At 37.6% G+C, this 57,671-nt stretch carries 57 protein-coding genes and 2 tRNA genes (1 of these 59 running past the window's edge); 22 read left to right on the plus strand and 37 right to left on the minus strand.

Annotated elements, in window-relative coordinates; genetic code table 11:
* The first annotated feature begins 359 nt into the window (after positions 1 to 359).
* From topA to WG906_RS00025, 5 genes are all read left to right on the plus strand, one after another.
* Complete coding sequence (gene topA / locus WG906_RS00005) at positions 360 to 2,912, plus strand: type I DNA topoisomerase (RefSeq protein WP_339990459.1); 2,553 nt, start codon at positions 360 to 362, stop codon at positions 2,910 to 2,912.
* A 40-nt stretch (positions 2,913 to 2,952) separates the two neighbouring features.
* Complete coding sequence (locus tag WG906_RS00010) at positions 2,953 to 3,357, plus strand: hypothetical protein (protein WP_339990460.1); 405 nt, start codon at positions 2,953 to 2,955, stop codon at positions 3,355 to 3,357.
* Between the two features lie 44 nt (positions 3,358 to 3,401).
* Positions 3,402 to 4,121, plus strand: a complete 720-nt coding sequence (locus WG906_RS00015; protein WP_339990461.1) for a 3'-5' exonuclease — start codon at positions 3,402 to 3,404, stop codon at positions 4,119 to 4,121.
* 50 nt (positions 4,122 to 4,171) lie between these two features.
* A complete protein-coding gene (gene rnr / locus WG906_RS00020) occupies positions 4,172 to 6,328 on the plus strand; it encodes a ribonuclease R (RefSeq protein WP_339990462.1) in 2,157 nt (718 codons plus the stop codon).
* Between the two features lie 225 nt (positions 6,329 to 6,553).
* Positions 6,554 to 7,528: a polyprenyl synthetase family protein gene (locus tag WG906_RS00025; RefSeq protein WP_339990463.1), complete on the plus strand. Its 975-nt coding sequence runs from the start codon at positions 6,554 to 6,556 to the stop codon at positions 7,526 to 7,528.
* Between the two features lie 273 nt (positions 7,529 to 7,801).
* Here WG906_RS00025 and rpmA read toward each other — a convergent pair whose 3' ends face one another.
* The 5 genes from rpmA to WG906_RS00050 all read right to left on the minus strand — a co-directional run bounded on the left by rpmA (position 7,802) and on the right by WG906_RS00050 (position 11,493).
* Positions 7,802 to 8,212, minus strand: a complete 411-nt coding sequence (rpmA, locus tag WG906_RS00030) for a 50S ribosomal protein L27 (protein ID WP_339990464.1) — start codon at positions 8,210 to 8,212, stop codon at positions 7,802 to 7,804.
* 91 nt (positions 8,213 to 8,303) lie between these two features.
* Positions 8,304 to 8,615, minus strand: a complete 312-nt coding sequence (rplU, locus tag WG906_RS00035; RefSeq protein WP_339990465.1) for a 50S ribosomal protein L21 — start codon at positions 8,613 to 8,615, stop codon at positions 8,304 to 8,306.
* Positions 8,616 to 8,621: 6 nt separating this feature from the next.
* Positions 8,622 to 8,870 carry a hypothetical protein gene (locus tag WG906_RS00040; RefSeq protein WP_339990466.1) on the minus strand — a complete coding sequence of 83 codons (249 nt, stop codon included), beginning with the start codon at positions 8,868 to 8,870 and terminating at the stop codon, positions 8,622 to 8,624.
* Positions 8,871 to 8,905: 35 nt separating this feature from the next.
* The gene (locus WG906_RS00045) at positions 8,906 to 9,403 is read right to left on the minus strand and encodes an FKBP-type peptidyl-prolyl cis-trans isomerase (RefSeq protein WP_339990467.1); all 498 of its coding nucleotides are present in this window, start codon (positions 9,401 to 9,403) and stop codon (positions 8,906 to 8,908) included.
* Positions 9,404 to 9,477: 74 nt separating this feature from the next.
* Positions 9,478 to 11,493, minus strand: a complete 2,016-nt coding sequence (locus tag WG906_RS00050; protein WP_339990468.1) for a thioredoxin domain-containing protein — start codon at positions 11,491 to 11,493, stop codon at positions 9,478 to 9,480.
* Between the two features lie 165 nt (positions 11,494 to 11,658).
* Here WG906_RS00050 and WG906_RS00055 point away from each other — a divergent pair, with 165 nt between their 5' ends.
* Positions 11,659 to 12,756 carry a mandelate racemase/muconate lactonizing enzyme family protein gene (locus WG906_RS00055; RefSeq protein ID WP_339990469.1) on the plus strand — a complete coding sequence of 366 codons (1,098 nt, stop codon included), beginning with the start codon at positions 11,659 to 11,661 and terminating at the stop codon, positions 12,754 to 12,756.
* Between the two features lie 47 nt (positions 12,757 to 12,803).
* Here the strand turns inward: WG906_RS00055 and WG906_RS00060 are convergent, their stop codons facing one another.
* From WG906_RS00060 to WG906_RS00100, 9 genes are all read right to left on the minus strand, one after another.
* Positions 12,804 to 13,730 (minus strand): glycoside hydrolase family 25 protein, encoded by a 927-nt coding sequence (locus WG906_RS00060; RefSeq protein WP_339990470.1) that lies wholly within the window; start codon positions 13,728 to 13,730, stop codon positions 12,804 to 12,806.
* A 175-nt stretch (positions 13,731 to 13,905) separates the two neighbouring features.
* Positions 13,906 to 15,276 carry a dipeptidase gene (locus tag WG906_RS00065; protein WP_339990471.1) on the minus strand — a complete coding sequence of 457 codons (1,371 nt, stop codon included), beginning with the start codon at positions 15,274 to 15,276 and terminating at the stop codon, positions 13,906 to 13,908.
* A gap of 62 nt (positions 15,277 to 15,338) precedes the next feature.
* Positions 15,339 to 15,500, minus strand: coding sequence for a hypothetical protein (locus tag WG906_RS00070; protein ID WP_339990472.1), 162 nt, complete (start codon positions 15,498 to 15,500; stop codon positions 15,339 to 15,341).
* 33 nt (positions 15,501 to 15,533) lie between these two features.
* Positions 15,534 to 15,674 (minus strand): hypothetical protein, encoded by a 141-nt coding sequence (locus WG906_RS00075; protein ID WP_339990473.1) that lies wholly within the window; start codon positions 15,672 to 15,674, stop codon positions 15,534 to 15,536.
* A 33-nt stretch (positions 15,675 to 15,707) separates the two neighbouring features.
* Positions 15,708 to 15,848 (minus strand): hypothetical protein, encoded by a 141-nt coding sequence (locus tag WG906_RS00080; RefSeq protein WP_339990473.1) that lies wholly within the window; start codon positions 15,846 to 15,848, stop codon positions 15,708 to 15,710.
* Positions 15,849 to 15,882: 34 nt separating this feature from the next.
* Positions 15,883 to 16,023, minus strand: coding sequence for a hypothetical protein (locus WG906_RS00085; RefSeq protein WP_339990474.1), 141 nt, complete (start codon positions 16,021 to 16,023; stop codon positions 15,883 to 15,885).
* Between the two features lie 33 nt (positions 16,024 to 16,056).
* Complete coding sequence (locus WG906_RS00090; RefSeq protein ID WP_339990475.1) at positions 16,057 to 16,197, minus strand: hypothetical protein; 141 nt, start codon at positions 16,195 to 16,197, stop codon at positions 16,057 to 16,059.
* Positions 16,198 to 16,229: 32 nt separating this feature from the next.
* Positions 16,230 to 16,370 (minus strand): hypothetical protein, encoded by a 141-nt coding sequence (locus WG906_RS00095; RefSeq protein ID WP_339990474.1) that lies wholly within the window; start codon positions 16,368 to 16,370, stop codon positions 16,230 to 16,232.
* A gap of 31 nt (positions 16,371 to 16,401) precedes the next feature.
* The gene (locus WG906_RS00100; protein ID WP_339990474.1) at positions 16,402 to 16,542 is read right to left on the minus strand and encodes a hypothetical protein; all 141 of its coding nucleotides are present in this window, start codon (positions 16,540 to 16,542) and stop codon (positions 16,402 to 16,404) included.
* 105 nt (positions 16,543 to 16,647) lie between these two features.
* Here WG906_RS00100 and WG906_RS00105 point away from each other — a divergent pair, with 105 nt between their 5' ends.
* The 4 genes from WG906_RS00105 to murA all read left to right on the plus strand — a co-directional run bounded on the left by WG906_RS00105 (position 16,648) and on the right by murA (position 22,666).
* Positions 16,648 to 18,114, plus strand: a complete 1,467-nt coding sequence (locus WG906_RS00105; RefSeq protein ID WP_339990476.1) for a tetratricopeptide repeat protein — start codon at positions 16,648 to 16,650, stop codon at positions 18,112 to 18,114.
* 163 nt (positions 18,115 to 18,277) lie between these two features.
* Positions 18,278 to 20,554, plus strand: coding sequence for an ATP-dependent helicase (locus WG906_RS00110; RefSeq protein WP_339990477.1), 2,277 nt, complete (start codon positions 18,278 to 18,280; stop codon positions 20,552 to 20,554).
* 66 nt (positions 20,555 to 20,620) lie between these two features.
* Positions 20,621 to 21,304, plus strand: coding sequence for a DUF4290 domain-containing protein (locus WG906_RS00115; RefSeq protein WP_339990478.1), 684 nt, complete (start codon positions 20,621 to 20,623; stop codon positions 21,302 to 21,304).
* Between the two features lie 36 nt (positions 21,305 to 21,340).
* Positions 21,341 to 22,666: a UDP-N-acetylglucosamine 1-carboxyvinyltransferase gene (gene murA, locus WG906_RS00120; protein ID WP_339990479.1), complete on the plus strand. Its 1,326-nt coding sequence runs from the start codon at positions 21,341 to 21,343 to the stop codon at positions 22,664 to 22,666.
* Between the two features lie 52 nt (positions 22,667 to 22,718).
* Here the strand turns inward: murA and WG906_RS00125 are convergent, their stop codons facing one another.
* The 10 genes from WG906_RS00125 to WG906_RS00170 form a co-directional block, all read right to left on the minus strand.
* The gene (locus WG906_RS00125; protein WP_339990480.1) at positions 22,719 to 24,080 is read right to left on the minus strand and encodes a pyridoxal-phosphate dependent enzyme; all 1,362 of its coding nucleotides are present in this window, start codon (positions 24,078 to 24,080) and stop codon (positions 22,719 to 22,721) included.
* Positions 24,081 to 24,148: 68 nt separating this feature from the next.
* Positions 24,149 to 25,012 (minus strand): AMP nucleosidase, encoded by an 864-nt coding sequence (locus WG906_RS00130; protein WP_339990481.1) that lies wholly within the window; start codon positions 25,010 to 25,012, stop codon positions 24,149 to 24,151.
* A gap of 46 nt (positions 25,013 to 25,058) precedes the next feature.
* Positions 25,059 to 26,297: an ATP-dependent Clp protease ATP-binding subunit ClpX gene (clpX, locus tag WG906_RS00135; RefSeq protein WP_339990482.1), complete on the minus strand. Its 1,239-nt coding sequence runs from the start codon at positions 26,295 to 26,297 to the stop codon at positions 25,059 to 25,061.
* On the minus strand, positions 26,297 to 26,995 hold the full coding sequence (locus WG906_RS00140) for an ATP-dependent Clp protease proteolytic subunit (RefSeq protein ID WP_339990483.1): 699 nt from the start codon (positions 26,993 to 26,995) through the stop codon (positions 26,297 to 26,299). Before WG906_RS00140 ends, clpX begins: the two co-directional genes overlap by 1 nt.
* A 90-nt stretch (positions 26,996 to 27,085) precedes the next feature.
* A complete protein-coding gene (gene tig / locus WG906_RS00145; protein WP_339990484.1) occupies positions 27,086 to 28,432 on the minus strand; it encodes a trigger factor in 1,347 nt (448 codons plus the stop codon).
* A 64-nt stretch (positions 28,433 to 28,496) separates the two neighbouring features.
* Positions 28,497 to 28,578, minus strand: a tRNA-Leu gene (locus WG906_RS00150).
* Between the two features lie 113 nt (positions 28,579 to 28,691).
* Complete coding sequence (locus WG906_RS00155) at positions 28,692 to 30,305, minus strand: response regulator (protein WP_339990485.1); 1,614 nt, start codon at positions 30,303 to 30,305, stop codon at positions 28,692 to 28,694.
* Positions 30,302 to 30,910 (minus strand): chemotaxis protein CheB, encoded by a 609-nt coding sequence (locus WG906_RS00160; protein WP_339990486.1) that lies wholly within the window; start codon positions 30,908 to 30,910, stop codon positions 30,302 to 30,304. Before WG906_RS00160 ends, WG906_RS00155 begins: the two co-directional genes overlap by 4 nt.
* On the minus strand, positions 30,903 to 31,724 hold the full coding sequence (locus tag WG906_RS00165; RefSeq protein ID WP_339990487.1) for a CheR family methyltransferase: 822 nt from the start codon (positions 31,722 to 31,724) through the stop codon (positions 30,903 to 30,905). Before WG906_RS00165 ends, WG906_RS00160 begins: the two co-directional genes overlap by 8 nt.
* A 10-nt stretch (positions 31,725 to 31,734) precedes the next feature.
* Positions 31,735 to 35,241: a response regulator gene (locus WG906_RS00170; RefSeq protein ID WP_339990488.1), complete on the minus strand. Its 3,507-nt coding sequence runs from the start codon at positions 35,239 to 35,241 to the stop codon at positions 31,735 to 31,737.
* 189 nt (positions 35,242 to 35,430) lie between these two features.
* Between WG906_RS00170 and WG906_RS00175 the strand changes: the two genes are divergently transcribed.
* From WG906_RS00175 to WG906_RS00195, 5 genes are all read left to right on the plus strand, one after another.
* The gene (locus WG906_RS00175) at positions 35,431 to 35,970 is read left to right on the plus strand and encodes a YciE/YciF ferroxidase family protein (RefSeq protein ID WP_339990489.1); all 540 of its coding nucleotides are present in this window, start codon (positions 35,431 to 35,433) and stop codon (positions 35,968 to 35,970) included.
* Between the two features lie 10 nt (positions 35,971 to 35,980).
* Complete coding sequence (locus tag WG906_RS00180) at positions 35,981 to 36,439, plus strand: ferritin-like domain-containing protein (RefSeq protein WP_339990490.1); 459 nt, start codon at positions 35,981 to 35,983, stop codon at positions 36,437 to 36,439.
* Between the two features lie 136 nt (positions 36,440 to 36,575).
* Positions 36,576 to 39,020, plus strand: a complete 2,445-nt coding sequence (locus WG906_RS00185) for a PIG-L family deacetylase (protein WP_339990491.1) — start codon at positions 36,576 to 36,578, stop codon at positions 39,018 to 39,020.
* Between the two features lie 135 nt (positions 39,021 to 39,155).
* Entirely contained in the window at positions 39,156 to 40,865 is a 1,710-nt protein-coding gene (locus WG906_RS00190) for a sodium:solute symporter family protein (RefSeq protein ID WP_339990492.1), read from the plus strand.
* Between the two features lie 99 nt (positions 40,866 to 40,964).
* A complete protein-coding gene (locus WG906_RS00195) occupies positions 40,965 to 41,168 on the plus strand; it encodes a hypothetical protein (RefSeq protein WP_339990493.1) in 204 nt (67 codons plus the stop codon).
* A 245-nt stretch (positions 41,169 to 41,413) separates the two neighbouring features.
* On the opposite strand, the gene WG906_RS00200 is transcribed toward WG906_RS00195, so the two are convergent.
* Positions 41,414 to 41,487, minus strand: a tRNA-Arg gene (locus WG906_RS00200).
* 220 nt (positions 41,488 to 41,707) lie between these two features.
* Between WG906_RS00200 and WG906_RS00205 the strand changes: the two genes are divergently transcribed.
* The gene (locus WG906_RS00205) at positions 41,708 to 42,928 is read left to right on the plus strand and encodes a DEAD/DEAH box helicase (RefSeq protein WP_339990494.1); all 1,221 of its coding nucleotides are present in this window, start codon (positions 41,708 to 41,710) and stop codon (positions 42,926 to 42,928) included.
* Positions 42,929 to 43,019: 91 nt separating this feature from the next.
* On the plus strand, positions 43,020 to 44,228 hold the full coding sequence (locus WG906_RS00210; protein ID WP_339990495.1) for a hypothetical protein: 1,209 nt from the start codon (positions 43,020 to 43,022) through the stop codon (positions 44,226 to 44,228).
* A 59-nt stretch (positions 44,229 to 44,287) separates the two neighbouring features.
* Here WG906_RS00210 and WG906_RS00215 read toward each other — a convergent pair whose 3' ends face one another.
* The 3 genes from WG906_RS00215 to WG906_RS00225 all read right to left on the minus strand — a co-directional run bounded on the left by WG906_RS00215 (position 44,288) and on the right by WG906_RS00225 (position 46,855).
* Complete coding sequence (locus WG906_RS00215; protein WP_339990496.1) at positions 44,288 to 44,485, minus strand: cold-shock protein; 198 nt, start codon at positions 44,483 to 44,485, stop codon at positions 44,288 to 44,290.
* A gap of 121 nt (positions 44,486 to 44,606) precedes the next feature.
* Positions 44,607 to 45,659 carry a nucleoid-associated protein gene (locus WG906_RS00220; protein WP_339990497.1) on the minus strand — a complete coding sequence of 351 codons (1,053 nt, stop codon included), beginning with the start codon at positions 45,657 to 45,659 and terminating at the stop codon, positions 44,607 to 44,609.
* A gap of 20 nt (positions 45,660 to 45,679) precedes the next feature.
* The gene (locus WG906_RS00225; RefSeq protein ID WP_339990498.1) at positions 45,680 to 46,855 is read right to left on the minus strand and encodes an MFS transporter; all 1,176 of its coding nucleotides are present in this window, start codon (positions 46,853 to 46,855) and stop codon (positions 45,680 to 45,682) included.
* Between the two features lie 310 nt (positions 46,856 to 47,165).
* Here WG906_RS00225 and WG906_RS00230 point away from each other — a divergent pair, with 310 nt between their 5' ends.
* On the plus strand, positions 47,166 to 48,227 hold the full coding sequence (locus WG906_RS00230; RefSeq protein WP_339990499.1) for a 3-oxoacyl-ACP synthase III family protein: 1,062 nt from the start codon (positions 47,166 to 47,168) through the stop codon (positions 48,225 to 48,227).
* 98 nt (positions 48,228 to 48,325) lie between these two features.
* A complete protein-coding gene (htpG, locus tag WG906_RS00235; RefSeq protein ID WP_339990500.1) occupies positions 48,326 to 50,209 on the plus strand; it encodes a molecular chaperone HtpG in 1,884 nt (627 codons plus the stop codon).
* Between the two features lie 71 nt (positions 50,210 to 50,280).
* Here htpG and WG906_RS00240 read toward each other — a convergent pair whose 3' ends face one another.
* From WG906_RS00240 to WG906_RS00260, 5 genes are all read right to left on the minus strand, one after another.
* Positions 50,281 to 50,820, minus strand: a complete 540-nt coding sequence (locus WG906_RS00240) for a superoxide dismutase family protein (protein ID WP_339990501.1) — start codon at positions 50,818 to 50,820, stop codon at positions 50,281 to 50,283.
* Between the two features lie 65 nt (positions 50,821 to 50,885).
* Positions 50,886 to 51,293: a hypothetical protein gene (locus WG906_RS00245; RefSeq protein WP_339990502.1), complete on the minus strand. Its 408-nt coding sequence runs from the start codon at positions 51,291 to 51,293 to the stop codon at positions 50,886 to 50,888.
* 81 nt (positions 51,294 to 51,374) lie between these two features.
* The gene (locus WG906_RS00250; RefSeq protein WP_339990503.1) at positions 51,375 to 53,279 is read right to left on the minus strand and encodes a DUF294 nucleotidyltransferase-like domain-containing protein; all 1,905 of its coding nucleotides are present in this window, start codon (positions 53,277 to 53,279) and stop codon (positions 51,375 to 51,377) included.
* Positions 53,276 to 53,971, minus strand: a complete 696-nt coding sequence (locus WG906_RS00255; RefSeq protein ID WP_339990504.1) for a 3'-5' exonuclease — start codon at positions 53,969 to 53,971, stop codon at positions 53,276 to 53,278. Before WG906_RS00255 ends, WG906_RS00250 begins: the two co-directional genes overlap by 4 nt.
* A gap of 95 nt (positions 53,972 to 54,066) precedes the next feature.
* Positions 54,067 to 54,255: a hypothetical protein gene (locus tag WG906_RS00260; protein WP_339990505.1), complete on the minus strand. Its 189-nt coding sequence runs from the start codon at positions 54,253 to 54,255 to the stop codon at positions 54,067 to 54,069.
* Between the two features lie 246 nt (positions 54,256 to 54,501).
* Between WG906_RS00260 and WG906_RS00265 the strand changes: the two genes are divergently transcribed.
* The 3 genes from WG906_RS00265 (at position 54,502) to WG906_RS00275 (ending at position 55,898) form a co-directional block, all read left to right on the plus strand.
* Positions 54,502 to 54,939: a hypothetical protein gene (locus WG906_RS00265; protein WP_339990506.1), complete on the plus strand. Its 438-nt coding sequence runs from the start codon at positions 54,502 to 54,504 to the stop codon at positions 54,937 to 54,939.
* 244 nt (positions 54,940 to 55,183) lie between these two features.
* Positions 55,184 to 55,426: a hypothetical protein gene (locus WG906_RS00270; RefSeq protein ID WP_339990507.1), complete on the plus strand. Its 243-nt coding sequence runs from the start codon at positions 55,184 to 55,186 to the stop codon at positions 55,424 to 55,426.
* Positions 55,427 to 55,769: 343 nt separating this feature from the next.
* Positions 55,770 to 55,898: a hypothetical protein gene (locus tag WG906_RS00275; RefSeq protein WP_339990508.1), complete on the plus strand. Its 129-nt coding sequence runs from the start codon at positions 55,770 to 55,772 to the stop codon at positions 55,896 to 55,898.
* Positions 55,899 to 56,026: 128 nt separating this feature from the next.
* On the opposite strand, the gene WG906_RS00280 is transcribed toward WG906_RS00275, so the two are convergent.
* The 4 genes in view from WG906_RS00280 to WG906_RS00295 are tightly spaced (at most 5 nt apart) and all read right to left on the minus strand, a layout consistent with a single transcriptional unit that may run on beyond the window.
* Positions 56,027 to 56,407, minus strand: a complete 381-nt coding sequence (locus WG906_RS00280) for an SRPBCC domain-containing protein (RefSeq protein WP_339990509.1) — start codon at positions 56,405 to 56,407, stop codon at positions 56,027 to 56,029.
* Positions 56,404 to 56,721: a YdeI/OmpD-associated family protein gene (locus WG906_RS00285; RefSeq protein ID WP_339990510.1), complete on the minus strand. Its 318-nt coding sequence runs from the start codon at positions 56,719 to 56,721 to the stop codon at positions 56,404 to 56,406. Before WG906_RS00285 ends, WG906_RS00280 begins: the two co-directional genes overlap by 4 nt.
* On the minus strand, positions 56,712 to 56,918 hold the full coding sequence (locus WG906_RS00290; protein ID WP_339990511.1) for a DUF1905 domain-containing protein: 207 nt from the start codon (positions 56,916 to 56,918) through the stop codon (positions 56,712 to 56,714). The genes WG906_RS00285 and WG906_RS00290 overlap by 10 nt, the downstream gene beginning before the upstream one ends.
* A gap of 5 nt (positions 56,919 to 56,923) precedes the next feature.
* Positions 56,924 to 57,671, minus strand: partial view of a beta-galactosidase gene (locus tag WG906_RS00295; RefSeq protein WP_339990512.1) — the 3' portion only. 1,352 nt of this gene lie beyond the right edge of the window; 748 of the gene's 2,100 nt are visible here — the last part of the coding sequence; its start codon lies beyond the right edge, outside the window — the gene reads right to left on this strand; it ends in the stop codon at positions 56,924 to 56,926.

A 57,671-nucleotide genomic window follows, 5' to 3' on the forward strand; every position in this document is an offset into this window, starting at 1 on the left:
GCTGCAGATTTGAAGGGTTGCTGGCGCTTCAATGGCGTTGTATTTGGCACCTTGTCAGAAAACAACCTTCCCCAAAGAGATACAACCTTAAAAATTAAAAGAAAGTAACCGAAGCCCGGGCGATGGCCCGAACAGAACGGCGGCTGAGCATATGGCCCCTCCAAACACAACACCAGGAATTTCTCATTTTCAAAACCCTTCGAATAAGTTCCTCGACTCCTGATTACCACATTAAGCCTATAAATCAATCCCTTAACAACAAAATTCCCTCACATAATTTGTCCTTTTCCTTTCATCTTAAGTGAAATCATTTTGCATTCCTTCTTTTAATGTCTTTATTTGCAAAAAAAGGTTCTTGAATGGCAAAAAATCTACTCATAGTTGAATCACCGGCAAAAGCAAAGACAATAGAAGGATATTTAGGCAAGGATTTCCTGGTAAAATCAAGCTATGGTCACATTCGTGATTTGGTAAAAACCGATGATGCAATTGATGTAAACAACAATTTCGACCAGAAGTATGAAGTTCCTGCCGATAAAAGAGCGGTAGTAAATGAACTGAAAAAACTTGCCAAAGAAGCCGAAATGGTCTGGTTAGCATCGGATGAGGACCGCGAGGGAGAAGCTATTTCATGGCACCTTTTTGAAACTTTGGGATTAAAAGAAGACAAAACAAAACGTATTGTATTTCATGAAATCACAAAACCTGCAATTTTAAAAGCAATAGATACTCCCCGAAAAATCGACTACAACCTGGTACACGCTCAACAAGCACGACGTGTTCTGGACCGCCTGGTAGGTTTTGAACTCTCTCCAGTTTTATGGAAAAAGGTTAAACCATCCCTGTCTGCAGGTCGTGTACAGTCTGTCGCGGTAAGATTAATAGTTGAACGTGAACGCGAGATCACGAATTTTAAAGGTGCTGCTGCCTATAAAATTATCGCCATTTTCTCTACAGGGAAAGCGAAAGAACTGTTCAGAGCAGAATTGCCTGAGCGCTATGACACTGAAGCCGAAGCAACAAAATTCTTAGAAGACTGTATTCCTGCCACTTATACCATATCAAGTTTAGAAACACGTCCTACTAAACGAAACCCCGCCCCTCCGTTCACAACGTCAACCTTACAACAGGAGGCAAGCAGAAAGTTAGGATTCTCGGTTTCAAGAACGATGACCGTAGCTCAGAAGCTTTACGAATCGGGAAAGATTACATATATGCGTACTGATTCGGTAAACTTATCAGAAACTGCTTTAAATGCCGCTGCAGCTGAAATAAATTCAGCTTATGGCACCAAATATCATCAGCAGAGAACATTTAAAACTAAATCTGCCGGAGCGCAGGAAGCTCACGAAGCCATACGTCCAACGTATTTCGAACAGCACACTATTAATGGAGATGCTTCAGAAACGCGACTGTATGAGTTAATCTGGAAACGTGCTATCGCTTCGCAAATGAGTGAAGCGCAGTTTGAGAAAACAACCGCGAAAATTGCCATTTCAACAAGAAAAGAAAATTTTGTGGCAAATGGTGAGGTGATGAAGTTTGATGGCTTCCTGAAGGTTTATATGGAGTCTACAGATGAAGAAACCGAGATCCACCTGGATGGCGAGGAAACTGACAATGCTATTCTGCCTCCTTTAAACAAGGGACAGCAATTACAGGCACAGGAAATTAAAGCTACAGAACGTTTCAGCAGGCCTCCTGCCAGGTATACTGAAGCCAGTCTGGTTAAAAAACTTGAAGAACTGGGAATTGGCCGTCCGTCTACTTATGCTCCAACAATTTCAACGATTCAAAATCGCGGGTATGTAGTTAAAGAAGACCGTGATGGAAAAACCAGGAATTTTTGCGTTTTCACACTCGCGGATGGCACCATAAAAAAAGAAACAAAATCTGAAATCACAGGAGCGGAAAAATCAAAGCTCTTCCCTACCGATATTGGTGCTGTTGTAAACGATTTCCTGGTACAACATTTTAAAGGCATCGTCGATTTCCACTTTACTGCTTCTGTAGAAAAGCAATTTGATGAAATTGCACAGGGCTTAAAAGAGTGGACCGAAATGATTAAATCGTTTTATAGTCCATTTCATCTGGAAGTGGAAAACACTCTTCAGCATGCTGACAGAGCCAGCGGAGAACGTTTATTGGGTATTGATCCTGCCAGCGGCAAAAACGTTTATACAAAAGTTGGGAAGTTTGGCCCGCTGGTGCAGATTGGTGAAATTGACAACGAAGAAAAACCAAGATACGCCAGCTTGCTTAAGTCTCAGTCTGTATCTTCTATTACCCTGGAAGAAGCCCTCGAATTATTTAAACTACCCTTAAAGCTGGCGGATTTTGAAGAAAAAGAGGTAATTATCGGCGTTGGCCGTTTCGGTCCCTATGTGAAATGGGGAGAAGCCTTTATTTCATTACCGAAGAATGAAGATCCTCTTTCTGTTACCCAGGAACGTGCAATTGAAATCATCAATGAAAAAATTGCAGTGGATGCTCCTGTGGCCGAATACCTGGGCCATCCTGTTACCAAGGGCAAAGGACGATTCGGACCCTTTATTAAATGGAAGGATCTGTTTATAAACATACCTGCGCGATTTAATTTTGATACCTTAAGTCAGCCCGAGATTGAGGAACTAATAGATAAAAAGCTCGAAAAAGAAGCCAACAGATTTATCCAAAGCTGGGAAACTGAAAAAATAGCGATTGAAAATGGCCGCTGGGGTCCCTTTATCCGTTTCGGAAAGCAAATGTTGAAACTCAGCAGAAATCCCGATACTAATCAGAAATATACTCCTGAGGAACTGGAGATATTATCGCTGGATGATGTAAAGAAACTAATTACCGAACAGATCCCTGACGCTTTTGAAACTAAAGCCAAAAACAAAAACAAAAAAGCTGCGGTTAAAAAGAAATAATCAGCTTTTTGAATTATAGGTTGGTAAACTATTTTAGTTTATGAAAAAAGATCTTCCTGAAAATATAGTTGAAGACATCGCCGTAGCTGTGGTACTTGACAATGCAACACCAGACAGTAAAGACTGGAACGTTTATCTTGTCAACCTCAAAGATGAGCCGATTGAAACAGTTTTAATCAGCTCTAAAGGTTATGGATTAAAAGACGGCGAAGAAGTTAAAACGTCTATCCTGCGTCATTCAATTGGTGATTTAGGCCCCAAGGATTTCGCAAAAATTGAGGCCATTGACGAGCAGGTATTCGGCTTGACCAACGAATACTGGCTTAGCTATTACATTGGTGGTCATATCTATGATAAAAAATTCATTTTCCTTCCGGAAAGTATTATTGAATCAAACTTTATCAGGATACCGGTTTTGAATAAGGTTGGTGTGATGATAGGATAAAAAAATTCCTTTTGCGAAATTTTATTAAATTCAAAAACTTATTTATGAATTTAATGCTGGAACACATAGACCTTACGCAATTACTGGTTCTCGATATCGAGACCGCCCCTCAATACCCAACCTTTGATGAAGTACCCGAAATATTCAAAGAACTTTGGGAGCAAAAAACCCTTTATCAGCGAAAAGAAGAAACCGCTTCTGAGTATTATCCGAGGGCAGGAATATGGGCTGAATTTGGCAAAATTATTTGTATTTCGGTTGGCATTTTCACAAAAGAAAATGGTATTTCCGGACTCAGAATTAAATCTTTTTTCGGCGATGATGAGTGTCATCTGCTTAGCGGATTCATCGCGCTTTTAAACAAGCAACCCAACACCTTAACTCTTTGTGCCCATAATGGAAAAGAATTCGACTTCCCGTATTTGTGCAGAAGAACCCTGGTAAATCAGCTTTGCATTCCCGAACAACTCCGCATCAGCGGCAAGAAACCATGGGAAATTCACCACCTTGACACAATGGACCTCTGGAAATTCGGCGATTATAAAAATTACACGTCTCTAAACCTGCTTGCCGCTATTTTTAATATACCCACACCAAAAGATGACATCAACGGAAGTGATGTTCACAGGGTCTATTGGAAAGACCACGACCTCAATCGTATAAAGACATATTGCGAAAAAGATGTGATCACAACAGCTCAGCTACTATTAAAATTCAAGGGTCTTCCAATAATTGATGATCAGCATATTTCAATGGTAGAATAAAGCAATTCTCGTAATATTCTGTTATACTTACAACCTACAAAAACTTATTGATGGCAAAAAAGAAATCCAACCATATAAAACTGGTCTTTACCCAGTTAATAAAAGACATCATTGAAAAAGGCGGAAATAAGCCTTTAAACTATAAGCAAATTTCTTCCAAACTTAATCTTCATGACGATGAGTCAAGACAAATAATTCTTGAAGTTTTAGAAGATGAAAGCTTTAAAGGAACATTCAAGGAAGTAGAAAAAGGCAAATATCAGCTCCGGGAACTTAAAACTTTTTTAACGGGTACAGTAGCTATAACAACAGATGGTTCGGGTTTTATCATCCCTGATGACGAGTTCGAAAAAGACATATATGTAGCGCCAAGAAAACTAAAAACCGCTTTGCATAACGATAAAGTAAAGGTTTACGTTTATGCAAAGTCCAACGGCAAACGGAAGGAAGGTGAAGTTGTAGAGATATTGGAGCGGGCCAAAATGGAGTTCACAGGAATTATAAAAGTGTCAGAACGCTTTGCATTTTTTATTCCTGATGATAAAAAAATGGTGCACGACATCTTTATTCCTTTACAGGATTTAAACGGCGCTCAACAAGGTGAAAAAGCTATTGCGAAAATCACCGACTGGCCCGAGGATGCAAAAAACCCAATCGGCATTATTACCCGGGTTTTAGGTAAACAAGGCGAGAATAACACAGAAATGAACGCCATACTTGCCGAGTATGGATTTCCTCTTCAATTCCCAGAAGAAGTTGAAAAAGAGGCAAATGAAATTTCGGAAGATATTAATGATGAGGAAATAAAGAAGAGAAGGGATTTCAGAAATATCCTCACATTTACTATAGATCCTTTTGACGCTAAAGATTTTGATGATGCTATTTCCTTTCAAACCTTAGAAAATGGCAACTTTGAAGTAGGCGTTCACATAGCCGATGTTTCCCATTATGTTTTGCCAGACTCAGCCCTTGATAAAGAAGCTTTTGAACGCGGAACATCTGTTTACCTGGTCGATCGGGTTATTCCGATGCTTCCTGAAAGATTATCTAACGGATTATGCTCGCTTCGTCCCAAAGAAGATAAACTTTGCTTTGCCGCTGTATTTGAACTTGACCACAACGCTCATGTAGTTAATCAATGGTTCGGAAAAACGGTAATACATTCAGACAGGCGCTTCTCTTACGAAGAAGCTCAGGAAATAATTGAAGGGAATTCTACTGAGCTTTACGAAGAAATAAAGACTCTTAATGGACTTGCTTATAAGCTTCGGGAAAGAAAGTTCAAAGAAGGCGCGATTAGCTTTGAAACCACTGAAGTAAAATTTCAGTTAGATGAAGACGGGAAACCAACGGGCGTGTATGTGAAAGAAAGAAAAGATGCCCACAAGCTGATCGAAGATTACATGCTTTTGGCTAACCGGAAAGTAGCCGAGTTTATCGCGACCAAAGGCAAGGGAAAGAATAAATTTACTTTTGTATATCGTGCCCACGACTCCCCAAAAGAAGAAGCATTGTTAAACTTCGCGAACTTTGCCATACGATTCGGGTATAAAATCAACACAAAAAACGATAAAGAGATTGCCCGTTCACTTAATCACTTAATGGATGATGTAGAAGGCAAAAAAGAACAGAACGTTTTAACTCAGCTGGCTATCCGTTCTATGGCAAAAGCCATCTATACTACTAAAAAGTCAAGTCACTACGGATTAGCATTCGACTTTTACACGCACTTCACCTCTCCTATTCGGCGGTACCCCGATGTAATGGTACATCGTTTACTGGAACATTATTTAGAAGGTGGTAAATCTGTAAGTGAAGAGGAATTTGAAAAAAAGTCTCTTCATACTTCTCAAATGGAGAAAAAAGCCGCAGATGCTGAGCGTGCTTCGATAAAATACAAACAGGCAGAGTATCTTGAAAATAATATAGGTGTCGAATTCGACGGACTTATCTCCGGAGTTACAGAATGGGGAATGTACGTTGAAATCATCGAGAATAAATGTGAAGGCATGATTCGCTTACGTGATATCTCTGATGATTTTTATGTTCTGGATGAAAAGAATTATTGTATCATCGGACAACGTAAAAAGAAGAAATACCAATTGGGTGACGAAGTAAAAATCCTGGTAAAGAAAGTAGATTTAGGTAAAAGACAAATTGATTTTACGTTGGTTATGAATGGCGCAAGCAAGGAGTGGGGATTTTAGAATATAAGATAGCCACAATGAACGATTTACAACTTGGAGAATTAGAATATTAAAATCGTGCTATTAAGTCTTTGGATCAGCGAATTAACCGCTGCCTCTTTCTTTAATCAGGTGTATAAAACGTTTTATAAATTAATTAGTCATTGGCAAGTTATGCAACTAACTTTGTGTCTATGCGCCTTAGTGGCAAATAAATTGTGCCTTTAAGGCGAAGCAAGTAACATCATGTACAACATTATCCAACTCCAGGATTTAGTCAATAAAGAAATAGCTGAAAAACAGTATTCAAATCAGCCTGCAGAATTATACGAGCCTATTCGGTATATAATGGCTTTGGGAGGAAAGCGGATGCGTCCCGCGCTGCTTCTCATGGCCTGCGACCTGTTTGAGGGCAGCATCATTAAAGCCTTAAAACCTGCGATAGGAATTGAAGTTTTCCACAACTTTACATTAATGCATGACGATATCATGGATAAAGCCCCCTTGCGTCGGGGCAGTGAAACCGTTCATGAAAAATGGAACGATAGTATTGCGATTCTGTCAGGGGATGTAATGCTGGTTGAAGCCTACCAATTAATGATGAAAGTGGATGATTCTATTCTTCGGGAAGTACTGAATATATTTTCTGAAACAGCGACAGGAGTTTGTGAAGGCCAACAAATTGACATGAACTTCGAATCCTTAGGAGAAGTAAGCATGAATGAATACCTGGAAATGATCCGGCTTAAAACAGCAGTCCTTCTTGCCGGGAGTTTAAAAATTGGCGCACTCATCGGCGAAGCCAAACCTGAAGAGGCAGATGCATTATACCACTTCGGCGAAAACCTTGGTCTGGCATTCCAGTTGCAGGATGACATCCTTGATGTTTACGGTGACCCTGAGAAGTTTGGTAAACAGGTAGGCGGCGACATTATTGCAAACAAAAAAACCTTTCTCTTAATTAAAGCGCTCGAATTAGCAGAGGACCTGGAAAAAGAAGAACTTAGTTTTTGGTTGAATGAAGAAAATCCGGAACCGGAAGTTAAAGTAAGCGCCGTAACAGAAATTTATAACAGACTGGGCGTACGGCAGCTTGCGGAGCATCAGATGAATACCTTTGCAGAAAAAGCATTATCGGCGCTTGAAAAAATTCCGGCCAACGGAGAAAAGAAGAAAGCATTGCGTGCATTTGCAGAGCAGTTACTGATAAGAGAGAATTAGGATCCGGCCATTCGCTGTGCCACTTCCCTTTTCATCTAAATGGCAAATCTAAATACAACAAAAAACCCTGCTAATATAATTAACAGGGTTTGAATTTTAAAAATCGAGGCAACCTCTTGATCTAAAAGTTCGCTTTGTCATTTCAAACGCAGTGAGAATTCTCTTGTTATAAGATTTGTCCTATCGTCTAAATTGCAAATCATCAAAACTAATAGTCAACAAAAAACCCTGCTAATATAAATTAACAGGGTTTTCTATGTTTTAAATTTATTCTTATTCAGCTGGTGCAGCTTCTGCTTCTGCAGTATCCGCTTCAGGTTTTGCTTTCTTAGGAGCAGCCTTTGCTTTTGGAGCAGCTTCAACCGGGGCAGCATCTTCTAAAACTGGAGCAGCTACAATTGGAGTTACCAATTCTGAAATATCTTCAAGATCCATTGGAAGAATAGAAACATAAGATTTATTATCAGCTTTCTTTCTGAAAACAACTGTTCCATGAGTTAAAGCAAATAAAGTATGGTCTTTCCCAATACCTACGTTTTTGTCAGGGTGATGTTTTGTTCCGCGCTGACGAACGATGATGTTACCAGCAATCGCTAACTGACCACCGAAAATTTTAATTCCCAGACGTTTGCTATGCGACTCTCTACCGTTTCTGGAACTACCGGCTCCTTTTTTGTGTGCCATTGTATTTTATATTTTAAATCGGGAAACCCAATTATGTTTAAACAATCTATTAAGCTTTGGTAAGCTTTTACCTTTTGCCTTTCAGCTTATCTTATAAAGAAATCCCAGTGATTTCGATTTTTGTGAATTGCTGACGGTGACCATTTCTCTTTTTGTAACCTTTTCTACGTTTCTTTTTGAAAACGATTACTTTATCACCTTTTAAATGAGACACGATTTTAGCAGAAACTTTAGCGCCTTTCAGTGCATCAGCACCTACTTTGAAATCACTACCATTAGCAGCTAACAATACATTGTCAAATTCAATACTAGCGCCCTCATCTCCTTGTAAACGGTGTACAAAAAGGTGCTGGTCTTTTGCAACTTTAAATTGCTGCCCGGCTATATTTACTATTGCGTACATTGTTATTTATTTTTTTAAATGAGGTGCAAATATAGGGATTATATTTTTTAAAGCAAATGCAAGATTTATTATTTTGAAAAGCTGCAATCTACCGGTTGGTGTGGTCTGGTCCTGCTTTTCGCTATAGTCCGGAAGTTTTTCCGGAGCTACGCTGCACTCAGGTTTAAACTGATTCTGCTTTCTTCGCAGGAGAGTAAAAGAAACGCAGACAGCGTTGGGAATACTGTCTGCGTTAAAAGTATAAGAGTTTGTCATTTCCTGCGTTGAAATGACTTTAAGCTTTTCTTATATTAATGACCAGAATGCCCGTCAGCACCATGTGCGTGACCATGAGCCAGTTCATCTTGTGTAGCTTCGCGTACACTTAATATCTGACCCTTAAAATGCAGATCCTGACCTGCCATAGGATGGTTTAAATCTACGGTAACGTTTTGATCTGTTACACCGACAACCTTAGCTCTGAACTGATTTCCCTGGTTATCCTGTAAAGGTAATACCGACCCAAGTTCTGGTTTATCCATACCTTCGAACATATCAGAACCAAGTTCAGCTACAGCGCTGGCATCTTTTTCGCCGTATGCATCCGCAGCAGGTAAATGGAAATCATAGTTTGCGCCCTGAGTAAGGCCGCTTAAGTTTTCTTCAAACTTCGGAAGCATCATTCCAACTCCGTATAGAAATACCAAAGGCTGCTCTTCAGTTGCCTTCTCTACAAATACTTCTTCGCCATTTTCTGTGGTGTACAAATCGTACGTAAGCGCCACAACGCTGTTTGGTTGAATGTTCATTACACTAAATTTTGTAAGGTATTTTTTATCCTTACGATTTATAAATAAAGCATTCCATGTTTTATGAAATACTCCTAATTAACGACTTGCTCTAAAGCTTCTTTAACATCTGTAACGGGCAACTGACAGGTTCTGTTTTTACAAACAAAAATTTTGGTTTCCCCTCCCCACTTATCCTGCAGCAAAGGTAATGTTCCTGAACTTCCACCCAAGAGAATTTTATTAGGAATGAAATTATTTTCAATTTCTCTTCTTTTTTGTTCTGCCTCCTCTCCCGTAATTGCGATTTCATTCAGGCCAAAAACTTCATTCATTAATAGAATAGCCCAGTTTGAGTAACCTGAAGGATAAGTCTTAATTTCCGGAAATATATTTTGAAGCATTTGCTTCGATTGCACCAAATACATCTCATCATCAAAAAAGTGACCTAGTTTTAGCAAAACATTCGCCATTACAGAGTTAGAAGCGGGTATTACATTATCCAGCAATTCAAACTTTCTTGCAATCAGTTCCTCAGCATGTTGCGAAGTATAGAACAGCATTCCTGTACCCGGATCATAGAAATTCTGAAGCGCGTACTCACATAGCTCACGGGCAGCAAGCAACCATTTTTCGTTGAATGTAGCCTCATATAAACTGATTAAGCCTTCAACCACCAATGCATAATCATCCAGAAACGCTACTCCCGGAAGCTCACTCTCCCTGTTTGATTTATAAATCCTGCTGAGACTTCCATTTTCCGCGACAAGATTTTTTAAAATAAATTCTGCATTTTCTATCGCCGTCGACAAAAATTCAGGTTCGTTAAATACCCGGTACGCATCAGCAAATCCTTTTAACATCATCCCATTCCAGGAAGCGAGAATTTTATTATCCAAACCCGGGCGGATACGTTTATCGCGATACGCAAACAGCTTCGCTTTTTGAAGATGTATCAAACTTCGGAATTCCAGTATTGAAACACCGGTATCTTTTGAAAATGCTTCGTCATCTTTTACCCGCCTCAATACATTGGTTGCTTCATCTTCCCAGTTTCCGCTTTCCGTAATATTGAAATACTTGCAGAATAAATCCGAATTACTACCCAGAACCTCCTCAATCTCTAGCTTTGTGAATGTATAAAACTTCCCTTCTACACCTTCACTGTCTGCATCCAAAGCCGAATAAAAACCTCCTTCCGGCGAAGTCATCTCACGCTTTACCCATGCCAGAGTTTCATATACCACGCTCTTATAAAGATCATCTGGTGAATACTGAAACGCCTCAGAATATAAGCTCACTAATTGTGCATTATCATAAAGCATTTTTTCGAAGTGAGGAACATGCCAGAACCCGTCCACAGAATATCGTGAAAAGCCACCTCCAATATGATCATAAATACCTCCCAACGCCATTTTCTCCAGGGTCAGTTTTGTTGCAACATGAGCCGCATCTTCTTTCAAATGATAGGCGTAACGCAAAATAAACTGCCAGTTATTGGGAAGTGGAAATTTCGGTGCACGGTTGTACCCGCCCTCGGCCATATCAAGAGTTTGCTTAAGCGGATTAAAAATATCTTCTATATCTTTTCTAGAGAAATCGATTTTTTCTTCAGATAAATTTAGTTTTTCGGACTGATGGATGCCTTTGGTTAGCTTTTCAGCATATTCTAATGCTTCATCAGGTTTTTCATCCCAGAGTTTGGCAAGGTTAAGAAGTAAGTTTTTCCAATTGTTCTTTCCGAAATAAGTACCTCCGTATATGGGCCGCTGATCAGGTAGGCAAATACAGTTTAAGGGCCAGCCACCCTGCCCCGTCATTAACTGAACTGCAGTCATATAAACCTGATCCACATCAGGACGCTCCTCTCGGTCTACTTTTATGCAAATAAAATACTGATTCATGATTTCGGCCACTTCTGCGTCTTCAAAGCTTTCATGCTCCATAACATGACACCAGTGACAGGCAGAATAACCTATACTTACCGCTATTAACTTATTCTCTTCTTTTGCTTTTCTCAATGCCTCAGCCCCCCATGGATACCAATCGACCGGGTTACCGGCATGTTGCAATAAATACGGAGAAGTTTCTTCTATTAGCCTGTTTGACATATCACAACAAAGTTAATGGTCTTAATATTATTTCTAACTCTTATCTTGTTTAAATTGTTGAGACATTAAACACAATTATATTCTGAGGAAACCTGCATAAGCTTACAGCCAAAAAAAAAGAGAAGCTCATGCAAGCTTCCCCGCCGTTAAGACCAATATATTGTAATGAAAATAACACATACCGATATCTACCGCTTCAGCATAAAAATGCGTCCGTTTTCAATCGCAACCGGAACAATGGATTTCGCTCAAAATGTTTTCATACGGGTCCATACAGACGCAGGCTTCTATGGAGTAGGTGAATGCTCTGCTTTCCCCATGATTGCGGGCGAAACTCAGGACACCTGCATGGCTATAGCGAAGAATTTCGGAGCACTCTGGAAAGGAAAGGATCCACTTGAAATTGAATCTCGCTTAAATGAATTAGACCAATTCATTGCCCATAACTCTACAATTAAAAGTGCATTTGATATGGCGCTTTATGATATCGCTTCTAAGTCACAAAACATTCCATTGTATCAGTTTCTTAAAGGAGAAAAAAGACCGGTTGAAACAGACATTACTATAGGTATAAATCCTGTTGAAGAAATGGTTTCTCAGGCGATTGATTTTAAAAACTCAGGAGCAAAAATATTAAAAGTAAAACTCGGAAAAAATGCGGAGGATGATATTTTAAGAGTCAGAAAAATTCGTGAGGCGGTTGGACCTCAGATACTTTTACGCATTGACGCAAACCAGGGATGGAGTTTTGAAGATGCTGCTAAAGCCCTTACAAATATGGCAGACTATACAGTTCAATTTTGCGAACAGCCAATGAGCGCATGTTATGATGATCTTTTACCTGCTTTAAAAGAAATTTCTCCTGTAAAAATAATGGCGGACGAAAGTTGTTTCAACCATCACGATGCCCGAAAACTGATCAATACAAAGTCTTGTGATTATATCAACATAAAATTTTCGAAAGCAGGCGGAATTGCAGAATCGTTAAAAATTTATAAAACAGCGCAGGAAGCTAACATTCCGTGTATGATTGGAGGTATGCTGGAAAGCAGGATCGCTCTGAGCGCAAAGTTGCATTTTGCCTACGCTTGTCCTGATATTCAATTTTACGATTTGGATACCTGCCTGCTTGGTCACCTTGAAGACCCCTGTGTTGGCGGGGTTAAATATAATGGCTACCTTTTAGATATTGATGAAACCGCGGGCATTGGATCAGATGCAAATCAGGAATTTTTAAAGAGGTGTGAAAAATTTACGGCTTAGTCAGAATCGTCTCCCAGATCAATTTCTCTTTGAAACTTCCTGTAATTTTATTTTACCAGCAAGGATTTAAACGCCGTACTATCCCCATTAAACACATTAAAATCAACAATATAACTTATACCATTCACCTTTGCCTTATCAGAATGCTGCCAAAAGTGCCATTTAGTTTTTTTATTAAGCATTAATTTTGGTTTATAATAGTGAGCTATCCATAAAGGGTAATCTTCAAAATGTCCCATAAGGTAATCTTTATAAAAGCTTAATCCTGTATAAATTATAGGCTTTACACCTGTTTTCTTTTCTATATGATCAACATACTCTTTTAGTTCCTCCCTCATTTTAGAAGGTGACGTGCCATTTAATTCCTCAATATCCACTACCGGAGGTAAATCTCCTTTCTCTACATCTACTGTTTGTAGAAAAAATTTGGCCTGCCATTTCCCCGACTTCTTTGGTCTGAAAAAATGATACGCACCACAGATAATTCCTGCCTTGGGTGCTTCACGCCAGTTTCGCTGAAAATACCGGTCAACCAGCATTACCCCTTCGGTAGCCTTTATAAATGCAAAACTCACTTTTACTTCGTCTTCATCCATCGCCTTAACTTTTTGCCAGTCTATTTTTCCCTGGTAATAAGATACGTCTATCCCATGAATAGTGTAATCCCTTGGAATACGAATATTATAACTTTCATAAGTTGGATAGCTGGGATCATCACCAATATTTTTAAGCCACCCCCATGTAGAAGATCCGGCTTCTAAAATGTATCCATAATAAAACGGCGATAATAAAATAAGCGCCAACCCGGCGAGAATAAATTTAACTTGTAGAGACAAGCCTTTTTTTGTTTTCTTCTTTACTGGTTTTCGTTTTCGTTTAACTGGCAATGCGATATTGATTAAAAAGACGATGCGTCGGACTAAAAATTCATACTGGTTATCATGGGTTCCAGAAACCTGGATACTTGAGCTCACTCATTAAGACTCCTCGCTCCCTCGAAATAAAAGGTTTATGAGGGGGAGTAAATCGTCATCACCAATTGAACTTTGTCTTCTTAGATGCCCTGTTATCTACTCAGATTTCAGCCTTGGTTTTACTGATACCTCTTCTCTAATAGTTCCCGATTAAAATGCAGGTGAATTACTAAATCTATTTACTTAGCTCTGCAAAATATTTATGAAATAAAGGAATTGTCTCTATGCCCTTTATATAATTGGCGATATCAAACTTTTCGTTAGGAGAATGGAGATTATCACTATCAAGTCCAAAACCCATTAATACTGTTTTAATTCCGAGTTCTTTTTCGAAAAGTGAAACAATTGGAATACTTCCACCGCCGCGGGTAGGAATAGGTTTTTTACCAAAAGATTCTTCTATGGCTTTTTCAGCGGCTTTAAATGCGATACTATCCGTAGGTGTCACAACCGGCTCTCCTCCATGATGAGGAGTAAATTTAACTTTAACATACCTGGGGGCAATTTTTTGAAAATGCTGTATAAACAATTGAGTGATTGTATCAGAATGCTGATTGGGAACCAGCCGCATAGAAATTTTAGCGCTTGCTTTTGATGGAAGCACAGTTTTCGCGCCTTCACCAATATATCCGCCCCAAATACCATTTACTTCTAAAGTAGGCCGTATACCTGTATGTTCCATTGTCGAATATCCCTGCTCACCCCAAAGTTCTTCGACACCAAGATCAGATTTATATTCCTCCTCGTTATAGGGAGCGGAGTTTAACAGCTTACGTTCATCTTCGCTTAAACTTTCAACATCATCATAAAAACCGGGAATAGTTATATGGTTGTTAGAATCGTGTAGGGAAGCGATCATTTGACAGAGAATGGTTGCAGGATTTGCGACCGCTCCTCCATAAACACCAGAATGTAAATCCCGGTTCGGACCTGTAACCTCAACTTCCAGATAAGATAAACCACGCAATCCTGTTTCCAGAGACGGGGCATCGAGACTTATCATAGCGGTATCAGATATTAGAACTACGTCGGCTTTAAGGCGTTCCTTATTTGATTTAACGAATTCTCCAAGGTTATCCGAACCAACCTCTTCCTCCCCTTCAATCATGAATTTAATGTTGCAGGGAAGCGAATCAGACTTCATCATCAGTTCAAATGCTTTGACATGCATATAAAACTGTCCTTTATCATCGCACGCGCCGCGTGCAAATATTTTACCATCCCGAATTACGGGCTCAAACGGAGGTGATTCCCATAATTCCAGCGGGTCCGGTGGCTGTACATCATAATGACCATAAACCAAAACCGTAGGTTTTGAGGGATCGATCATTTTCTCTCCATATACAATAGGATACCCTGCAGTTGGGCAAACTTCTACAGCTTCAGCACCAGCAGCCTTTAATTTTTCGGCTACGAAGTCTGCTGTTTTTAAAACATCATTTTTATATTTCGGATCTGCACTTACAGATGGAAAGCGCAGCAATTCAAAAAGTTCATCAAGGAAACGCTGCTTGTTTTCTTCAACATATTTTTTTATCTCTTGCATGTTTTCAGGTTTTCACAAATATAACCCTGATATGAAAACTTTGATTGCAAGATTAGAAATAATTAATCCCAGGAAGAAACGTCGCTTTTAATCGTACCTGAACCTGAGCTTTCCATAATTGTTTCAACTTTTTGAACCTGGCTCTTCTTTTTAGTAATACTGGCTAAAACAATGCCTACTGTGGTAATAGAAAATACAAAAAGCACTAATAAGATTTTTTTCATGTCTTTTTCTTTTAAAGTTTTTTATCGTTTTAATTAATCCATTCCAAGCATTACACTCGTTGCGCCGCCACCCATTGTTGCATTTTCAACTTTTACAGGTTTTACTTCTGATTCTTTTTTGCACGATACCATGCCGATTGCTGCTACTGCAAGTACTACTAAGATTTTTTTCATGTCTTTTTCTTTTAAGGTTTTTTATCGTTTTAATTAATCCATTCCAAGCATTACACTCGTTGCGCCACCACCCATTGTTGCATTTTCAACTTTTACAGGTTTTACTTCTGATTCTTTCTTGCACGATACCATGCCGATTGCTGCTACTGCAAGTACTACTAAGATTTTTTTCATGTTTTTTTCTTTTAAGTTTTTTCTATCGTTTTATTTAATCCATTCCAAGCATTACACTCGTTGCGCCGCCACCCATTGTTGCATTTTCAACTTTCACAGGTTTTACTTCTGATTCTTTTTTGCACGATACCATGCCGATTGCTGCTACTGCAAGTACTAATAAGATTTTTTTCATGTCTTTTTCTTTTAAAGTTTTTTATCGTTTTAATTAATCCATTCCTAGCATTACACTCGTTGCGCCACCACCCATTGTTGCATTTTCAACTTTCACAGGTTTTACTTCTGATTCTTTTTTGCACGATACCATGCCGATTGCTGCTACTGCAAGTACTATTACGATCTTTTTCATCTCTTGTTCTATAAAGTTTTTTACCTTTTTAATTAATCCATTCCAAGCATTACACTCGTTGCGCCACCACCCATTGTTGCATTTTCGACTTTTACAGGTTTTACTTCTGATTCTTTTTTGCACGATACCATGCCGATTGCTGCTACTGCAAGTACTAATAAGATTTTTTTCATGTCTTTTTCTTTTAAGGTTTTTTCGTTTTATTTAATCCATTCCAAGCATTACACTCGTTGCGCCGCCACCCATTGTTGCATTTTCAACTTTTACAGGTTTTACTTCTGATTCTTTTTTGCACGATACCATGCCGATTGCTGCTACTGCAAGTACTAATAAGATTTTTTTCATGTCTTTTTCTCTTAAAAATTAAATTTATTATAAATTGAAAATAAATGTAACATTTTGTCAGATATAAAAGTATAAAATATGCCTTCTCTTTCGTTCTAATAAATCATGAATCACCGGTGTTTAATTATTTATACTTTTTTAGTACTGCTTTCTTTCTCTTCCTTCTCTCAATCATACACGCTTAAAGATAGCTTAAGAGTTGATTCGCTTAATAAATCCGGTTATGATATCAGGCTTACAGATCCGGAAAGAACCCTTTTTTTAGGAAGGAAAGCCTTAGCCCTGGCCACGAAAACCGACTATATAAATGGAATTGCAGAGGCTTACCGGATTTTAGGTATTGGATATTCCTATTTAGGAAAAAATGATAAGGCCATCGCAAATTATCTTATCTCTCTTTCTCACTTTAAAGAAGCGAATAATTTAACCGGTGAAGCCAAAATCTATAATAACATAGGAAACCTTTACAAGGAAATTAATTATAATAAAGCTTTAGAATACTTTGTCAAAGCTTTAAACTCGGCAGAGCAATTGAAGATGCCTGATCTAATTGCAGCCTCTTATCTGAATATTGGTGTAATAAATTACAGAAAAAAAGATTACAGTGCTGCATTAAAACACTTTGAAAAAAGTCATAGTTTATTTTTGCAGCAAAACAACCTCGTAGGTACTACTCTTGCACTTCAAAATCAGGGCGTAATATATTACAGCATAAATAAAAAAGAAAAGGCGGAAAAACTACTGCTGGAAGCGAATAAAAAAGCTAAGGAAGCAGAACTAAACAGTGCAATTGCGAGTATAAACTTAACCTTGGTATCGATATATATTGATAAGAAGGATTATAAAAAAGCTGAATATTATTTAAATGAAGGAAAAGAATATGCCCTCATAGGTAAGTCCACAAAACTCCAGAGTGATTTACTTAAAACTTCTTATCAGCTCGAAAACAAACGCAATAATTACAGACAGGCCTTATTATATCTTCAGGAATTATACACTCAGGACAGTATAGAGTTACAGAACAATATGTCAAAGAAATTTGGCTTGTTTGAAGAGCAATCTAAATTTGCAGCCAGAGAGAAGGAAAGTGCGATAGAATTAGAAAAGGCGAAAACAAACAGAATAATTTTCGTTGCTGCAATAGCCATCTCCTCTTTGGCAGTTATTCTTATAATTATACTTGTCCTGAATCTAAAGAAGAAGGCCAAAACAAATAAGCTTCTTCAAATTCTTAATGAAGAAATATCCATTCAAAAAGAGAATCTCAATAAGGTAAATTATAATTTAGAGCAAATTATTGATGAACGGACAAAAGATCTTCAAATAAAAAACAGAAAACTTTCCGAATATTCTTCACACCTTTCTCATCAGATTCGCGGCCCGGTTGCGACTATGAAAGGTTTAATGATTCTTGAAAAAGAATCTTTAATCGACGATAAAGATTTCATTATTGAGATGAGTAAATGTGTAAACGAAGTGGATGACAGAATAATTAACATCAACGATGTGCTTCACAATTTATCTCAACCAGGCTTTATTCCGACATCTGTGGATAAAGAAAACAAATCCTGAACAAAAAATCCTTCGCATTTTTTTAATTTAGCCATTTGAAACCGGCATATGCTTCACGCTTTACAAATGCGAAATTATTAAGCTTATGCAAGCCCTGCCCTAAAAGCAGACGGGGTTTATTGCCGATAAAAAACAATTTTATATTATTGAAAACGGAACAGGTTTGGATTATTTAAAAGGGTTAAATCCTTCACAAAAAGACGCAGTAGAACAAACAAAAGGACCGGTAATGATTGTAGCGGGTGCCGGCTCGGGTAAAACACGTGTAATTACCTGCCGGGTGGCCCATCTCATAACAAAGGGAGTGGATCCGTTCAATATTCTTGTACTTACGTTTACTAATAAAGCAGCCAAAGAGATGCGCGAGCGGATTATGAAAGCTGTTGGTACAGAAGCTAAGAATATCTGGATGGGCACCTTTCACTCGGTCTTCGCAAAAATATTAAGGGTAGAAGCTAATAAAATAGGCTACCCAAATAATTTCACGATTTACGACACCGATGACAGCAAAAGCCTCTTACGCGCTATTCTGAAAGAACAGCAGTTAGATGATAAATTATATAACGCTAACTTTGTTTATAACAGGATTTCATCGGCAAAGAATAATCTGATTTCGCCGGCAGAATATCTAAAAAACGAACATATACAATCCGAGGACTTTTCTACAGGACGCGGAAGAATGGGAGAAATCTATCAGATTTATGCCGCCCGCTGCTTTAAAGCCGGAGCTATGGATTTTGATGATTTGTTGTTTAAAACGAATGTGCTGCTGAGGGAACATCCCGATGTCTTATATAAATACCAGAATAAGTTTAAATACTTAATGGTGGATGAGTATCAGGATACAAATTATTCGCAATACCTTATTGTAAAAAAACTTGCTGCTATAAATGAAAACATTTGTGTGGTAGGTGATGATGCCCAAAGCATTTATGCCTTCCGTGGTGCCAATATTCAAAACATTCTGAATTTCGAGAAAGATTATCCTGATTTAAAAGTGTTTAAACTGGAGCAGAATTATCGTTCTACGCAGAATATTGTAAACGCCGCAAACAGTATTATTGCTAATAATCAGAACCAGCTTAAAAAAACAGTTTTTTCCGAAAATGAAACTGGTGACAAAATTAAAATAGCCAGGGCATTCAGCGATAACGAAGAAGGAAAAATTATTGCTGAAGGAATTGCCCAGGAAAGAGCTGCTAAAGGTTATAATTTCAATGACTTCGCCATCCTGTATCGTACGAATGCTCAGTCGAGGGCCATGGAGGAAGCCTTGCGGAAGCTGAATATCCCGTATAAAATATATGGTGGACTATCCTTTTATCAGCGTAAGGAGATAAAAGACCTGATTGCCTATTTCCGATTAACATTTAATCCGAATGATGAGGAAGCCTTAAAACGTGTAATAAATTATCCAAGACGAGGTATAGGTGATACCACAATAGAGCGTATAATTATTGCAGCCGATAAAAACGACCTTACTTTGTGGGAGGTAATTATTGACGCAAATAAATACCTTGATGCCAGAAGCGCAACATCTGTGGGTAATTTTGGCACTATTATTCAAAGTTTTCAGGTTCTTGCAAAAACTCATTCAGCTTATGATTGTGCGCTTCATATAGCACAACACTCGGGATTGTTAAAAGATTTGTATGATGATAAATCTGTCGAAGGCTTAAATCGGTATGAAAACATACAGGAATTACTAAACGGAATAAAAGAATTTAGCGAACGGGAAGATATTGAAGAAAAAGGGCTGGATATTTTTATGCAGGATATTGCCCTTTTAACCAACGACGATAATGATAAAAACCCGAATGCAGATACAGTTTCACTGATGACCATTCACTCTGCAAAAGGATTGGAATTTAAAAATGTGTGTGTTGTAGGATTAGAAGAAAATCTATTTCCATCGCAAATGTCTTTGAATTCAAGGGCAGATTTAGAAGAGGAGCGTCGATTGTTTTATGTTGCTATTACCAGAGCGGAGAAAAAACTCACTATTTCTTACGCCACATCCCGCTATCGCTGGGGAACATTAACCAGTTGTGAGCCAAGCAGATTTATTGATGAAATCAATCCTCAATATTTAGAGCTCGACTTTAAGCCACAACAAAAAACAGAAAATCCGTTCTTTAATCAGGAAAAAAGTTCCTGGAGCAGTCAGTCGGGAGGTGATACATATTCGAAACCAAAACCAGCTACTGTACCAAAAACCACTTCCATATTGCCCAAAGCACATGTTCCCAGCGAGGGATTTAAAGTCTCCGATACTTCAAACCTTCAGGTAGGTATGGATGTTGAACACGAACGCTTTGGTTTTGGCAAGGTTTTGATCCTGGAGGGAAATAAACCTGATATAAAAGCAACAATATTTTTTAAAGAACTTGGACAGAAACAACTTTTACTTAAATTTGCAAAACTTCGTATAGTATCGTAGATTCCCGAACTTTATTGGAACAGCGATCCCGGCTGGGAATTTTCCCTCCAAAACAATAAAACAGACATGACATTTGATTACAATACATCAAGGAAAAAATTAATCCTTGCAGAATATGGCCGAAATGTTCAAAACATGGTTGCCTATATATGCACTTTGCCAACTAAAGATGAACGCAACAGACACGCACAGGTTGTTATAGATCTGATGGGTTTTTTAAACCCGCACTTACGTGATGTGGCCGATTTCAAACATAAACTATGGGATCATCTACATATCATTTCTGATTTTCAGATTGATGTTGATTCAAATTATCCTAAACCGGCACCGGATGCAATTCATTTTAAACCGGCCCCTCTGGCTTATCCGCAGCACCGGATCAAGTTTAAGCACTACGGTAAAACCGTAGAAGTAATGATAAAAAAGGCAAAAGCAATTGAAGAGCCGCAGCGAAGACAAGCTATGACACAGTCTATCGCAAATTTTATGAAAATGGCATATGTTACCTGGAATAAAGATACAGTGGCAGATGAAACCATAATCAGTGATTTAAAAGCATTATCTAACGGAGAGTTGGTTCTGGACGATAATTTCAATCTGCATAAAATTGAAGTCAGACCGAATGCTCCCGGGGTAAGACAAAAAACCAGCTCTGGAAGTGGCAATAGCACCAATAAGCCAAGGCAAAACACCAATAACGCTTCACGTAATCAAGGAAACCGTCCTAAAAACAACGGGAAACGATATTAAGTTTAAACCTTTTACATCTCTAATCCTTTTTAATCCATGAATGCATTCGAAATTCACGGCGGCAAACCGCTGAAGGGAGAAATTATCCCTCAGGGAGCCAAAAATGAGGCTTTACAAGTAATCGCCGCTGTTTTATTGACGCCAGAAAAAGTTACCATCAGCAATATCCCTGATATTGTTGACGTGAATAAATTAATCGCCCTTCTTGGAGATCTGGGTGTAAGTATTGAACGTATAAATAAAGACACTTATACTTTTGAGGCTAAAGACATCAATCTGGATTTGTTCCAGTCCCAGCAATTTAAGTCAAAGGGTGGAAGTCTGAGAGGTTCTATTATGATAGTAGGTCCCCTTCTGGCCCGCTTCGGAAGAGCTGCAATTCCAAAACCAGGTGGCGATAAAATTGGAAGAAGAAGGCTCGATACTCACTTTCTTGGCTTTGAAAAACTTGGAGCCAAATTTAACTACAATGCAGAAACCAGCTTTTTCAATGTAGATGCCACGAATTTAAAAGGCACGTATATTTTGCTGGATGAGGCCTCCGTAACCGGAACAGCAAATGTGGTTATGGCTGCAGTTTTAGCCAAAGGAACAACAACCCTCTATAACGCAGCATGCGAGCCTTACCTTCAGCAATTATGCAAAATGCTGAACAGGATGGGAGCTAAAATATCTGGAATAGGTTCCAATTTACTTACAATTGAAGGTGTTCAGGAATTAGGTGGTACAGAACACAGGCTCTTGCCAGACATGATTGAAATCGGTTCCTTTATCGGCTTAGCGGCGATGACAGAATCTGAAATCACCATAAAAGATGTTCGTTTTGAAGAATTGGGAATTATTCCAAACGTTTTTAGAAGACTGGGAATTAACTTTGAACTTCAAGGGGACGATATTTATATCCCTTCTCAATCTCATTATGAAATTGATACATTTATCGATGGTTCTATCCTTACAATAGCTGATGCTCCGTGGCCTGGCTTTACTCCTGATTTATTATCCATTATATTAGTTGTAGCTACACAGGCAAAAGGAAATGTAATGATTCATCAAAAGATGTTTGAAAGTCGCTTGTTCTTTGTAGATAAACTCATTGACATGGGTGCGCAAATTATTCTGTGCGACCCGCACAGAGCAACTGTGATGGGATTAAACAAACAAGTTAAACTTCGTGGTATTGAAATGACCTCGCCGGATATACGGGCCGGAGTATCTTTGTTAATTGCTGCTTTATCAGCCAGCGGCACATCTATTATTCATAGTATAGAACAAATAGAACGTGGGTATCAGGATATTGATATTCGTTTGAGAGCAATAGGCGCGGATATCAAGAGAATTGATGCCATGCCCAAATCACATTAACAGATAAGAATAAAAAGCCAAAAGCATTAAACTTTTGGCTTTTTCATTAAAATTATACGGAGATAGCGTTAATAATATCGAACTGAGTAATAATTTCCAGTTTATTAAATTCATCCACTACCATTACAGCGGTACTTTCCTTATTAATTAATGATGAAATTTTATCAATTGAGGTGTTTAAATCTACAATTGGGAAAGGTTCTGTCATAACTGAAGTGATAGGACTCGTCTTGATCGATGGATCTTCAAAAAGGCAGGAAAAAATATCATTCTCCGTTATCTTACCTATGATTTTTTGATTCTGAGTTACAGGAAGCTGAGATATATTTAACTCCTTCAGTGTGTTAATAGCTTCCATGATAGTTTTATCCGATTCTATAGTTACTATTTCCTGTCGCTCTCTCTTGCTAAGAATAGTTCTCGCGGTAACCTTTTCATCCTTTAAAAAGCCTCGTTCACGCAGCCAGTCCTCATTGTACATTTTTGCCAGATAGCGTGTACCGTGATCGTGAAAAATCACGACGACAACGTCCTTTTCCGTTAATTGCTCTTTCATTTGGAGCAATCCTGCAATAGCCGCACCTGAAGAATTCCCCGCAAAAATCCCTTCTTTCACAGCAATTTCACGCGTCATTAAAGCAGCATCCCTATCCGTTACTTTTTCGAAATGATCAATTACTGAAAAATCAACGTTTTGCGGCAAAAAGTCCTCTCCGATTCCTTCGGTTATATACGGATAGATTTCATTTTTATCAAATACACCAGTTTCTTTAAACTTTTTAAATACGGAACCATAGGTATCAATCCCCCAGCATTTAATATCCGGATTTTTCTCCTTCAAAAACTTCCCCGCTCCCGAAATGGTTCCTCCCGTTCCAACACCAACCACCAAATGGGTAATTTTTCCTTCCGTTTGCTCCCATATTTCAGGACCAGTTTGTTCGTAGTTTGCCTGGGTATTTGAAAGGTTATCGTATTGATTAGCCTTCCATGAATTTGGAATCTCTTTTTGCAGCCTGGTAGCTACTGAGTAATAAGAACGGGGATCATCTGGTTCTACGTTTGTAGGACAGACGATAACTTTAGCCCCAAACGCTCTTAAAGCATCAATCTTTTCCTTTGATTGCTTATCCGTGGTTGTAAAAATACATTTGTAGCCTTTAACGGCGGCAGCAATCGCCAAACCCATACCGGTATTACCGGAGGTCCCTTCAATTATAGTACCGCCTGGCTTAAGCTTCCCTTCCCTCTCCGCATCTAAGATCATCTTCAAGGCCATCCGGTCCTTGATAGAGTTACCCGGATTTGTAGTTTCAATTTTTGCCAAAACAGTAGCTTTAACGTCTTTTGTTATCCTGTTTAGTTTCACCAGCGGAGTATTGCCAATGGTTTCAAGAATATTAGTATACCACATGTTGTAAAAGTAGGAATAAGCTGTTAAAATTTCTCATTTTAACGCATGTACCGGTAAAGCGCATTCTGTTAAAATTTCAGATGCTTAACCGTGAGGCCGTTATTAATTAATTGTTTAAGTGATTCAATACCCACTTTAAGGTGTGTTTCCACATATTGTTCAGTAACTTTCGAGTCACTCTCCGAAGTTTTAACCCCTTCTGGTATCATAGGCTGATCTGAAACAAGCAATAGGGCACCTGTTGGTATTTTATTGGCAAAGCCTGTAGAAAATATTGTGGCTGTTTCCATATCTATAGCCATGGCGCGCAGCGTTTTTAAATACTTCTTAAAACGCTTGTCATGCTCCCAAACCCTTCTGTTAGTGGTATAAACAGTTCCTGTCCAATAATCTCTTGAATGATCACGAATGGTTGTTGAAATAGCTTTTTGCAGAGCAAAAGATGGCAGAGCCGGAACTTCAGGAGGGAAATAATCATTTGATGTACCTTCTCCCCTGATGGCAGCAATCGGAAGTATTAAATCTCCAATATTATTTTTCTTTTTAATGCCCCCGCATTTCCCGAGAAAGAGAACTGCTTTGGGATGAATTGTGGATAATAAATCCATCATTGTCGCTGCAAGCGGGCTACCCATTCCAAAATTAATAATTGTAATGCCGGAGGCCGAAACGCTTTGCATAGGTTTGTCGAGCCCCATAATAGGAGCATCATTATGCCACTCGGAAAATAGCTGTAAATACTTAGAAAAATTTGTTAGCAAAATAAAGTCAGTAAACTGATCAAGCGGACGGCCCGTATATCTGGGAAGCCAGTTTTTAACAATTTCTTCCTTAGTTTTCAGACCTTTCTTTACAGGAGACTCTACTTCCTTTACTTTTTTTGCAGTTTCAACGATTTCAGGATCTTGCTTTATATCTTTTTCTTCGTTCATAATTATCGAATATAAAACAAAAAACCCCGATAAATCGGGGTTTTTATTATGCTACTTTCAATTTTTTAATATCCGACTTTGCAAATTTATCCATAGCGTAATCGAGCGTGATATAGAGTTCCTTATCATGATGCTTCTCTGAAGGCATTTCAAACATGGCATCGATCATAATAGCCTCGCATATAGAACGTAAGCCTCTGGCACCCAATTTAAACTCCATTGCTTTATCTACAATAAATTCAAGAACTTCTTTTTCGAACTCTAACTTGACACCTTCATACTCAAATAATTTTGTGTACTGGCGGGTTAAGGAGTTTTTAGGTTCTGTAAGAATATTTAATAATGCAGACCTGTCAAGAGGATTTAAACTTGTAATTACCGGTAATCGTCCGATCAATTCAGGAATTAAACCAAAAGACCGCAAATCTTGTGGAGTTATATATTTATACAGATTTTTCAAATCTATATTAACATCCTCATTATTAACCTTGTATCCTACTGTTTGAGTTTTCAAACGGTTAGCTATTTTCTTCTCTATACCATCAAACGCACCACCGCATATAAACAGGATATTGTTTGTATTAACGGCAATCATTTTCTGATCAGGGTGTTTACGACCACCCTGAGGCGGTACGTTAACCATTGTTCCTTCAAGAATTTTTAGCAATGCCTGCTGAACACCTTCACCTGAAACGTCACGGGTGATCGAAGGGTTATCGCTTTTTCGGGCAATTTTATCCACCTCATCAATATAGACTATGCCACGTTCGGCAGCAGCCACATCATAATCCGCAGCCTGAAGAAGACGTGTCAGGATACTTTCAACATCCTCACCCACATATCCTGCTTCAGTTAATACCGTTGCGTCACAAATACAAAAAGGCACATGTAAAACTTTGGCGATGGTTTTAGCTAAAAGAGTTTTACCGGTTCCGGTCTCTCCTACCATGATGATATTTGATTTTTCAATCTCTATTTCATCCTTTTCGACCTTTTGATTAAGGCGTTTGTAGTGATTATAAACCGCAACTGAAAGAACTTTCTTTGCATCATCCTGGCCAATAACGTATTGATCCAAATGACTTTTAATTTCCATCGGCTTCATCAGCGTTAAAGCCGACTGAGCCGTTTTGTTTTTCCTGGTAGACAACTCCTCAGAAAGTATCTGATTAGCCTGGGCAACACATTTATCACAAATATGTGCATCCAGCCCTGCAATAAGCATCAGGGTGTCTTGTTTTCCGGAACCACAGAAAGAACATTTGATATCTTTACTCTTACTCATCACTCTTTCCCTCCACTTATACCAAGGACTTCATCAATCATTCCGAATTCCTTAGCTTCGCTTGCTATCATCCAATAATCCCTGTCTGAAGCTTTTTCAACCCATTCGTAAGACTGGCCTGAATGCTTTGAGATTATATCGTATAATTCTTTTTTCAGTTTAAGCATTTCCCTCAGGTTGATTTCCATATCTGAAGCAACACCCTGAGCTCCACCAGAAGGCTGATGAATCATCACCCTTGAATGTGGAAGTGCTGCTCTTTTACCTTCAGCACCCGCGCATAATAAAACGGCACCCATAGAAGCTGCCATTCCTGTGCAAATAGTCGCTACATCAGGAGTTATATACTGAATGGTATCATATATGCCTAAACCCGCATAAACAGAACCACCAGGAGAATTAATATAAATCTGAATATCCCGTTTGGTATCTGTTGATTGTAAAAACAACAACTGAGCCTGAATGATGTTTGCATTCTGATCATAAATGGCATCACCTAAAAATATAATACGATCCATCATCAGACGAGAAAAAACATCCATCTGGGCAACATTCAACTGACGTTCTTCTATGATATAAGGTGTCATTGATTTTGGATAGTTCGATTCTACCCGTCCAATAAACTTATCTACGTGCTGGCTACCAATTCGGTGATGCTTTACAGCATAGTTACGAAACTCATTTTTATCAATATTCATAGTCAATAGTTATACAGTTTTAACAGTGGAAAGTTTAATATAAGTTTCAATAAATTACATACAGAATGACATCAAATCACAAAACCACCACTAGTTCAACTCTATAAATTTATTATATTCTATTTCTTTTTTATCTAAAGTAACAACAGTTTTCAGGTATTCAAACACTTTTTGAGCTTTTACTTCCTCAAAAGTTCTGTTGGCATTTTCCTTGTTTTGCAAAAACTGAACGGTGTACTGAGTTAATTGTTCTTCGGGAAGTGCCTGAGGACTGTACATTCTGAATTGAGCATCTAACTTTTGTTTGGCCGACGCTAAAACATCTTCATATTTAATTTCAATTTGATTGTCCTTAATGATTTTGTTTTCTATCAGTGTCCATTTAAGATTGCGGGCAAAATCTCCATAACCACTTTCAAGCTCTTCGGCTGAGATATTTTGATTGGTTTCTTTTAACCAGCGTTTAAGAAATTCATCAGGCAGTTCTAACTGCACTTTTTCAAGTCCGAAATTAACCAGATCGTTTTGAAGCTTTTGATCAGCATTTTGTGCCATCATTCCTTCAAGTTCCTCTGTTATTTTAGCCTTAAACTCCTCTTCAGTGGTTACATTTCCCTCAGGGAAAATTTTATCAAAGAACTCCTGATTTAGGTCAGACTCTTCCAAACGATTTATATTGCTTACCGTTAGTCTGAAATTTGACTGTAAATCTTTTGCATCGCCTTCAGAAATATTAAGAAGTTTTGCAATTACTGTTTCATTATTATCGAAGGCCTTTTGTAAATCTAACACGACAACATCGCCGACCTTTAAACCCGTTAAAGATTTTTTGATTTCTTCATCTTTAACTAAATCTATCCTTACTGAAGCTGTATTTGACAATCCACCTTCAAAAACAGAGCCATCAGGAGATAACTGAACTAATTCTGAATATAAGACATCTTCGTCTGCCGAAACTTCAGGGTTTGTCATTTTGCCATAGCTCTTTCTCAAGTTTTTAGTTCTTGAATCAAGTGTTTCGGCATCAACCTTTATCTGATAATAGGGCAATTTGTTATCGGCAGAGAAATTTAATTCAAATTCAGGAGCTAATCCCAACTCATAATTAAATTCAAACTCATCATTATAATCCCAGTTGAATTCTTTGCCTTCCTCGACTTTAGGTAAAGGCTGACCCAAAACCTCAAGTTTATTTTCGTTTATATAACTACTGAGTGTATCGCTTAAGAGATTATTGATTTCATCTACAAGAATGCTTTTGCCATACATTCTTTTTATATGAGAAGATGGTACCATACCCGGACGAAATCCAGGTAATTTAGCCTTTTTAGCCTGAGTTTTGATTGCTTTTTCCACACGCTCACGGTAATCTTCCGGTTGGATTTTTACAGTAAGAACTGAATTAAGGTTGTTGATTTTCTCCTGAGTGATATTCATTATTGAAAATTATTACGTTCGTATCTATACAAAAATTCCCCCCGATTTCTCAGAGGGAATTTAGTGCGGAAGAAGGGACTCGAACCCCCACGCCGTGAAGCGCCAGATCCTAAGTCTGGTGCGGCTACCAATTACGCCACTTCCGCATTAGGATTTCAATAGGACTGCAAAAGTAAGGTTTCTGCTGACAATTCAAAACATTTTTTTCAGCTATTTCCTATTTTATTTCTATCACTAAGGATACCAGTTGTTTATATTTTTACAACACCCGAAATTCTTCTTTATACTGCTTAATCAGCTTTTCTATTTTATGATGGAGTATGGTCAAATCAAAAGGCTTGCTCACTATATCATTCACCCCAGCGTCATACGCCTGCTGCATTTCTTCTTCCAAAACAGCAGCGGAAAGAGAAATTATCGGAATATTATTTATTCCTTCAGGCATTTCTGAACGTATTCTGCGTGTAGCTTCAAATCCTCCCAAAACAGGCATATGGGTATCCATTAAAACAATGTCGAATGAATTGTATTTTAAGCTTTCAAGTGCGAGCTGCCCATTTTCAACAATAGTTACTTTAAGATTCCAGCTGTTTAGAATCTTGCAGATCATGAATTGATTAATCGCATTATCCTCTGCAACCAATACTGAAACATTGTCAAACTTTGCCAGATCTGCAGGATTTACACGATTTTCTTGTTTTTGATCGGATGCTACCTCATACCAGTTTGTAAATGAGAATGTACTGCCTTTTCCAAATTCGCTGGATACATCTAGTTGTCCTCCCTTTAATTGAACGAGTTTTTTAACAATTGACAGACCAAGACCAGTCCCTCCATACTTATGATCTGTATCTTCATCGGCCTGTTCGAAGGAATCAAAAATTTTATCAAGTTTATTTTCCTGGATACCTATACCCGAATCTATTACACTAAATCTTAATTTTATTTTGTTTTCTTCAGCTTCAAGTAAAGCTACTCTTAAAATTATAGATCCTGTATCTGTAAATTTTATAGCATTTGAAAGCAGATTCAGTAGTATTTGATTAAGCCTCATTGAATCGGCCATTATTAAATGCGGGATCTGATAGTCTATGTCTACACTAATATTTATACCCTTTTCTTCTGCTTTATATTTAAGTAAATCGATTACTGATTTGCTTAAATTGAGAATATTCGTCTCATTTCTGATGATTTTAAACTTGCCTGCATCAATCTTAGATATATCAAGAATATCATTTATAACACCCAGCAAGGCTTCTGAAGAAAGTTTTAACAGATCCAACATTCTGGACTGATCTTCATCAAGCTCAGTATTTTTTAATAAATGAGCCAGCCCGAGAATTCCATTTAAAGGAGTCCGGATTTCATGACTCATATTTGCGAGAAAACGTTCTTTAATCTTCTTTCCTTTTTCCGCCTGATCACGGGCTATAATTAATTCTTCCTGATATCGCTCTAACTCTATATTTTTATGTTTAATTTCCAGCTGTGTGCGAACAAGCGTTATTAAAGAATCGACTTTTGCAATTGTCAGATTCGGATCCAGGGGCTTATATAAATAATCGACTGCCCCGGCCGAAAGGCCTTTTACAGCATACTTTATTTCTGTCGAGATTGCAGTCACAAAAACCACCACAATATCCCGGGTTTTAGGATTACTTTTCAGGATATCAACTAATTCAAACCCATCCATTTCGGGCATCTGAACATCTATCAGTGCAATAGATATTTTATTTTGCCAGCACAACTTCAACGCTTCATTGGCAGATGTGGTTGTGATAATTTTAATATCATCGCGTTGTATAAGAGCTTCAAGAGCAATTATATTCTCGATCTTATCATCAACGATCAGGATGTTAACCATCTTCTTCATGATTTCGTTTGAATAGCAGGTGCAAGAGTTTCCATAAATGAAAATATTTCTTTGTTGGTTAATATTAAATCGGGCCTACATTTACGAAGGGCGGCCTCAGGCATAATACTTACCTCCGCATCGTCGGGGTTCTGAACTATGGTAAAGCCTCTCTTTTCGTGAACATAACAAATTCCGGAAGCACCATCGGCGTTTGCACCAGACAAAAGAATGGCGATGGTCCGATCTTCAAACACATCGGCTACACTTTGAAAAGTCACATCGATAGAGGGGCGAGAATACAAGACCGGTTCTGAGCAATCCAGAGTCAGGGTATGATCTGGCTCCACTAAAAGATGATAATTAGAAGGAGCAAAATAAACGGTCCCTTTTTTAAGCAGGTCTTTATCACATGCAACTTTTACCTTTACCTTTGATTTATTGTTCAGCAATTCTTCTATCGATGACTTATGTTTCCGGCTACGGTGAATTACCACTATAACAGGCAGTGGAAAATCCTTCGGCAACTTTAATATTAAGTCAAAAACCAGCTTAAATCCCCCTGCTGAGCACCCTATAACAAGCACCTTTGGCTTCTCATTAGTTTTAAATGTTATATCAGCCAATTTTTTGATAAATATTTTCCGTTCTGTCAATCATTCGAAATTTTTTTGCAAGCTCGGCATTTCTCAAGCTTTCTTTGGCACCCAGACATAAAAATCCAAGAGGACATAAACTTTCATAAAAAAGGTTAACAACTCTGTTTTGCAGTTCCAGATCAAAATAAATCATCACATTTCTGCAAGATATTAATTGAAACTCATTAAAAACCCGGTCAGAAACCAGGTTATGTACAGAAAATAAAATATTTTTCCTCAAATCGTTTACAATTGTTGCCGTTTCATATTTGGTTACATAATAATCAGAAAGTAAACCAGAAGCGCCGGTTGACATGTAATTTTCTGAATATTGTTTCATTACCTTTAAATCATAAATTCCTTTTTTAGCCGTATTCAGAACATTTCGATTTATATCGGTGCCATATAAAAAGGATCTGTTGTATAAGCCTGCCTGCTTAAGAAAAATAGCAAATGAAAACAACTCCTCTCCAGTGGAACACCCAGCATTCCATACTTTTATTCTCTGAAAAGACGATAAATAAGGCAGAACCTTCTCCCGGACCGCTTTAAAGAAGCTTGGGTCCCGAAACATCTCGGTTACATTAACTGTAATTTCTATTAAAAATTCTTCAAAAAATGCTGGATTATTAACTAATAAAGATTTTAACTCAAACAATGAAAAATGCTGCAGCTGCATAATCCTTGTTATACGTCTTTTTAATGAAGCTTTTGAATACCCGCTGAAATCGAAACCATGGATCTTATTAACCCATTCAATAATTTCTTCCACCTGTTCAAAAGATAATAAGTCAGCCACCATATCTTTCATTTCAGCTTAGCCAAACCCGCATAATTGAAAGAAGCTTATCCATATCAACAGGTTTTGAAACATAATCGTTGGCACCAGCTTCAATACATTTCTCCCGATCTGATTTCATTGCTTTAGCAGTAAGTGCAATAATGGGCAGCTTAACAAAGCGACTTTGCTTTCGGATAGCCAGCATGGCTTCATATCCGTCCATTTCAGGCATCATAATATCCATTAGAACGATATCCGTATCTGGAAACTCATCCAATTTTTTGAGGGCTTCAATACCGTTGTTAGCTATTTGAATATTTAAATCATACCCATGCAAGGCACTTGTAAGAGCAAAAATATTCCGCATATCATCGTCGACCAATAAAACAGACCGGTTCTTTAATGTCTTTTCTAATGTTGTAGTATTAGAAGCTTTTATCCGATTTTGATAAGCCCAGGATTTTGCCGGAGCAGGGTCATAGCATTGGATTTTATTCATAAACAAATTAACTTCATCCAGAACCCTGTCGTTAGATTTGTTGTTCTTTAAAACCATAACATCGGTATGCTTTAATACACGCGTCAGATTTTCTTTATCCATTTCCATAGCAGTATTAATTACTACCGGTATATTACTTAATCTTGGATCTGCTTTTATTTTTTCAAGAAGATCAAGACCTGAAATATCAGGTAACTTCAAATCCAGTATAATACAATCAAACAAGGAATCTTTTGACAAAATAGCTATCGTCTGCTCTCCACTAAAAGATTGCTCTACTTTAATATTTTTGGATTTTAGCTGAAGTGTCAGATTATCGCTTTGAATTTTCTGATCTTCGACCAGCAATACCCGTGTTAATTTGACATTGCCAGTTTCTTTAATTAACAGATCGAAGGCCGATTGCAATTTATTCTTTTCCACAGGTTTACGCAGAAAACCTAAGGCCCCTTCTTCTTTCGCCCTTGAATTTTTTTCGTCCTCTGCCGACATTAGGTGAACAGGTATAGCACGTGTATGATCGTCATCCTTTAATTCCTTTAAAACAGCCCATCCGTCAATGACAGGTAACATTATATCAAGAACAATAGCATCTGGCATATGTTTTTTTGCCATTTCAAAACCGGTATCTCCCTGATAGGCTATTAATGTCTTAAAACCCCTGTCTTCTGCATAATTTTTCAATATATCAGCAAAATATATATCATCCTCAATAATCAGTAAGGTATATTCCTTATCAGGATTTGCAAGTTTTAAAATTTCAGCATCCTGGGTCTCTTGTTCGGGAAAACTTACAGACATATCTGTCAGAGGAGATATTTTACCTGATGCAGAAAAATCTGTCTGTACATGATTAACCAAAGGAAGGTATAGCGTAAAAATACTTCCCTGATTAACAATACTTTCAACCTGGATTTCACCACCCAATAAATGAGAAAGCTGTCTGCTTATTGACAAACCTAATCCGGTGCCGCCATATTTACGACTGGTAGATCCATCAGCCTGTTGAAATGCTTCGAATATTGCTTTTTGTTTATTATCAGGAATACCTATGCCTGAGTCTTTTACACAAAAAGCCATAACAGTAATATCGTCTCCCGATAAATTATCGCTATAGTAGTTGTGACCGGTGTTTTCAATTCGAATTTCCAGGCTTACCCGTCCTGTTTCTGGTGTAAACTTAAACGCATTAGACAGTAGATTTTTGAGGATTTGCTCAAGGCGTAATCTGTCAGACTTGATCGTCGCAGGAACTTCGGGCGCTATATTAAATGTAAAATCAATGTTTTTCTTATTTGCTACTTCTTTAAACAGCAACTCTAAATCCACTCCTACTTCTTTTATTCCAACTTCTTCGATAGAAAGGTCAACTTTACCTGATTCAATTTTGGAAAGATCCAGGATGTCATTAATAAGGGTAAGGAGGTCGCTACCAGCATTATGAATTACGCCCGCATATTTTATCTGTTCTTCAGAAAGATTCAAAGGTTTGTTTTCCTTCAATATTTTGGCTAAAATCAGAATACTATTTAAAGGGGTACGCAATTCATGACTCATATTTGCCAGGAAGTCCGACTTGTACCTACTGCTTAATTCCAATTCTTCTGCTTTAAGACTAATCGCTTCTCTAGCCAACTCTATCGCCTTATTTTTTTCTTCCAGAAGCTGTGCTTTCTCTTCTATCTCGGCGTTCGTTTGTTTAAGCTCTTCCTGCTGTACTATCAATTCCTCTTCAGATGCCTGCAGTAACTGAGTTTTACGTATTAACTCCTCGTTTGTCGCTAAAAGTTCTTCATGCTGGGTTTCTAGCTCTTCTGCCTGTTGCTGGGTTTTTTCAACCAGTTCCTGCATCTGAACCCTCGCTTCAGCTGCATTAATACTGACACCGATACTATGAACTACTTTATCGAGAAAGGGTGCAGTATGTTCGGGTACTCCATTTAAAAAGGCCAGTTCGATAACACCTTTTAGCGTGTCCTGAAAAAAAATTGGTTGAATGAAAAGGGCTTGAGGTAAAGTTTCTCCTAGTCCGGAGCTAACCTTCGTGTAATTATCAGGAATATTATTGAATATTAAACCACTTTTTTCATTAACTGCCACACCAATCAACCCTTCGTCCAATTTTATTTTATGTTTTCCTTTTGTCTTTGAAAATCCATAGACCCCTCTTAAATGCAATTCCTGTAAATGTGAATCGACGGTATACATAACTCCAAGATCAGCCTGAACATATTTAGACATTTCACGAATAATACATTCGCAACGTTCATTGATGGTTTGCGCACCCCGCATGGCGGAATCCATCATTACAGCGCCTTGTAATAACCAGTTTTGCCTGGAATTCTCTCTTGAAACAAACTCAAGTTTTGTATTGGTTTCAAACATTTCAGCTTCTATTTTTTTCTGAGAGCTAAATATTCTCCGGATTAACGTGGATAAAAAAAGTATTAAACAAAGAATAATTGCAGAACCGCCTGCCACTATACCTATCGCCCGGTTTATTATTTTATCATTATTTGTTTTTTTATTTACGGATAGTTTTCCTTCCGTCTCATTTATCTTATGAAGATGCTGAAGCACTTTATCCATATAGAATTTGGACTTGCTGATTTTCAACATACCCGATGAAACTTTTATACCTTCTATATTATGCGACCTGATAATGTCAGACATTCCGGAAAGTTTCAGAGACGTATACAGATCTAAGGAATCTATATTTTTTAATTGCTCCGGATTATCCAAAACCAATTGTCTGAGTCTATTAAGACCTGGATTAATAAGCTTTACAGAATGTGTATATGCATCTAAAAAGTCCTGCCTTTCAGTGAGCACATACCCTCGGGAACTACTTTCTGCATTTAAAAGCTTTTGCTGGATTTGATTGCTTAAAAACAGCACTTCCTCCATATGAGCTATTTTATTCTCATTTTGTTGCAAACTATTTATGCTTATATAGAAAGAAACTCCCAGAATAAGCACACAAACGATAGTGGTTAAAAAACCATATAATACGAACTGTTTAAATTTGATACCTGGCATTGAGAGCAAAAAAAAGACGTGATATACTGAGTGTTACGGAATAAGCTTAAAATGGTTGCAAATCATTTTAACCACTATATCAACCAGTCCTTTCAATTAAAAATTTTAAAACCCTTTGTAAATGGGTGTGTTAAATTTCTAAATATCCAGATTATATAGAAAGGCTAACAACCTATTAAACTTAAAACCATGAAAAAACAAAATCTAACATCCAATGAAAGCAGCATTCAAGAGTCTGGCCTTAAAACTCTTTTTACTGATGAACTGAAAGATATCCTGTGGGCGGAGAAGCATTTATTGAAAGCGCTACCTAAAATGGCCAAAGGAGCTACTTCAGAAGAATTGCGTTCATCTATAGAAAAACATATTACCGAGACTCAAAACCAGATAACACGACTTGAGCAAGTTTTTGAAATGATGGGCCAAAAACCTACAGGTAAAAAATGTGATGCAATGGAAGGACTAGTAGAAGAAGGCAAAAGCATGTTGGAAGATACTGAAGATGGAAGCCTAACGCGTGATGCCGCCATTATTTCTGCATCTCAGAAAATCGAACATTACGAAATTGCTTCGTATGGTACTTTAAGAACATTAGCAAATACACTTGGCCTTTCAGAAGCTGCATCGCTGCTGGAGGAAACTTTACAGGAAGAAAAAAACACAGATGTCAAACTAACTCAAATAGCCGAAAGCTTTGTAAACCAGTCAGCTAAAGCAGAAAAAGAATAAAATAAAAGTTATGGAAAATAGAAATGATGATTTAATCGATAAAATCAAACATCTCCTTCACATCGCAAATGATGGTAAAGAAGGATATAAAACCGCGGCAGAAGACGCAGATTCCGCAGAGTTAAAAGCGATTTTTACCACCTACTCTATTCAGCGTTCTGAGTTTGAAATGGAGTTAAAAAGCTGCCTGCAACAGTTAGGCTCAAATTCCGACAATGAAAGCGGTGGCCCATTGGGGGCAATCCATCGTATTTGGATGGACATTAAAGCAGCCATCACCACCAATGATAACCATGCGATTTTAGATGCCTGCATTACAGGAGAAAAAGCAGCTATTGAAGCCTATGATAAGGCTCTGGCTGATTCTAATTTAACACCGGATATGAGAGAAACTTTAATGTCTCAACGTACCGAAATTAATGAGTGCCTGAAAAATGTTCAAAATCTTGAACAACAATACGCCTCATAAATTTTCTATGTCTCCGAAAACGAAAAGCCCTGAACAATTCTCAGGGCTTTTCCATTATAAAAGGCTTAAGTAAATTCATTATTACTTCCGAAGGTATTTGCAGCTTTTTCTATATTTTCGGCGATCATCATCAAATATGCATATTTATTATTGTCGTCTGTTTTCGTTTATAATTCTGTTACCCTTTTTTAGCCAGGCTCAGGATTTTAACCAGCAAAGTGCTTCCGAGATCAAACTCGCTTTACAAAAATTAAATAATACCGGCAGCGTATTGTATATAGCTGCTCACCCGGATGATGAAAACACGCGCCTATTAGCCTACTTAGCCAAAGAACGTAAAGTTCGAACTGGCTATCTTTCTATAACCCGCGGTGACGGAGGTCAAAACCTATTAGGCACAGAACAAGCAGAATTGTTAGGTGTAATCAGGACACAGGAATTACTGGCGGCTCGCAAAGTTGATGGGGCCGAGCAATTTTTTACGAGGGCTATTGATTTTGGATTTTCAAAAACTTCTGAAGAATCATTACGCTTATGGGGGAAAGAGCAAACCTTATCAGATGTTGTTTGGGTTATCAGAAATTTCAAACCCGATGTAATTATAACCAGGTTTCCTGAAGATGCAAGAGCCGGTCACGGCCAACATTCAGCTTCTGCTATTCTGGCCAATGAAGCCTTTCTGGCAGCTGCCGATCCTAAACGGTTTCCCGAACAGCTTGCCTATGTTAAGCCATGGCAGGCAAAACGAGTAATTTGGAATACATTTAATTTCAATGCTGCCAATAACACCACATCAGATGATCAATTAAAAATTAATGTAGGATTGTATAATCCGCTGTTAGGTAAAAGTTATGGAGAAATTGCGGCCCAAAGCAGAACTAACCATAAAAGTCAGGGGTTTGGAACTGCCAGCCAGCGGGGAGATCTCATTGAGTATTTTACTCATATCTCCGGAAGTAAAGCTGAGACTGACTTATTTGATGGAGTTGATCTGAGCTGGAAAAGGTTTAAGTACGGGAAGGAAATTTCTGATCTTCTAATTAAAACAGATATCGAATTCAATGAAACAGCGCCTTACGAATCTGTAGGTAATTTATTAAAAGTAAAACAACTGCTGGAAAAAACAGATACCAACGCAAAACTAAAGGATGTTGAAGCATTAATAGTGGCTTGCACCGGAATATGGATCGAGATTAATACCCCTGAGCCCCGGTACGCCTTAGGGGATTCGATTCCTGTAAGATTGCAGGCTATCGCAAGAGTTCCTCAAGATTTCAAGTATAAAATCACCCTTAGCGAGGTACTATCAAAACAAAACAACCTTCAGCTTCAGCCTAACAAATTCATATCTGTTTCAGGGAAAATCCTGTTTCCAAATCAGGAAGTAAGTCAGCCATACTGGCTCCAACAAAATCATAAGATTGGCTCTTATATAGTCCCAAATCAAATGGATATTGGTGATCCTGAAAATCAAGCTTCTTTAAGTGGAATCTTTACTATAAAAATCGGGAATGATGCTATTACATTCAGACAGCCGCTAGTTTATAAATTCACTGATCAGGTTCGGGGAGAAGTCTATCAGCCATTGGCAATTGCTCCCCCTGTAACAGCTACCTTATCTGGCGATGCTTATATTTTCTCAAATTCACACAAAAACATTGAAGTTGAATTACAAAGCTTTCGAGATAACGTTTCAGGAACTGTACAACTCCAGGTTCCTGATGGTTGGAAAGTTTCACCTCAAAGTATTCCCTTCAGTCTGGCAAAAAAAGGAAGCTTAGATACTAAAGAATTTACGCTTACCCCCGGTGGGACAATCACGAACGGGAATTTACTGGTAAACGTTAAGGTAAACGATAGAATTTACACGCAATCAATTAAAGAAATCAATTATGATCATATTCCTGCACAAACCCTGTTTCCGAAGGCTACGGCACGGCTTGAGAAATTAGACTTAAAAACATCAGGAAGAAGGATCGCGTACATCGCCGGGGCCGGAGATCTGATTGCAGAATCATTGAAACAAATTGGATATGATGTCACCTTACTTTCCTCTCAACAAGTAATAAACACCAATCTTTCCAACTTCGATGCGATAATAACAGGGGTGAGATTATACAATGTGGATCCGCAGATAAAGGCTGTCCAATCAAAATTATTTGAATATATATACAAGGGAGGAGTTATGTTATCTCAGTACAATGTCAATAACCCATTACAGGTTCAAAATATTGGCCCCTTCCCTTTTTCATTAAGCCGCGACAGGGTTGTAGATGAGGAAGCAAAAGTAACATTCTTAGCTCCTACACATAGAATATTAAACTACCCCAACAAAATAACTGAAAAAGATTTTGAGGGATGGGTACAAGAAAGAGGGCTATATTTTATTGCAAATGCAGATCAGGCTTATTTGCCAATTCTTAGCTTCAATGACACCGGTGAAACACCAAACAACGGGTCCTTGCTTGTAGCCGAATACGGGAAGGGTAAGTTTGTTTACACATCTTTAGCTTTTTTCAGACAATTACCAGCAGGGGTTCCGGGCGCGTACAGATTATTTGTTAATTTAATTTCTAAGTAAAACCAGCACCATAATGAAAAACAACTCTCCGGACTTACCACCCTTTGTTAAAAGCTGGAACCAGTTTTATCTTTTACTAATAGTCTGGTTAATTTTACTGATCACAGGTTTTTACTGCTTCTCCAGATATTTCGGATGAGTACAGTTGATTGGGGAGTTCTGATTTTAACGCTTGTTAGTATTGTAACCTACGGCATTTATAAAAGTCGTGGTACAAAAAACATTCAAGGTTTCTTACTTGGTAATCAATCTTTACCCTGGTACCATGTCTGTTTATCTGTAATGGCCACCCAGGCAAGCGCCATTACATTTTTATCCGCGCCGGGTCTGGCCTACTCTTCTGGTATGAGCTTTGTACAATTTTATTTCGGGTTACCCCTGGCAATGATTGTATTATGCATCACTTTTGTACCTATTTTTCACCGGCTTAAAGTATATACAGCTTACGAATATCTTGAACAGCGTTTTAATCTTAACACTCGCGTTCTAACTGCCTTTCTTTTTCTAATTCAACGAGGCTTATCCACCGGAATAACGATTTACGCTCCCTCCATCATTTTATCTACCATATTAAATATTGACACCACTTATACAACCATTTTTATTGGTGGTTTGGTTATTTGTTATACAGTTTATGGAGGAACAAAAGCAGTTTCTTATACCCAGTTACTTCAAATGAGTATAATTTTTTCTGGCTTGCTTGCAGCAGGAGTTATGGTTGTGCATCTGCTTCCTCAAGAGGTTGGTTTTATAGATGCAATAAAGATTGCAGGAAAAACAGGAAGAACCAATGCGATAGACTTTTCTTTTGACTGGAATAACCAATACACAGTATGGAGCGGAATAATTGGAGGGTTCTTTTTGCAGCTATCTTATTTTGGTACCGACCAGAGTCAGGTAGGAAGGTATTTAACCGGCTCGTCTGTTGGGCAGAGCCGGTTGGGTCTCTTAATGAATGGTCTGGTAAAGATCCCGATGCAATTTTTAATTTTATTAATCGGTGTTCTGGTATTTACCTTTTATCAGTACCAAAAGCCCCCACTGTTCTTTAATAAATATGAACTTAACAAATTAGAAAAGAGCAACTACTCTAAAGAATTGAATGAGATAAAGGTCCGTTATAATCAGGCCTTTAATGAAAAGCAAAAAGAATTAACAAAACTCAATACTGCTATAAATCTTAACCACTCCTCTGCCATTGATCACATACGGACAAATTTGACGCTAGCTGATGATAAAACAAAATCATTACGCCAGGAGCTAACATCGCTAATGCAGAAAAATGATCCTGATGCTGAAGTGAATGACAACAATTACATTTTTTTAAGTTTTGTAACACAGTATCTGCCAAAGGGTTTAGTAGGCCTCCTTATTGCTATAATTTTCCTTGCATCTATGGGCTCGACCGCAAGTGCTTTAAATTCCCTTGCATCAACAACTGTTGTGGATGTTTATAAGAGACTGATAAACAAAAATGCCTCAGACAAAAACTATCTTATAGCATCCCGCCTTTCGACAATTGGCTGGGGAATGGTTTGTATTGTTATGGCCCTGTATGCAAGTAAATTGGGTAATTTAATAGAAGCTGTGAACATATTAGGCTCTTACATCTATGGAACAATACTTGGTGTATTTCTGGTAGCCTTCTATGTTAAACACGTGGAAGGAAAGGCAGTTTTTTATGCAGCGATTTTTACGGAATTTGTTGTATGCATTTGTGGTTATCAAGAAATAGTGGCTTATTTATGGTTAAATGTAATAGGCTGCCTAACGGTTGTATTACTGTCTATTTTAATCCAAAGTTTGTGGACATCCTCGACAAGAAAGGCCGTTCTTAATTCATAAAAAGCACCTTTTTACGTTTGTTTTAATGATCCTTTTGTGTAAATTTATATACCTATTCCTTTACAATGTTAATATTTAATTGAACTAAATATTACAGTTATGGAACCTAAAATAAAGTCAGACAAAACTCTTAATGTTGAGAGTGAGCTTACCAATCAACCTGAGAATAAAAAAGAAGCAAAAAAAACAAAAAAGGAGGTGACGGGGGCCGCGTTACACGATTATGCGCCCAAGCACTCTACTCATGGTCGTTCAAATTCAAGGACTTTTGGAGTAGATCATGAGCCAGGCGCGATAAGCTAAGATCTTAAAAGGTCTCAGATCGATTTGAGGGCTTTTTTGCTTACCGGGCTTAAAGATTATAAACTGCTATTTTCAGGATTAAGAAGGAGCTTGAAATTCGTGTATGGAGGCTTTTTTGAAACCAAAACAACCAATCCTTTCTCTGCTCCACAGCTTTTGATCTTTATTGTATTTTAAATGAAGAGGATTTGAAGAGATGTAACAAATAAAAAACCGCTTCTATTATTCATAGAAACGGTTTGTAGTACACCCATCAGGATTCGAACCTGAGACCGACGGTTTAGAAAACCGTTGCTCTATCCAGCTGAGCTATGGGTGCCCTTAGTGGCTGCAAATATAGAAAAAGTTTAAGTTTCCCTGCAAAATTTTACATCTGTAATCAGATTATTTGTGTGTAAATTTATTTATCCGAGTCCAACTAATTAAGAATCATCCATATAAAACTCCTGGATATTAAAAGTTTTAAGAAATCTGAACAAGGTAAAACATGCTTACAAGAAAAAAATCCCTATCTTGCTTACCTTATTAATAAAAATAATTTGACATTCGAAGATTTTAAATTTAATGAAGAGCTTTATGAAGGGCTCTTAAGTATGGGCTATAAAGAACCTACTCCAATCCAGAAAATGGCGATTCCGGTGGTACAAACGGGAAGAGATCTTATAGCCTGCGCCCAAACCGGCACAGGTAAAACTGCTTCTTATCTATTACCGGTTTTAGATCTTATAAGTAAGACGGATAAAAAACATACGAGTACATTAATTCTGGCACCGACCCGCGAGCTAGCTCAGCAGATTGATCAGCAGGTTGAAGGCTTGGCTTATTATGTAAACATCAGTTCCGTAGCGGTTTTTGGGGGTGGCGATGGCTTTATTTACGAACAGCAACGCACTGCCATTCAACACAATGTTAATATTATAATAGCAACACCCGGAAGGCTTTTAGCGCATTTATCATCGGGGATTCTAAAACTTAATACAATAAATCATCTAATATTAGACGAGGCCGACAGGATGCTGGATATGGGCTTCATGGACGATATTATGAGGATCATAAGCCATCTCCCTAAACAACGTCAAACATTATTGTTCTCGGCTACAATGCCTAATCGAATTCGCTCTTTAGCAAATTCCATTCTGAACGATCCTGAACAAATTAATATTTCCATTTCTCAACCCGCAGCCGGGATTGACCAGCAGGTGTATAAATTGCACGACCATCAAAAAGTCCCTCTGATCCAGGAATTATTGAAAGGTAGCCAATATTCGAGTTCCATTATTTTTGCATCGACCAAAGAAAAAGTAAAATTGCTGTATAAGGCTTTAAAAACTATTGGAATCAAGGTAAAAGCTTTTCATTCTGATCTGGAGCAAAATGAGCGGGAAGATATTTTAAGGGCTTTTAAAAACCGGCAGTTACCTGTAATAATTGGAACCGACGCACTTTCGAGAGGAATTGATGTAGAAGGTATTGATCTTGTAGTTAATTATGATTGCCCATCAGATCCTGAAGATTATATACATAGAATCGGCCGCACAGCAAGGGCTGAAACAAAAGGCACTGCAATTACGTTTGTAAATGAACGCGACCAAGGAAAATTAAATAATATTCAGCAATTAATCGGCAGAGAAATTAATAGTATAATTCTTCCTGAACATTTAGGAGAAGCGCCTGAATTTAAGCCTTTAAATACAAGTGCTAAAAAGAAAGGTAAGTTTAAATCAAAATCCTGGAAATCAAAAAAATCTGCCAGCAGTTAATTGTTAACTATTCTATCAGCATTTTTTGGTACGCCTTTTGAGTATTTATATAATTGAAAGTCTTTTTAATTAAAGCTTTCTAAACCACACGATGAAAGTTTTAATTTATCTATTCGTATTTATTGCCCCCTGCCTTATTGCAAATGCATCAACCTTACCTGATAGTATTTCTAAGAGAGATAGCACCGCTTTGGCGGATAGCGTGGCTCTAGCAGACAGTGCCACACTTGTTAAAAACCAGGCCGATTCAATTACAAAAAAAGTAGTAACTCTTTTAGTGGAAGCTTGCGAAATTTCGGCAGAAAAACCTCTTGAAGCTTTAAAAAACTACCGTGCCGCTTTAAAAATTAATAAAGTTAAGGATGAGGTATGGGAGGCAAATATTAGATTAGCAATGGGTAAGATACTCGCTAAGGCTAAAAGTAAAGATGCGTTACCTCAATTATTAAAAGCAGATCTGTTATTTAAAAAGAAAGCCAATTTAGTCGGCAGAGCTAATACGCTTACAGAAATAGCAGCTATTTACGAATCGAAGGGACAGTTTACTGAAGCACTGAAAAATTATAATGAGCTGTATAAAATCCAACTAAAGGTTGGGGAAGCAGTTCTGGCTGGTAACATCGCGTCCCACTTAACTGACATTTTTCTAAAAAGCAAAAATTATACGGAAGCATTTAAATATGCGGATATGGCTAAAACGGCTTATTATAAAGTATGCCGTAAGGATAGCCTGGGATCAATATACTACAAAATTGCTTACATAAAAAAGAACACAAACAGCCCTAAACTTGCTGAATATTATATTCTTAATCAGGCATTATCCTATTACAGAGCATCTAATGACCTGGAAGGACGCTTAAAAAGTTTCGATTTCCTGGGCCATCTTTATCAGGATCAAAAACGTTATTCGGAAGCAAAGTGGTTTTATTTGCAAGCGAATAATCAATCTCGCCTGGCCAATGATACTGCCAGTATTATTACATCCTTAATAAATCTGGGTGTGATTAAAATTCTAATAGGAGATTTGGTTCTTGCGAAACAAGATATAGCCGAAGCTGAACTCATTATTCAAAATGACAGCACTTATGCTCCTTTAATGGAAAAAGCTAAAATAAAACACTCCTGGTTATTTAAAAAATTAACGGCAAAAACTTTAGCCTCAAATACTAAACTAAAAAGTCCGGCTGTAAAAACCCCAGTTAAAAAGGCTGCAACAGCGACAAAACCGACTTCGGCGGCAGTTTTAACTGATGCTGAAAAGAAAGAAAAGGAAATAATCCCTGCAAAGAAAATTAATTAATCAATTCCAATGTAAAAAAGCCCTGATAATCGAGCTTTTTTAACAACATAATATTCTAGCTAAACTTTCGTCACCTTAACAGCCTGCTGGCCTTTACGGCCTTCCTCTACTTCAAACTCAACATTGTCATTATCCCGAAGAGCGTTTACCCCTCCTTGAATGTCTTTAAAATGGACAAAGATTTCTTTACCGTCATCCTGAGTAATAAATCCATAGCCTTTTTCTGCATTAAACCATTTAACTGTTCCGGTTTTCATAAAATAATAAGAGTTACATTTTTAATTAAATAGCTTGGTTTTCTGAAAGATGGTTAATAAATTTTCATATTCTCCATACGTATAGTCAAATATAAATTTTCTTACCTGGAAATAAAACGTATTACTCTTCTTCTTTAAAATATACCTTGTAATAATTCATCGACTTATTATCGTCAAAACCCTTTTCTATCAGCTCTTTATTACCATGAATATAGATATGAAAGTTTTTATCAAGCTTCAATACGCTTTTAAAAACTTTAGCCTGCTTTTTAACGGCGGGCGAGGAAATATCAAAAGAATCGGCAATTTCAGTATCAAACTCCTTCTCATAATTCTGTTTGAAGTTCTTAAACGATTCGATTGCTACCGGATTACCAATAACTTCATTGGAAAACTCATCAATTTCAAAGCTTTCTTTCTCTTTAAAATATTTCATCGAACGATTCAATAAGTCTATTTTATCAGCTTTGTTCATTTCAAAATCGTCCTCCAGTTTATTGGTTACAAAGCTTTTATAAACACTTAAGGCGTTGTTGGTTTGATTAAAGCTATCATTCCGGATTTTTAGCTGCAAAAAATCATCCTTCCAATAAACTGCTTCCCCGGCCCTATTCGTTTGATCAACCACTAAAACCTTATACCCATCTTCTTTTTCGGAGTTAAATATTAAGCAACCTTTATCCAGTTTTTGAATATTTATTCCATCCTGCTCATACCCCATATTAAAGCCACTGTCTTCCGGATAAACTTTTAAATAAGTTTCCTTTGTTTCAGATTTAAAGATTCCAATTGCATCTAGAAGTTCACCTTCTATCTGAACGTTGTTAAAATACGCTACATAAATCTCCCCTGATTTTATTTTTGGATGATTGGTAATATCATACAGGTATTTAGTTATCTGCTGACTAACCTCATGAAATCTTCCCTTTTCTTTAAAAACTTCTGTTGAAAAATGAAACAGCTCATTTAAATTCATATCGCTTGAATGCATGAACCGATATACTTCGTTCACCTTTTCAAAAGGCTTTAAATAATACTGCATCAGCAAATCCGATAAAAATTCATCTTCGATCTGCAATGAATTATCCGATAGAACATAAAATTCATCCTGTATTTTGTTTCCCACACGGTGGATTGAAAGTTGGGCCAGTGATGCTTCGAAGAAAGTAACCATTATTATAAGAAGTTTAAAAACTATGAGGTCTGATGAGATTTTGGTAAAAAGTGCAAATATATTAAAGCACTTAATGCAGTGCCTGCAGAAATGAAAAAGAGCATGGGTACCCTTGAGATAACATCTTTAAATATCCAGCCGGCAAATAATGCACCGAGACCAATGCCTGCTTCTAAAGCGATATACATAGTGGCAACCGCCTTACCCCGAAATTCAGGATGACTCAAATCTGCTGTCCAGGCATTATTAGCCGGAGACAAAACCCCCGTTCCGGCGCCATACAAAACAGATGCGAAAAGCAGTGTGAAAACAGAATCAGCAACTCCAATTAATATTAAAGAGACACAGATAACTACAAGAGAAACTTTTATTACCACAACTCTTCCATATTTATCTGAGGATTTACCGGTAAAAAAGCGAATCAAAATTGAGGATATAGTGAAAGTCATAAAGAACAGCCCCTTGTTTGATATTCCTAAATGAGCGCTCCAATCTGGAATTAAAGTCAGTAAGGCTCCGTAACTCATATAAGACAGCAGTGTCACTACCGCAGAAGGAAAAACCCTCCATTCTATAATTTCCTTACGGGATATTTTTAGAAGCGAGAATGTAAAGGCTTGTTTATTCTTCACGGTTTCCTTCATATTAAACACTATTAAGATGGATAAGAGTGCTAAAACTGATGAAAAATAAAAAAGCACATCAATAGAATACACAGAAGTAATGGCACTGCCCATTGCCGGACCCACTGCCATGCCTGTGCTAAAAGATAATCCATGGAGACCCATTGCTTCACCCCAGCGGCCCGAAGGCACAATATCAGACACGTATGCTGATGTGGCGGTTGGCTTAAAACCTGTAGAAAACCCATGTATAAGTCGTAAAAATAAAAATCCAGAAACACTGCTAAGAAGAGGGTAAAGAACTCCGCAAACAACACAAACAATCGAACCTACCGCCATCACCGGAACTCGTCCAATAGTGTCAGTAAGTTTTCCGCTAAACAGACGTGAAATTCCCGCAGTTAAAGTAAATAATGCGATGATGAGCCCTTTGTATTCGGCTCCACCAAGAGCACTTAAATAAGCCGGCAATTCAGGAATCATCATATTAAAACTTGCTGAAAACAGCAAAGAGCTTATGCAGAGTAAGGAAAACTGAAGATTATAAATAGGATGTGTATGTTCTGCGGCCATTAAGGATTACAAAAGTAAGTTTAATTTGCAACAGAAAACATGCTATTGTTTGATTTAAGCTAATTGCAGAAACCGGGCCTAAAAGGGAATTTGTATATTTCATTTTGATTTAAAGAATAATTGCATGGAGGTAAAAAACGGAATCTGCGCAATTAAACTCCTTGCAAAAGAATTTACCCTCAGGAAATTGATTTATGCACCCATCTTCATAAACAAAACTTAGGGTTTATCCTACCTTCCCACATTTTTTTATTGTACTTTTACCTTCGAACCAATTTAGTTTTCGGTTCAAAAACAACACATAAACAACATGGGATCAGTAATAATTGGCACTGGAAGTTATCTACCTACAAAGAAAGTTTTAAATTCAGATTTTCTGGCACATCGATTTTTTGAGAAAGATGGGATCGAAATAACAAAGGATAACGAGGAAATTATTTCAAAATTTGTAGCTATTACAACTATAGAAGAACGCCTTTATGCATCCGACGATCTTGTTGCCTCTGATATGGGATTAATGGCTGCAGAGGAAGCGATTAAATCGTCTGGCATTGATCCGGAAACTTTAGATTATATTATTGTGGCTCAAAATTTCGGAGATATAAGTCCGGAAAAACTTTTACCAGACGTATTGCCAACCCTTGCAGCACGTATTAAACATAAACTTAAGATCAAAAATCCGGAATGTGTGGCCTATGATATTCCTTTTGGCTGCCCGGGATGGCTGCAAGGAGTAATTCAGGCAGATTATTATCTAAGATCGGGAGATGCCAAACGCATTTTAGTTATTGGAACAGAAACCCTTTCAAGAATAACTGATCCGCATGATCGCGATAGCATGATCTATGCAGACGGAGCAGGAGCAGTTATACTGGAATCACAAGACAACGATAGAGGTATACTAAGCCATAAAACCAGATCGGATACTTTTGAAGAAGCTTATTACCTGTACTCGGGCGGATCGAGCAATGCAGATTTTACCGATAATAACCTTTACATAAAAATGGATGGTCGGAAAATATATGAGTATGCACTCACAAATGTTCCTCTGGCAATCAAACAAACACTTGATAAAGCCGGACATGGACTAAAGGATGTTAAGAAAATCCTAATTCATCAGGCCAACGGAAAAATGGATGAAGCCATTCTAAAAAGGCTTTATAAATTATATAACGAAACTCAGATTTCGGAAGATATCATGCCAATGACCATTGCGAAACTTGGTAACAGCTCCGTAGCAACCCTCCCTACTCTTCTAGATTTAATCTTAAAAGGCGAGTTGGAAAATCATCAAATCGAGAAAGATGATATTATAGTTTTTGCGTCGGTAGGTGCGGGAATGAATATTAATGCTGTTGTATACCGATACTAAGTAAACAGCTATTAAATAAAATCTGTCATTTTGACAAGGTGAAGACTTTGGAACAGCCATTGATATGTGCTTGTCAAAGAATTCGAAATCTAAATACTATGCAAGAAAAAGGCACTATATCCATTCACACAGAGAACATCTTTCCTATTATTAAGAAGTTTTTATATTCCGATCATGAAATATTCCTTCGTGAGCTGGTTTCAAATGCGGTTGATGCTACACAAAAGCTTAAAAGATTATCATCATTAGGACAGTACCAGGGCGAACTTGGCGATTTAAAAGTTGAAGTTGCTTTTGATGAAGAAAAGAAAACCCTGACCATTTCTGACAAAGGTTTAGGAATGACAGCCGAAGAGATAAAAAAATATATCAACCAGATAGCATTTTCAGGCGCAACAGAATTTGTTGAAAAGTTTAAAGATGCCAAAGATGCCAATGAACTTATCGGAAAATTCGGTTTAGGTTTTTATTCTGCTTTCATGGTAGCGGAGCAGGTTGAAATCGAAACTTTATCTTTTCAGGAGGGCGCTGAGCCAGCCAGATGGATTTGCGATGGAAGCACAGAGTTTGAAATAACTGAAGGCAGTCGTACAGAAAGAGGAACAGATATTATCCTTCATATAAATGCAGATTCTGAAGAATTTTTAAGCAAACATAAACTTCAGGAAATACTTGATAAATATTGCCGTTTCTTGCCAGTTCCAATAAAATTTGGAACAAAAACAGAATCTGAACCAGATGGTGAAGATGAAGAAGGAAAACCTAAATACAAATCTGTTGAGGTTGATAATTTTATCAACAATACTAATCCGATCTGGACAAAAGCCCCTGCAGATTTAAAGGACGAGGATTATCTTAACTTTTATAAAGAACTTTACCCATTTTCTGAAGATCCGCTTTTCTGGATTCATTTAAATGTAGATTATCCGTTTAATCTTACCGGAGTACTATACTTCCCTAAAGTGAAAAACGATTTTGATTTTCAAAAAAATAAGATCAAGTTGTTTTCTCGTCAGGTATTTATTACGGATGAAGTTAAAGACATCGTTCCTGAGTTTTTAATGTTACTGCATGGCCTGATTGATTCTCCGGATATTCCTTTGAACGTTTCAAGAAGCTTCCTGCAGGCAGATAGCAGCGTAAAGAAAATCAACAGCTACATCACCAAAAAAGTTGCCGATAAATTAGCCGAACTGTTTAAAAAAGACCGTAAGGCATTTGAAGAAAAGTGGAATGATATCGGAATTTTTGTGAAGTACGGTATGATAAGCGAAGAGAAATTTTACGAGAAAGCCAAAGATTTCGCATTGCTTAAAAACACGAACAATGAGTACTTTACAATGGATGAATACAAAGAAAAAGTATCGCCATTACAAACAGAAAAAGAAGGCAACTTAGTTTATTTGTATACCATCGACTCTGCGAAGCAGCATTCATTCATTGAATCGGCCAATAAAAAGGGTTATGATGTTTTAGAGATGAACACTCCTATCGATAATCACTTTATAAATCAACTGGAGCAAAAATTAGAAAAAACCTCTTTGAAAAGGGTTGATGCCGATGTTGTTGATAAGCTGATAAAGAAAGATGATACTCCTCCTCATGTATTAACCGAAGAGGAAACTACCAAGGTAAAAGGCATTTTCGAAAAAGCAATCAATAAACCCAATATGAAGGTTGAAATTGAAAGCTTAAATCCTGAAGAATTTCCAGTTAGCGTAACTCAGGATGAGTTTATGCGAAGAATGAAGGATATGGCTCAAATGGGTGGCGGAATGAGCTTTTATGGTGCCTTGCCAGAAAACTACAAGGTTGCTGTAAATGCCAACCATGCACTTGTGAACCGAATTCTACAAACCGAAAATGAGGAAGAGCAGGGACAGCTTGCTAAACAGGCATTCGACTTAGCATTACTTTCACAAGGAATGCTTACCGGAGCGGACCTTACAGAGTTTGTAAAAAGAAGTGTTCAGTTGATATAATTCAGTCAATCACTAAAATACAAAAACCCGCTCAAAAGGCGGGTTTTTGTATTTTAAACTTTTAAGTAAGCTTACTGAATTACTCCGCAACCAATCCTTCCACCTGCATTACCGGTCGGCTGAGTTGTAAAGTCATCTGCCTTTTCATGAACCATTATCGCTTTTCCGACAACATCGTTTGTAGCGCCTGTTCCTACCGTCCAAAGATTTGTTTCCAGATTTAAAGTTCCTTTTCCAGTGGCATCTAATTGAACATTGCCTATGTCTCCTAAATGAAACTGTCCTTCTCCCCATTTACCATGGCTACTTTTTGTAGGGTTCCAGTGTCCATGAGCATCATTTCCCGCATTACCGCAGTCGCCATGTTCATGTATATGAACTGCAAGGATCTGACCTGCTTTTGATGGGAAATCAAGTTCCAGTTTCATATCGACTTCGTTTCCGTCTTGTACAAAACTGATCGTGCCATTACCGGGCATTTCTGGTTTTGTAGCAGATATTGCTGCTTTAGCCTGCTTTTTAGAAGTTTTCATACTTGCGCACGAATAGACAAAAATAGTAGCGCATACGGCTGTGAACGCTATCAGGCTATTAAGCTTTAAAATTTTCATAATTAAATATTTGAATGAATAACAGAGAAATGAAGATAATGTTAACGATTAAGAAAAAATTCAGCCTAACCGGTTCGTTTTAACGGATACTTATTTTGATTGTTAAATGTCCGCATAATAAACACATTTAAGCCTGATTTATCTTTAGAATAGTTGTGTGCTTTGGAGCGTGCTTCAACAATTGCTTCAGCAGCATTGGCTTTGCCCACACTATAAAAATATTTTGGGTTAGACCCATTTGGACTTGCTACACAAAAAACAGCACCATGACCTGTTACATCTGTTTCGAGCAAACTAAACCATTTACCTTCTTTTTCGGCAAGCTGTTTTAGAATTTTTGCCCCTCCGTCTTCCATATTAAAATTCTGGAGAATATCAGCCTTGTCTTCCCGCGCAAAAACATAAACCTGGGCAGAACACTGATTTGTAATGAAGAGAGCAAAAAAAGCAATTATTAGAAAAAAAGGTTTCATAACTTGTTTTTCGTATAGATATCAACTAAAAATAAGCAATTTTTCTAAATATATGTTAAGCAAGCAGCGATCTTACGAAAATTACCAAAGACTATTAGTGAATTCGAGCTTGATCTTGGCCTGAAAATTCTCTATGGTCTTAAATATTTCAATCAATGTAACCTGCTCAATTTTTGTAATGGTTCTCAGATCAATATAGTTATCGGGAAGATGTTTATCGTGAATTATCTGAACCGCCTGACTTTTCAATCGCATTCCCATTAAAAAGTAGTACGACTGAGATAGCTCATGAAAGGCGGTTTCTGAGAAAACCTCTTTTTCTTTTAATGCTTTAAGCCTCTCACCCGTGTTTACTTTAAATATCCTCTCCTTCAATGCATACACTCTGACTAAATCAACAATTGGAGTCATAGCTGTTTTTATATCAAAAACTTCCTGCTTTCCGACGGTTTGAGTGCGTATATTCTTAAAAAAGGTCAGCGGAGGCTCGTATTGAAGCGCATTTTTTGCCAGGATATAAAAAAGCTGACCCAATGGTTTTTGTAACTCTTTATCAAGAAAGGTATGCAATTCATCCATTATAGATTTTTCCCCATAAATATAACGGCAATCGAAAAAGGTAGAGAAGTTAACCGCTGTTTCAGGAACTGATTCGGCGATCCAACTGGTATAATTCCGTTTCCAATGTGATAATGAATGGGTCCATTTCGGATTCTTGGCCATCAGGTCTCCGGTACAAAAACTAAATCCTATATAATCAAGGCGTTCAGAAACAATTTCAGCAAATCGCAAGAAGTATTCTCGGACAAGTTCCCGGTGCTCATTAGCCTTATCCTCATAGATAATTGCATTATCCTGATCGGTTTTTAAGGTTTGCTCTTTGCGACCTTCACTCCCCAACACCATGAAAACAAATTTCGCAGGTGGCTTCCCTATTTCAGAAATTGTATTTTCAATAACTTTTATAGCAATCGTGTCTGCAATGGTAGTAATTAATTGGTTTACAATTTCAGCATGCACCCCCCTTCCAATTAATTGAGTTACAATTTGTGGGACCGTATTCCATTTCCTCTTTAACTCATCGGCAGATAAAGACTGTTTCACAGATTGAATAAACACCAACGGAGACTGCGCTAACTCGCTTAATAATTTATTTCTACTGATTGCACCAATAAAAACTCCTTTATTCTCTACTAATAAATAACGGGTTTTAGTTTGGAACATCATTAATACAGCTTCATAGACATATGCCTGCTGACTAATATAAACAATGGGATTATCCATTACAGAACTTACTTCATTAGATGGATTTGTTTGTTCTGCAATAACTTTATCTCTTAAGGTAATGTCGGTTACATAACCTACTATTTCCCCTGACGCGTCTTTAATAAACAAACAGCTTATTTTATGGGCTGCCATCTTCCGCGCAGCCTCATAAATAGGCATCGATACCGGACAAGATACTATTTCGCGGTGTTCTATACTTTCAATTTTGCGGGAATAAAACTGATCAGATGCTATATAACTATCTTCAAAAGAATTGGGGCGCTTAAAAAAATGAGCGAAATCATCATCAAGCATTCGCTTGCCGAATTCGCCTGTAAAATATTTAAAGAATTCATCATAGGCTTTGCACAGCGCTCTGAAATCTTTCCTTGGTAAAAAATATACAACGGTTCCTTTTTTTACTATTACTGTTTTTAACGAGCGTTTTCTGTTTAATAGCACAGAAATTCCTCCAAAACAGTAACCTTCGTGATGTCTCTCCAGCGAACGCTTGTTTTGGGAGCTATCATAAAAGAAAGATTCATACTCTCCCTTTACAATCAGATCAACACCTTTCATTTTGGTAACTTCCTGCTGATAGATTATTGTTTCCTTATTGTATTTAACAACTTCTAATAAATCAACCACTCCAATCAGTACATCCTCCGGCAATAAATTAAAGGGTTTTACTGTTTTTAAGAATTCTAGCCTTTGATTCATACCCACAAACTAAGCAAAATTGCCATTACCAGCACTACAAAAATTGATATCAGCCAGGGGAATTCTTTGCAAATCTTCGGTCCTTTAACCTCAGATTGCTGTAAATCAATCTTTTCATCTGTTATATCACCACGCTTTACAAGCTCAAAAAAACATTCTGCTGTGGCATTTGCGTCGGCCAAAGCATTGTGTTGATTCTCCAGTTTGGTGTCAAATAACATCGTATATAATTCGCCAAGGCGAAGGTGTCCGACAGATGGATCTCTCACATAAAATGAACTTGCCAGCATCGTACAAAAAGTCGGCAAATTATTGAAAGGGTTAGGAATAGCTGTCCGGTAAAAGTCTGCGGAGGCGACATGGTAATCAAACTCCATAAAATGACCTATAAGTAAAGGTTCATACTTCACTAAATCATCAGCAAAGAGCTGCATAACTATTTTTCGGCTTTCTCCATATCTATTGAGATAGTCCCTTGTTATGCCATGAATTTTTATCGCAGAAGGTTTAATCTGAACATCATTATCACGTATATAATGATTTTCTGTTTTTATTAAGGTTCCATCTTTTGCATAGACAATCCAGGAAATCTGAACCGCTGAGGGCCAGTTCGATGAATTTGAATAAGGAAGGTTCCACTTTTTGGGTAAGCCTGAGGCTTCAGTATCCAGAAATAATAAATAATCTCTCAAAAGGTTTAAACCGGCGGCCTATAAATCAGTAAATAATTACAAATATATAAACTAAGTGCTTTAAGAGAGATGTTTAACTAAGAAAGACAAAAAAATTATGATAAATAAGATTTCATAACCATTTCATGAGTCTCTGAAGTAAAATAAACGATAGGTTCTTCATCTTCATGTGAAGCCTCCATAGTAATCTTAGTTCCAAATTCATAAGGTTCTACAACCATAATTCTCTTTTTCTCGAAACGAGTTGGTTTATCATCAATCAAAACCGTAAAAAATTCACTCATGATAATTAAACCTTCTGAAGTAAAATATGTTTGGTTCCCCGCAATGCAATTTCGTTGAGAAATCGGGTGAAAAAATTCTTTTCGATTATACGAGTAACAAATTTCATCACTCTCTCCTCAATTATTCCCGGATCTGGAACAGAATATCTCTGCTCTCAAACGGAACCGATTAGATCATTCACTCGTCATATTTATACAAAACGTTTATCAAATATCGTTATCAAAAAACACTCAACACACACACAAATGAGAAAATTTTTATTAAGCCTGGCTTTCTTTGCAGCATTGGGAGCCAGTTCTGTGTACGCAGAATCTTACCCCGGTCGGGATAGAATAATTCGCAAATACGATGATAACCGTATTTACAGGGATGATCGCGGCGAATATCACTGGCAAGTAATTGTAAGAGAAGTATGGATTCCGGAACAGCGGACGGGTGGAATTTTTGGATCCAGAAGAATTCCGGGACATTATGAGCAGCGGGAGTATCGCTATAAAATTTATCATCATTCTAAACGTTATAATAGTGATCGCTATCAGAGAGAACGCTCAAAGAAGAAAGATTCTCGCTATGGCAATTCAAAAAGAGATGATGAATATCGCCGCGATAATGGTCGCTGGGACAGTCGCGATAAAAATGAACAAAGAGATACACGCCGGGAGAACGATCGGTGGGATGACTAAAGCGTTGTTTTTTTAAATTGTTTCCTTCCGGGCTAGACCCCGGAAGGTTTTTTTATATTCTGGGGATTGTAAAATTTTCATTCTTAGCAGAAAAACTATTGTCTATTCAATAGGGTCCTTAGTTTTGCAATCAAATCATAATTTTATAGTGAAGCCCTGGTTAACTAAATCAATCAAAAACATTTTCGTTTTTGTATTTCTCTTTGCTGTTCTTGAAAGAACGGGAGAAGATTTAGTTTCATTGATGAATTGGAAACAGAGCTTTAGCAATACCACCGAACTGTTTGATACTGAATCTACAGCGAAAGAATCCGAAAAAAACGAAGACAAAACGTTAAAGGAAGTTTGGATTTGCTCGATACATCAAACTTTGATGAAGCCTTTATCTCAAGACAATCTGAGTCAAAGATTTATAAAAAACATCAATACAGAACATCATTTTTACCCTTCTGTACCTACCCCTCCGCCAGATCTGAAATCTGCTTAATTTTATTATTTTTTGCGCCTTGTGCTGCATAAATCACAAAACCTAAACAGAAAAATTATGATCTTCAATATAAATTATTCTGCGTAATAGCAGTGTTCGTCCTTGTGTTTTTTTCAAATACTGCTAATGCTCAGAAGCATGGCAGCAAAAATTCTAGTCCCATAAATAACTCGCTTTCTTACGTAACACGTTTGGAACCTATCAGCTTTAACACCCCTGAAACTGATGGAAAAGCTAATATAATACCTTATGGATTCAATGCAGCAGAACTTCAAAAAGTTCTGCCACGGATAGTAAAAACTTGGTATAAATGGTTCCCGCAGGAAAAAACCAATTTAAAACAGTGGCAACCCAGGAAGTCGATTTAGAAAGCCTGATTCCCTTATTGGTTGGATCAATCAAAGAACAACAAGAAGAAATAATTAAACTTAAAGCTGAAATGCAATCATTAAAACTGCAGCCTAAGCAATAAAAATTCTGGAAAGAGTCAGTAAAAAAGTCCATTTCCATTCTGACATATCGAAATCCTTAAAAACCAGGATCACTCTGTAAAGTCAAATGGCAAATGGACTTTATGTTCAAATCTTATCGTCACAAAATCTAGTCCTCATAAAATTCGCTTAACGAGCCAAAATAACTTGAGTTCCAACCTTCAATAATATCTTCATAATCTTCATCAGGAATATTGGTATGCTTCAATTCAACCGATGTTCCATCTTTTAAAGGATGAAGTTTTATTGTAACTATAGAGGGCTCAGCCTGCTCACCGAAATACCATTGCTGAACAATTTTTCTGCCTTCTTCAAACTCAATATTTTTACCAACTATGCTTCCGTCCCAGAGAGAAAACTCTGATTCAGGCTCTGTAGACATTTCAGCTTCTTCACCTGTCCATAAATAAATTGTAGCCGGCACAGTAAGGGCCATATAAACTTCTTCGGGTGGAGCAGGCAGGGTGTAGTATTTTTTAAAATCTTTCATAAATTTTTAATTTTCCGGTTCGCCCGGATCATTTGAGAATAATCCATTTTTTGTGCCATCGCATTAATCATTTGAACAATCCGGCTTGCTCTTGTAGATTCTGTTTTGGCGCTGTTTATCCATTTAATAAAATAATCGCGGTGCGATTTAGCAAGGCTGTTAAAATATTCCAATGATTCAGGATCATCATTTAAGCATTCTAAAACTTCTTCCGGCGTTTGGATGGTAAACTCCTTATCCTCTTCCAGCTTAACCACCAGTATTGCGCCTTCAGATTTTCGGATACACTTTCTTATGCCGGCATTTAACGCCATAATAAAGTGCCCCTCTCCATTGGCAGTAAAGCAATTCCATCAAACTTATACAGATCCAAAAAGCCTTTGACCCTGAATGATTTTTTATTCCCGGGTTTTAACTGCTGTGCTATATCTTCCGGAACTTCAATATAAGTCCATCCTGATTTCTCGCCTTGCTCGCCAAATTTCAGAATAATAGCAGTATACTCAATCATTTTAATTACTCTTTCCAGATAATTACATCAGCGGGCTTTAAAGATTTCGAGCCAATTATAATTTTAGCATTTGAAGGTAAAGGAACGTCATATGCTTTTTCACCATAATTTACTCCCACCCAAAATCCATCGCGCCAATCGATAATTACTCCTTTAGGCAAATCTTTTATTGATATCCCGGCTTCCTTATACACCCGCTTCAAAACGGCTTTCTCCAGGGCACCGTCGTCTGTATCGGGACCAACATAGGTAACGGAGCCTTTCCCAACCTTTTTATGAATTACACCGGGCTTTCCTGAATAATATTGATTGGTATATGTTGCCCATATTTCAGTATTCTGATAGGGTTCCAGAATATCAGCCCAGTTGTTCCAGGTATAGGCTTCATTGCCGGCTTTGATAGTCCCTGTTCGGTTTTCTGGTAAATGATCATAGAAAGATACAGTCCCGTTAATAAGCGATTGTATAGGAGCAGTCCAGCTTGCCTCCCAAATTTTCCCTTCGCGGTCTTTCTGCCCGGTACGGGTGGTTAAGATCAAATGTCCGCCCTGATCAACATAATGCTTCCACCGGTTAACCAATTTTGTGTCTAACAATTGATAGGCCGGAGCAACTAAAACCGGATACTTATTGAAATCTTTATTCTCTGTAATAACATCCACCGGAGCACCAAACTCCTTAATAGCACCATAATAACGCATTAAATGCTTTAGATAATCCCATTGAAATGTTTGGGGTTGATTATCCTGTTCC

Source organism: Pedobacter superstes (assembly GCF_037622515.1).
Lineage (GTDB): Bacteria > Bacteroidota > Bacteroidia > Sphingobacteriales > Sphingobacteriaceae > Paradesertivirga > Paradesertivirga superstes.

What these genes read in the sequence shown, in the direction of transcription:
- topA (WP_339990459.1), top strand. Translation starts at nt 360, where the DNA reads ATGGCAAAAAATCTACTCATAGTTGAATCACCGGCAAAAGCAAAGACA.
- WG906_RS00010 (WP_339990460.1), top strand. Translation starts at nt 2,953, where the DNA reads ATGAAAAAAGATCTTCCTGAAAATATAGTTGAAGACATCGCCGTAGCT.
- WG906_RS00015 (WP_339990461.1), top strand. Translation starts at nt 3,402, where the DNA reads ATGAATTTAATGCTGGAACACATAGACCTTACGCAATTACTGGTTCTC.
- rnr (WP_339990462.1), top strand. Translation starts at nt 4,172, where the DNA reads ATGGCAAAAAAGAAATCCAACCATATAAAACTGGTCTTTACCCAGTTA.
- WG906_RS00025 (WP_339990463.1), top strand. Translation starts at nt 6,554, where the DNA reads ATGTACAACATTATCCAACTCCAGGATTTAGTCAATAAAGAAATAGCT.
- rpmA (WP_339990464.1), bottom strand. Translation starts at nt 8,212, where the DNA reads ATGGCACACAAAAAAGGAGCCGGTAGTTCCAGAAACGGTAGAGAGTCG.
- rplU (WP_339990465.1), bottom strand. Translation starts at nt 8,615, where the DNA reads ATGTACGCAATAGTAAATATAGCCGGGCAGCAATTTAAAGTTGCAAAA.
- WG906_RS00040 (WP_339990466.1), bottom strand. Translation starts at nt 8,870, where the DNA reads ATGACAAACTCTTATACTTTTAACGCAGACAGTATTCCCAACGCTGTC.
- WG906_RS00045 (WP_339990467.1), bottom strand. Translation starts at nt 9,403, where the DNA reads ATGAACATTCAACCAAACAGCGTTGTGGCGCTTACGTACGATTTGTAC.
- WG906_RS00050 (WP_339990468.1), bottom strand. Translation starts at nt 11,493, where the DNA reads ATGTCAAACAGGCTAATAGAAGAAACTTCTCCGTATTTATTGCAACAT.
- WG906_RS00055 (WP_339990469.1), top strand. Translation starts at nt 11,659, where the DNA reads ATGAAAATAACACATACCGATATCTACCGCTTCAGCATAAAAATGCGT.
- WG906_RS00065 (WP_339990471.1), bottom strand. Translation starts at nt 15,276, where the DNA reads ATGCAAGAGATAAAAAAATATGTTGAAGAAAACAAGCAGCGTTTCCTT.
- WG906_RS00070 (WP_339990472.1), bottom strand. Translation starts at nt 15,500, where the DNA reads ATGAAAAAAATCTTATTAGTGCTTTTTGTATTTTCTATTACCACAGTA.
- WG906_RS00075 (WP_339990473.1), bottom strand. Translation starts at nt 15,674, where the DNA reads ATGAAAAAAATCTTAGTAGTACTTGCAGTAGCAGCAATCGGCATGGTA.
- WG906_RS00080 (WP_339990473.1), bottom strand. Translation starts at nt 15,848, where the DNA reads ATGAAAAAAATCTTAGTAGTACTTGCAGTAGCAGCAATCGGCATGGTA.
- WG906_RS00085 (WP_339990474.1), bottom strand. Translation starts at nt 16,023, where the DNA reads ATGAAAAAAATCTTATTAGTACTTGCAGTAGCAGCAATCGGCATGGTA.
- WG906_RS00090 (WP_339990475.1), bottom strand. Translation starts at nt 16,197, where the DNA reads ATGAAAAAGATCGTAATAGTACTTGCAGTAGCAGCAATCGGCATGGTA.
- WG906_RS00095 (WP_339990474.1), bottom strand. Translation starts at nt 16,370, where the DNA reads ATGAAAAAAATCTTATTAGTACTTGCAGTAGCAGCAATCGGCATGGTA.
- WG906_RS00100 (WP_339990474.1), bottom strand. Translation starts at nt 16,542, where the DNA reads ATGAAAAAAATCTTATTAGTACTTGCAGTAGCAGCAATCGGCATGGTA.
- WG906_RS00105 (WP_339990476.1), top strand. Translation starts at nt 16,648, where the DNA reads ATGAATCACCGGTGTTTAATTATTTATACTTTTTTAGTACTGCTTTCT.
- WG906_RS00115 (WP_339990478.1), top strand. Translation starts at nt 20,621, where the DNA reads ATGACATTTGATTACAATACATCAAGGAAAAAATTAATCCTTGCAGAA.
- murA (WP_339990479.1), top strand. Translation starts at nt 21,341, where the DNA reads ATGAATGCATTCGAAATTCACGGCGGCAAACCGCTGAAGGGAGAAATT.
- WG906_RS00125 (WP_339990480.1), bottom strand. Translation starts at nt 24,080, where the DNA reads ATGTGGTATACTAATATTCTTGAAACCATTGGCAATACTCCGCTGGTG.
- WG906_RS00130 (WP_339990481.1), bottom strand. Translation starts at nt 25,012, where the DNA reads ATGAACGAAGAAAAAGATATAAAGCAAGATCCTGAAATCGTTGAAACT.
- clpX (WP_339990482.1), bottom strand. Translation starts at nt 26,297, where the DNA reads ATGAGTAAGAGTAAAGATATCAAATGTTCTTTCTGTGGTTCCGGAAAA.
- WG906_RS00140 (WP_339990483.1), bottom strand. Translation starts at nt 26,995, where the DNA reads ATGAATATTGATAAAAATGAGTTTCGTAACTATGCTGTAAAGCATCAC.
- tig (WP_339990484.1), bottom strand. Translation starts at nt 28,432, where the DNA reads ATGAATATCACTCAGGAGAAAATCAACAACCTTAATTCAGTTCTTACT.
- WG906_RS00155 (WP_339990485.1), bottom strand. Translation starts at nt 30,305, where the DNA reads ATGAAGAAGATGGTTAACATCCTGATCGTTGATGATAAGATCGAGAAT.
- WG906_RS00165 (WP_339990487.1), bottom strand. Translation starts at nt 31,724, where the DNA reads ATGGTGGCTGACTTATTATCTTTTGAACAGGTGGAAGAAATTATTGAA.
- WG906_RS00170 (WP_339990488.1), bottom strand. Translation starts at nt 35,241, where the DNA reads ATGCCAGGTATCAAATTTAAACAGTTCGTATTATATGGTTTTTTAACC.
- WG906_RS00175 (WP_339990489.1), top strand. Translation starts at nt 35,431, where the DNA reads ATGAAAAAACAAAATCTAACATCCAATGAAAGCAGCATTCAAGAGTCT.
- WG906_RS00180 (WP_339990490.1), top strand. Translation starts at nt 35,981, where the DNA reads ATGGAAAATAGAAATGATGATTTAATCGATAAAATCAAACATCTCCTT.
- WG906_RS00185 (WP_339990491.1), top strand. Translation starts at nt 36,576, where the DNA reads ATGCATATTTATTATTGTCGTCTGTTTTCGTTTATAATTCTGTTACCC.
- WG906_RS00190 (WP_339990492.1), top strand. Translation starts at nt 39,156, where the DNA reads ATGAGTACAGTTGATTGGGGAGTTCTGATTTTAACGCTTGTTAGTATT.
- WG906_RS00195 (WP_339990493.1), top strand. Translation starts at nt 40,965, where the DNA reads ATGGAACCTAAAATAAAGTCAGACAAAACTCTTAATGTTGAGAGTGAG.
- WG906_RS00210 (WP_339990495.1), top strand. Translation starts at nt 43,020, where the DNA reads ATGAAAGTTTTAATTTATCTATTCGTATTTATTGCCCCCTGCCTTATT.
- WG906_RS00215 (WP_339990496.1), bottom strand. Translation starts at nt 44,485, where the DNA reads ATGAAAACCGGAACAGTTAAATGGTTTAATGCAGAAAAAGGCTATGGA.
- WG906_RS00220 (WP_339990497.1), bottom strand. Translation starts at nt 45,659, where the DNA reads ATGGTTACTTTCTTCGAAGCATCACTGGCCCAACTTTCAATCCACCGT.
- WG906_RS00225 (WP_339990498.1), bottom strand. Translation starts at nt 46,855, where the DNA reads ATGGCCGCAGAACATACACATCCTATTTATAATCTTCAGTTTTCCTTA.
- WG906_RS00230 (WP_339990499.1), top strand. Translation starts at nt 47,166, where the DNA reads ATGGGATCAGTAATAATTGGCACTGGAAGTTATCTACCTACAAAGAAA.
- htpG (WP_339990500.1), top strand. Translation starts at nt 48,326, where the DNA reads ATGCAAGAAAAAGGCACTATATCCATTCACACAGAGAACATCTTTCCT.
- WG906_RS00240 (WP_339990501.1), bottom strand. Translation starts at nt 50,820, where the DNA reads ATGAAAATTTTAAAGCTTAATAGCCTGATAGCGTTCACAGCCGTATGC.
- WG906_RS00245 (WP_339990502.1), bottom strand. Translation starts at nt 51,293, where the DNA reads ATGAAACCTTTTTTTCTAATAATTGCTTTTTTTGCTCTCTTCATTACA.
- WG906_RS00250 (WP_339990503.1), bottom strand. Translation starts at nt 53,279, where the DNA reads ATGAATCAAAGGCTAGAATTCTTAAAAACAGTAAAACCCTTTAATTTA.
- WG906_RS00260 (WP_339990505.1), bottom strand. Translation starts at nt 54,255, where the DNA reads ATGAGTGAATTTTTTACGGTTTTGATTGATGATAAACCAACTCGTTTC.
- WG906_RS00265 (WP_339990506.1), top strand. Translation starts at nt 54,502, where the DNA reads ATGAGAAAATTTTTATTAAGCCTGGCTTTCTTTGCAGCATTGGGAGCC.
- WG906_RS00270 (WP_339990507.1), top strand. Translation starts at nt 55,184, where the DNA reads ATGAATTGGAAACAGAGCTTTAGCAATACCACCGAACTGTTTGATACT.
- WG906_RS00280 (WP_339990509.1), bottom strand. Translation starts at nt 56,407, where the DNA reads ATGAAAGATTTTAAAAAATACTACACCCTGCCTGCTCCACCCGAAGAA.
- WG906_RS00285 (WP_339990510.1), bottom strand. Translation starts at nt 56,721, where the DNA reads ATGGCGTTAAATGCCGGCATAAGAAAGTGTATCCGAAAATCTGAAGGC.
- WG906_RS00290 (WP_339990511.1), bottom strand. Translation starts at nt 56,918, where the DNA reads ATGATTGAGTATACTGCTATTATTCTGAAATTTGGCGAGCAAGGCGAG.